We start from the raw sequence: 55849 nt of genomic DNA, 5'->3' as shown, positions 1-55849 counted from the left end.
ACGTAAGTGATGGCGTACTTGGCCGTTACCGAGGTCCACGGGACGATGATGACGGTGCCGTTCCGTTCGAAGACCTGAGCGTTCTGACCGTTCGAGCCGTACTTCTGCGGCAGTGAGGCCACCGCGGTGGCCTTGCCGGTGGCGGCGTCCAGCCTGACGAGGCGGGGGGCCAGGTCGCGGTGGTCACCTGCCTCCAGGGCCAGTAGGCCGCGGTCGTCGGCGCGGATGTAGGTGAGCATCGTGTCGTTGGTGCCGGACGAGGTCCAGACCTGCCGGCCGGTCTTGAGGTCGTAGGCCAGGACCTGGTTGCGGGAGCGTAGCTTCCCCGGCACGTTCTCCGGGAACGTGGCCAGGTAGAGGTGGTCGCCGTGGACGGCGTAGCGATGGACCTCGAACATGCCGTCCACGAAGGCGACGGTGTTCATGGCGAGCAGGTCCACCTTGCCGGTCTTGAACTCGGTGACCTTGGCGCCCGCGTCGTTGTAGACAGTGAAGACGTTCTGCGAGGAATCTTCGGTCCGCATGATGACGGGGTCGGCGCTCAGGAGGGTGCTCATCAGTCTCAGCTCACCTATGCGTGTCTGCTTGGTGGCTTTGCCGGTTTGCGGGTTGAGGAGCAGGAGCCGGTTGCCGGCGGTGAAGCAGTCGAGCAGCATCGCCACGCGTCCGGGGGCGGCGTTGGCGTCCTTGAGGTGGCAGCCGTTCGGCATGGTCGCCGTCCACTGCTTGCCCCCGTCCGAGAGGCGGTAGCCGGTCAGCACGTCGTTCAGGTCGACGATGGCCATGCCGTCCGCGTCGAGGATCCGGGGGACGGTGAGCGAGTTGGAGATCCGGGCCTTCTCAGCCGAGATCTTGATCTTCCAGGTGAGCTTGCCGGTGGCCGTGTCCACTCCCGCCAAGTGGTCGCACAGAGTGGAGCTGCCGTACGCGATGGCGCCCTTGCCCTGGGCGAGGTGCTGGGTGGCCCCGCAGAGCTGGGCTCCGGGCGCCGGGGTGCCCCAGGCACGTTTGCCGGAGTTGAGGGCGTAGGCGAGGATGCCGTCCTTCTGCGCGCGGATGATTGTCTTGTCGGTCAGCCAGCTGGCGAAGGCCAGGCCGCTGGTGAAGTCGGTGCTGTCGGCGTTGGTGAGCGGGACCGCCCACTCGGTCACCGCGGTGCTTTCACCGCTGCCGTTCCCGTTGCCGCCTCCTGTTGTGGGGGAGCCGCCCCCGGTCGCCACGAACCAGGCGGTTCCGGTACCTACGGCGAGCAGCCCCATCACGCCGGCGGTCGCCAGCAACGCCGTCTTCCACTTACCCCCGCCGCCGCCCTGCTGAGGGGGGATCGGAGGGTATGGGAGACGCGGTCCCTGAGGTGGCGCGCCATGAGGAGCCCACGGTTGTTGCGGAGTAGGCGGGGGGCCGTACTGCTGGGGTGGTGCCAAGGGCGGCGCTGGATACGGCGTGGCCGGGGGTGGCGGGGGATACGGCGCGGGGTTGCCCCTGGGCGGGTTCCAGGCGGGTGGGGCGGGGCGGTTGTTGCCGGGGCCGCCGGGATACTGGTCGGTCATTCCTCGTCCACGTTCAGGCGAGCTGCCGGCGGACGTACGACGCCCACTGCCGCTCGAAATTCGTCTTGCTCACACCCAGCACCTTGAACAGTGCCGTCTCGCTGTCGTCGCCCGGCGCCCGGTAGGCCGCGATCACTCCTTCCGTCAGCTCTCGCTCGCCGTATCGCTCGGCTATGTACCGCATGGCGAGATGCCCCATCAGATAGTTGGCGCTGGTCATGCCCTTGTAGCCCCAGGTCATGTTGGACGGCAGTGCGCCGGTGAACGGCGTGGCCAACTGCCCCGCCAGGTAGGCGCGGCCTGTCTGGTAGCGGATGTTGCGATTGATGGGGCTGTCGCGGTTGGCCATGTACTCGGCGAAGCCCTCCACGATCCAGTTCGCCTTGCCGAAGAGGGAGAACTGCGCGCTGTCCACGCTCGCGAGCAGCGAGTGGGCCAGCTCGTGCGTGCTGATCTCCAACATCTCGGCCGAGCTGTCGAAGAAGGGCGAGCCGGTGTCCATGACGACGCGGGTGCCGCCGATTCTCATGTCGTCGCCCGAGGTGACCCAGCTCGGCATGGGGATGGACACGCCTGCCTCGTCCACCTTCTGCTTGCGGAACAGGTTGCCCAGCTGGGTCTGGCCCTTGACCAGGGCCACCGCGAAGCCCGAGGGGACCGGCGCGGACGGGTCGCCGTTGCGTTTCCAGAAGTCCAGGTTCCGTTGGGCGGCCTTGGCCACCATGGGGGCGATGCGCTTGGCGAGCGCGGAGTCCTCGGTACGCGCCATGATCATGCCCGCGCCTGCCCGGGTGATCGAGATATCGGGCCAAATGTCCCAGGGGCCCGGGTAGTAGACGGTCTTGGAGCCCTCGCCGCCGAGTATCGTCGGCGGCGCGCCTTCTACCTTGGTGACGACAAGAGGCGCGTTCGCGGAGGCCTTCTCCATCGTCCAGCGGTACCACTCGGAGACCGGCCGCAGGTCGATTCCGGAGAGCCGGTGGACGAACGCGACGTCCTGGTTGAACTTCACGGCCCGCCCGAAAGTGTCCTCGGCCCGGCCCTCGCGCCGCAGCACCCGGTAGGCGGCCTCGGCCAGAGGGACCTTCCGGAGGTTCGCGAACAGCTTGCGCTGGTCGCGGACCAGCGCCGCGTTCTGCTTGTCGAAGATGGAGGTGTAAGCGTTCACGTCGCCGGACGTCAGGGCCTTGCTGTGCTGCTCGACGAGCTTGGTGATCTCCTCGTCGGTGACGACCACGGCGGCCGGATCGGCCTGACCCGACGCCTCCGGCTTCTCGGGCGCCGGCGAGACGTTGCGTCCCCGTATGACGAGGCCGACGGCGGCACCTACGGCGATCACCAGGACGAGGGACATCGCTCCCAGAGCCAGCCAGAGCCCGGTCCTGCTTCTCCGCGGCGGTGGAGGGGGAGGAGGAAAGGGAGGCGCTCCCTGCCAAGGAGCGTTGTAGCGCTGATAGCCCGGCCCCGACGTCACTTTCGCCCCGATCGTGCAGGGAAACCACGAAAGAGAAAAATCGTACCAGTGGCACCTGGGCCATCTTCAGGGGATGTTCAGGAGGGGCTCGATCCGGTACGGGATCTGGGTGGACAGGGAGATGGTCGTGTCCGTGCGCCGCACCGCCGGCGACGCCAGGATGTGGGCGATGATCTCCTGGAGGTGGTCGGACGTGCGCGCCACCACCCGGCACAGCAGGTCGTGCTGGCCGCTCGTACCGTGAACCTCCAGGATCTGCGGCACGGCCCGCAGCGCCTCCACGGCCTCCGTCAGCCGGCCCTGGGCGATCTGCAGCGACACGAACGCCAGGATGGGGTACCCGGCCCGGGCCGGTGACACGGTCGGGCCGAAGTCCTCGATCACGCCTCTCGCAGTCAGCTTCTCCACCCGGGCCTGTACGGTTCCACGCGCCACGCCCAGCAGTCGGGCCAGCTCCGTCAGTCCGATGCGGGGATGGGCACGCATGGTCACCAGCAACCTCGCGTCTAGATCGTCCATGTCTTGCCCTCTCAAGCTGTGCGATTCGCCCAGAAATTATGTGATTTGGAGTGCGAAAGCTAGCGTATCGACCAGGCGAACTGGACGCTCTTGCCAGGAAAACCGGGACTTGCTGTCATTTGGGCATGTTCGAGGAAGCACAGTACTTCGCCCCCGTCGCGGCTCAGGAGGACGGCTCGGTGGTGGTCGAGCTGTCGGAGTCCCATCCGGGGTTCGCGGATCCGGTGTATCGGGCGCGGCGGAACACGATCGCGGGGCTGGCCGTCGACTACCGTCCAGGCACGCCCATCCCGGCCGCCGAGTACACCGACCAGGAGCACGCGGTCTGGGCCCTGGTCACCAGGGAGCTGGCGATCAAGCACGCCAAGTACGCCACCGCCGAATACCTTGACGGGGCGGACCGGTTGGGGCTGCCGGGAGAGAGGATCCCGCAGCTCGAGGAGGTCTCGCGGCTGCTGGAGCCGCTGACCGGGTTCCGCTATCTACCTGCCGCGGGGCTGGTGCCGTTGCGGGACTTCTACGGTGTGCTGGCCGACGGCTACTTCCACTCGACGCAGTACATCCGGCACCACTCCGTGCCCTTCTACACGCCGGAGCCCGATGTCATCCACGAGGTGATCGGGCATGCCAACGCGCTGGCCGGCTCCCGGTACGCCGCCCTCTACCGCCTGGCGGGCCAGGCCGCGCGGCGGGTCCAGTCCGATGAGGCGCTGGAGTTCGTCTCGAAGGTGTTCTGGTTCACGCTGGAGTTCGGGGTCATGCAGGAGAGCGGCGAGCTCAAGGCGTACGGGGCGGGCATCCTGTCGTCGTACGGGGAGATCGAGGAGTTCCGCGGCATGGATATCCGGCCGCTGGATCTGTCCGCGATGGGCACGACGCACTACGACATCACGAAATATCAGGACGTGCTGTTCCGGGCCGAGTCCCTCCAGCACCTGGAGGACGTCGTAGGGGACTTCTGGGACACATGTGACGACGACTCGATCGCGAAACTCGCCGCCGCCGCCGTCTAGCGGCCTGTCACGATTTTTCGTGATAATGCATCAATGATCGCGAGCCGTGGACAGGCGATACCACGAGCGGTCATCGCGCTCGCCCTGCTCGCCGCCCTCGTCCCGACACCGGCCCGGCAATTACCGGCGCACGCACCCGTCCCCCTCGCGCAGGAGGCCCCGGTGCTCCTGGGGATCCGCAAGGAGGCCACGGGGGCGCGGCTGGAGCGGGTCTCGGCCGAGGAGACCCTGGCGCCGGTCCCGGCCAAGCGGATCGGCAAACGGCTCGACGGCTACCTCGCGGGCCGGTCCGGGAGGGTCACCGCCATGGTCAAGGACCTGGCGACCGGGCGGCTCTACCGCTATCACCCCGGCGAGCGGCTGATCACCGCCAGCACCGCCAAGGCGCAGATCCTCATGGGCCTGCTGCTGAAGACCCCGTGGAAGAAGCTGTCACCGGCGGTCCGGCACGATGCCGAGCTCATGATCCGCTACAGCGACAACCACGCCGCCGACCGCCTCTGGCTGCGCCTCGGCGGCGCGCCCGGCTTCACGAAGGCAGGCAGGAAGTTCGGGCTCAAACACACCCAGGGGGTCCCAGGCAACTGCGTGGACCTCTATTGCTGGGGAATCACCAGAACGTCCGTGGACGACCAGATCCGCCTCATGCAGGCCCTGGTGTCCCCCAAGAGCCCGCTCAAGGCCAAGGACCGCGGCCAGGTGCTCAACCTCATGGGCCGGGTCGTCGACGGCCAGAACTGGGGGATCAGCGCCGCCGCGTGCGACGGCGACCGCGTGGCGCTGAAGAACGGCTGGCTCAAGCATGTCTCGAACAAGCTCTGGGCCACGATCAGCGTGGGCCTGCTCAGAGGCGACGGCCACGACTACGCCATTGCCGTACTCACCGAGGGAAGTCCTGAGGTGGGGTACGGCATAGCGACCGTCGAAGGCGTAGCGAAGAGGATCATGCGGGATTTCCGGAAGTGCCCGGCGTGACCAGGCGGTAGCCGACGCCCCGCACGGTCTGGATGAGCTGGTCGTCCTCGTCGCCCAGCCGGTGGCGAAGGCGTTTGACGTGCACCGCGATCGTGTTGGTCGAGGTGGTCGCCGCGGCGTGCCACACGTGACGCATGATCTGCTCGCGGGTGACCGTGCGGTCGGCGTTGCGCATCAGGTAATGCAGCAGCTCGAACTCCCGCAGCGGCAGGTGGACGGCCCGCCCGCCCACACGTACCTGGTAGGCCTGCACGTCCAGCTCGACCTCGCCCACGGCCAGCACCTGGCGTGACCCGGGCGAGGCCGCCTGGATGAACGGCAGCAGCTCCGTCACCCGGTAGGGCCTGGCCACGCAGGCGGCCGCGCCGGCCGCGAGCGCGCGTACCGCCTGCTCGGCGTGGCCCTCGCCGACGCCGAGCAGGACGGGCACGGCGCGCGCGAGGCGTACCGCGCGGACGAACTCCACCGCGTCGATGACCGGGAGCGTGGCCGAGACGAGCACCACGTCAGGCTGCAGGGCTCCCGCCTGGAGGAGGCCCTGAGCTCCGTCGGGCGCGCCCGTGACGGCCACGCCCTCGCGTTCGAGCGCCGTGGCGAGGTCCTCCACGACAGCGTCGTCTGGATCAGCGATGAGCAGTACGGGCTTGGTCCGCGCGTCCCCGTTCACAGTGGATGCCGCCTGCTGTTGGATCATCAGCCGAAGCGCCCGGTGATGTAGTCCTCCGTGGCCTTCTGAGTTGGATTGGTGAACATGCGGGACGTCTCGTCCATCTCGACCACCTTGCCGGGCTTGCCCTGTTCGGCGAGGTTGAAGAACGCGGTCCTGTCGCTGACCCTGGCGGCCTGCTGCATGTTGTGGGTGACGATGACGATCGTGTACTCGTCCTTGAGCTTGGCCATGAGGTCCTCGATGGCCAGCGTGGAGATCGGGTCGAGTGCGGAGCACGGCTCGTCCATCAGCAGGACCTGCGGCCGGACCGCGATGGCCCGGGCGATGCAGAGCCGCTGCTGCTGGCCGCCCGACAGGCCCGCACCCGGCTTGTTGAGGCGGTCCTTGACCTCGTTCCAGAGGTTGGCGCCCTTGAGCGACTCCTCCACCACGCCGTCGAGCTCCGACTTGCCGACGCGGCCGTTGAGCTTGAGCCCGGCGGCCACGTTCTCGTAGATCGACATCGTGGGGAAGGGGTTGGGGCGCTGGAAGACCATGCCGATCATCCGGCGTACCGAGACGGGCGCGACGGTGGCGGCGTACAGGTCCTCGCCGTCGAGCAGGACCTTGCCCTCGACGCGGGCGCCGGGGATCACCTCGTGCATGCGGTTGAGCGTGCGGAGGAACGTCGACTTGCCGCATCCGGACGGGCCGATGAACGCGGTGATCGAACGGGGCTCGATGGTCATCGACACGTCCTCGATCGCCTTGTGCGACCCGTAGTACGCGTCGAGACCCGAGACCTGGATCTGCTTGGACATTGCGGCGGTTACCCCCTATCGGCCCCTGGCGGGCGCACGCCACCAGGCGATCAGGCGCGCCACCAGGTTGAGCAGCATGACGATCAGGATGAGCGTGAGGGCGCCGGTCCACGCCCGGTCGATGGCGGTGTCGTTGGGGCGGCCCGCCTGGTCGAAGACGAAGAGCGGCAGGCCCATCTGCGGTCCGGTGAACGGATCGTTGTTGATGGAGTTGGTGAAGAACACCGTCATCAGCAGCGGCGCGGTCTCGCCGGCGACCCTCGCCACGGCCAGCATGACGCCGGTGACGATGCCGGTGAACGCCGTCGGCAGCACGACCTTCAAGATCGTGCGCCACTTGGCCACGCCCAGCGCGTACGAGGCCTCTCGGAGCTCGTTGGGGACCAGCCGGAGCATCTCCTCGGACGATCTGACCACCGTCGGCATCATCAGGATCGACAGCGCGAGCGCGCCTGCCCAGCCGGAGAACTGGAAGCCGAGGACGAGGATCCAGAACGCGAAGACGAACAGGCCGGCGACGACCGAGGGGACGCCGGTCATGACGTCCACGAAGAAGCTGATCGACCGGCTGAGCCTGCCACCGTTGCCGTACTCGACCAGGTAGATCGCGGTGAACAGGCCGATGGGGACCGAGATGAGCGAGGCGAGCAGGACCTGCTCCAGCGTCCCGATGATCGCGTGGTACGCGCCTCCGCCGGCGTCGCGGGCGCCGATGCCGCGCATCGAGTGGGTGAGGAACTCGATGTCGAAGCGGGCCAGGCCGTTGGATACGACCAGCCAGAGCACCGAGACGAGGGGCACCACGGCCAGCGCGAACGCCAGATAGACCAGCCCCTGGACGAACTTGTCCTTGACCCGGCGGCCGGTCGAGATGTGCTGGATTCCCGTCATGCGCCGGCCCTCGCGTACTCCTTGCGGCGGTTGATGATCAGGCGTGCACCCGTGTTGACCAGCAGCGTGATGATGAACAGCACCAGGCCGGAGGCGATCAGGGCGCCGCGGCCGATCTGGGTGGCCTCACCGAAGCCGTTGGCGATGTTCGCGGCGATGCTGTTGGCGTGGGGTGTGAGGATCTGGAAGGTGATGTCGAAGGTCGCGGGAAAGATCAGCGCGACCGCGATGGTCTCGCCCATGGCCCGGCCGAGGCCGAGCATGGCGGCGCTGATCACGCCGGGGCGGCCGAACGGCAGCACGGCCATCCTGATCATTTCCCAGCGGGTGGCGCCGAGCGCGAGCGCCGCCTCCTCGTTCATCTTCGGCGCCTGGAGGAACACCTCGCGCGAGATGGCCGCGATGATCGGCAGGATCATGATCGCCAGCACGATGGAGCCCGCGAGCATGGTCTTGCCGCCGATGGCGCCCTCGCCGGCGAACAACGGGAACCAGCCGAGGTTCTCGTTCAGCCACTTCGACGGCTCACGCAGCAGCGGCACCAGGAACGCCAGGCCCCACAGGCCGTAGACCACGCTGGGCACGGCAGCGAGCAGGTCGATCAGGTAGCCGAGCGGCGAGGCCAGGCGGCGGGGCGCGTAATGCGAGATGAACAACGCCACCCCGACCGCGATCGGGGTGGCGATGACCAGCGCGAGCGCCGAGCTGAGCACGGTGCCGAAGGCCAGGGCCCCGATGCCGAACACCTTCTGGCCATTGGGATCCCAGGTCAGCTCGGAAAAGAAGGAGCCCTTGTTCGCCTGCAGGGCGGGGATCGCCTCGCTGATGAGGAACACGGCGATCGCCGCCATGATCGCCAGCAGGATGACGCCCGCCGCGGTGGAGACGAATCGGAAGGGACCTTCACCATCGCTGCGCCGCGAGGCGGACCGGCGCGTGGCCGGCCCGCCGTCACGGGTTTTCAGATTTGTGGACATCGGCAATTAGGAGATCGCCTCGACAGCGGAACGGACCTTGGTGAGCAGGGTCCCCGCCAGCGGCGCGTAGCCCAGCTCCTTCAGTGCCGCCTGGCCCTCGTCGCTGGCGGTGTAGGTGAGGAACGACTTGACCACCTTCGACTCCTCGGCCGCCAGGCCCTTCTCGCAGGTGATCTCGTACGTCACCAGCACGATCGGGTACGCGCCGGGGGTCTTCGTGGCGTAGTCGATCGACAGGGCGAGGTCGTTGCCGGTGCCCTTGATCTGGGCGGTCTCGACGGTCTTGGCCGCGCTCTCGGGGGTCAGCTCGACGTACTCGTTGGCGCCGTTGGCGACCTTGGCCTTCTGCAGCGACGAGTTCTCGGCGAACGAGAGCTCGACGTAGCTGATCGCGCCCTCGGTGTCCTTCACGGACGAGGCGATGCCGTCGGAGCCCTTGGCGCCCTGGCCCTTGGCGTCGGCGGGCCACGCCTTGGCGGGCTCATACGGCCAGCCGGCGGTGGCCTTGAGGAACTTGGTGAAGTTGTCGCTGGTGCCCGACTCGTCCGAGCGGTGGAAGGCCTGGATCGGGGTGGACGGCAGCTTCGCGTCGGGGTTCTCGGCCTTGATGGCGGCGTCGTCCCACTTGGTGATCTTGCTGTCGAAGATGCTGCCGAGCGTCTTGGGGGACAGCTGGAGGCCGTCGACGCCGGGCAGGTTGTAGACCACCGCGATGGGGCCGGTCACCATCGGGATGTTGATGGCCTTGCCGGTCTTGCAGCGGGCGTCGGCCTGCGGGGCCTCCTCCGGCTTCAGCGCCGAGTCGGAGCCGGCGAAGGCGACCGTGCCCTGGATGAACGACTGCACGCCCGCGCCGGAGCCGCTGGGCTGGTAGTTGATGGTCACACCCGAGTTCGTGGCCGTGAAGTTCTTCGTCCACTCGGTGATCGCATTGGCCTGGGCCGAGGAGCCCGCAGCGTTGATCGTACCGCTCAGACCATTGTCATTGCCCGCAGCGGGCGCGCTGGCGCTGGCGGATGTGTCGCCGCCAGAGGCGTTGTTGTCTGTGCCGCACGCAGCGAGGGAGAGCGCGCCGACGACGGCGACAGCGGCGAGCCGGCCTGCATACTTCACGGTTGGGTTTCCTCCCACTTGGTCCTTAGTCGCCACGAAGTTATGCGGCCAAAGTGACTGCGACCCCCTGACAAGGGTGAACGTACGGTGAACGCGCCCGGTCACCCCCATGATGGGAGTTATGACCTATCGCGTATGCCTGGTGTGCATGGGAAACATCTGCCGATCCCCCATGGCGGAGGTGGTGCTCCGCCAGACGCTCGCCGACCGCGGGCTGGGGGACCGCGTCACCGTTGAGAGCGCCGGAACCGGCGGCTGGCACGCCGGGGACCCCATGGACGAGCGGGCGCTGGCCATCCTCGAGCAGCACGGTTACGACGGCTCGGCGCACCGGGCGCGGCAGTTCACCCGGGACTGGTTCGACCGCTACGACCTGGTGCTGGCCATGGACCGGGACAACCTCGCCAACCTACGTCGGATCGCGTCCACGGGGGTGGACGTGCAGCTGTTCCGCTCGTTCGACCCCGCCGCCGCGGAAGGGGCCGAGGTGCCCGATCCGTACTACGGGGGCCGCGAGGGGTTCGAGGAGGTGCTCGCGCTGGTCGAGTCCGCCTCCGAGGGCGTGGCCAAGCACATCGCCGATGAGATCGACTGAGAGCCTCGGCTCGTCCCACGGCGGGCGGAGGCTGCGGGGCGTGCTGGACGACGGGCGCGAGGTGTTCGCGAAGACCGGCGCCGCCTCCGAGATGTACGCCTCGGAGGCCGCCGGGCTGCGCTGGCTGGGAGAGGCGATCGCGGTGCCCGAGGTGGTCGAGGTGGGTCCCGATCGGCTCGTGTTGTCGTGGGTACGTGAGGAGGCGCCCAGCGCGGCGGCGGCCGAGCGGTTCGGGCGTTCGCTGGCCCGGCTGCATCGGGCGGGGGCCTCGGACTTCGGCGCGCCCTGGCCGGGGTTCATCGCCGAGCTGCCCATGGACAATTCGCCTGCCCCCGACTGGCCCTCCTTCTACGCTTCCCAGCGGGTGCTGCCCTTCGCGCGGCAGGCCCGGTTGCCCTCTGCCGACGTGGCGCTCATCGAACGGGCCGCGGAGCGGTTCGCCGCGGTGGCAGGGCCTCCCGAGCCGCCCGCGCGGATCCATGGAGATCTCTGGAGCGGGAACGTGCTCTGGTCCGGCGGGTCGGCGGTGCTGATCGATCCCGCGGCCCATGGCGGGCATCGGGAGACCGATCTGGCCATGCTCGCGCTCTTCGGGTTGCCGTACCTCGATCGGGTGCTGGGGGCGTACGACGAGGAGTTTCCGCTGGCGGCGGGGTGGCGTGAGCGGGTGCCGCTGCACCAGCTGCATCCGCTGCTCGTCCACGTGGTGCTGTTCGGCGGGTCCTACTGTGACGGGTTGATGAACGCGGTACGGCGGGTGCTGGCGCTCTGACTCCGTGGCTTGATGAACGTTGAGTGAATTGTCAGCGGATGACGGTGCCGTTGAGGCGGTCGATCACCTCGTCGTGCAGGATCCCGTTGGTGCAGACCAGGCTGCCGCCTTCCAGCCCCCGCACGCCGGCGACGTCGGTCCAGCGGCCGCCGGCCTCCTCGACGATCACCGTGAGCGCCGCCATGTCCCACGGCGACAGCTCGGGCTCGGCCGACAGGTCCACCGATCCCTCGGCGACCATCATGTGCGACCAGAAGTCGCCGTACGCCCTGGTGCGCCAGCAGGCGCGGCCGAGGTCGAGGAAGTTGTCGAGCCTGCCCGTCTTCTCCCACCCGCCGAAGCTGGAGTACGAGAACGAGGCGTCCTCCAGGCTGGACACGGAGGAGACCTGCATCCTGGAGGCCTTGGTCAGACTCTTGCCGGTCCACGCGCCGCCCTCGGTCGCCGCCCACCATCTCCTGCCGAGCGCCGGGGCGGACACCAGGCCGACGACGACCCTCCCGTACTCCATGAGCGCGATCAGGGTCGCCCACACCGGGACGCCGCGCACGTAGTTCTTGGTGCCGTCGATCGGGTCGATGATCCAGGAACGGGCGCCCCAGCCGGTCTTCCCGAACTCTTCGCCTACCACCGCGTCGCGGGGCCTCGCGCGGCGCAGCGTGCCCCGGATGGCCTCCTCCACGGCACGGTCGGCGTCGCTGACCGGCGTCAGATCGGGCTTGGTGTCGACCTTGAGATCGACCGCCTTGAATCGCCGCATGGTCAGGTCATCGGCGGCGTCCGCCATGACATGCGCGAGGCGAAGATCATCGGAATAACCCTGCACGGTCGCCAACGCTACCGGAATTGTCCCCACTGCTCCGGCTTCAGGGCGGGGGTAAAGCGGACTTTTCCGTGGGACTGGGCAAGAACTGCTGTTTCGCCGTCAAGGTAAAAGGGCGTCCAGACAGCTCAGATCGGTCTATTCCCCTGCTTGGCGCTCCCGGTCACGACAGAAGAATCAGGCTCGCCCTTTGGCCGCGGAAAATGTGATTCTCGCTGGAGAGCGCCACTTCGGGACATTCGGCGGGCGGGTCACGGGGTTTCGTCGAGGGTGCCTTCGCGGCTGGAGAGCAGGCGGCGGAGGGACTCGAGGCGGGCGGGGTCGGCGTTGCCCGCGGCGACCCAGGCGTCCAGGGCGCAGTCGGGGCCCAGGTGGGTGCAGCCCTTGGGGCAGTCGACCGTGCCTTCCACGAGATCGGGGAACGCCGCCAGGACCGTTTCCATGTGTACGTGGGCCAGCCCGAAGCTCCGGACGCCCGGTGTGTCGATGATCCAGCCGCCCTCCGGCAACTCCAGGGCGACGGCCGAGGTGGAGGTGTGGCGGCCACGGCCCGTCACGGCGTTGACCTGGGAGACGGCGCGATTGGCGTCCGGCACCAGGGCGTTGACGAGGGTGGACTTGCCGACGCCCGAGTGACCGACCAGGACGCTGAGGCGGCCCGCCAGGTGGTCGCGGAGCTCCTCCAGGGAGCCGCCCTTGTGCACGACGACGTGCGGAACGCCCAGGGGGTCGTAGAGAGCCACCAGCTCGTCGGGCGGGGCGAGGTCGGACTTGGTGAGGCAGAGCAGGGTGTCGATCTCGGCGTCGAAGGCCGCCACCAGGATGCGGTCGATCATGCGGGGCCGGGGCGGCGGGTCGGCCAGGGCGGTGACGATGACGAGCTGGTCGGCGTTGGCGACGACCGGGCGCTCGATGCCGTCGGTGTCTTCCGTGTCGTCGGCCGAGCGGCGCAGCATCGACGTGCGGGGCTCCACGCGTACGACCCTGGCCAGGGTGTCGGGGCGGCCGGAGACGTCGCCGACCAGGGCGACCCGGTCGCCCACGACGATGCCCTTGCGGCCCAGCTCGCGGGCCTTCATGGCCACCACGAGCCGGCTTTGCGGCTGCTTGCGCTTCTGCGCGGACCCTTTCGGGCGTTCGGGCTCGACCAGCGTCGTGTAGCGGCCCCGGTCAACGGCCACCACGAAGCCTTCGACGGCGTCCTCGTGCGCAGGACGGATCCGGGTCCGCGGCCTCGAGCCCTTGCCCGGCCTGACCCGTACGTCGTCCTCGTCGTACTCCCGCTTCCTCAGCGGTCCACTCCCATGTGTTGTCTCACTTTCCCTTGTCGCGGGCATGCGGGGATGACGTCGTGCCGGTGGCCATTGCGGGCGGCCGGCCCTCTCCTGGCGCCCTTTTCCGACGTGCCCGGCGTTTCCATCGCGAAACCCGCGGCTGGGGGCGGTGGCGGGCCCGGTGTCATCGGGCTTCCAGCATGCCGGCCCACATCTGGACGAACTCGGGGAGGGTCTTGGCCGTCGTCGCGATGTTCTCCACCTCCACGCCGGGCACCCTGAGGCCGATCACGGCTCCGGCCGTGGCCATGCGGTGGTCGTCGTAGCTGTGGAAGGTGCCGCCGTGCAGCGGGCGGGGGCGGATGATCAGGCCGTCGTCTGTCTCCTCCGCGTCGCCGCCCAGGCGGTTGATCTCGGTGGCCAGCGCGGCCAGGCGGTCGGTCTCGTGGCCGCGCAGGTGGGCCACGCCCCGGATGCGGGTCGGCGTGGTCGCGAGCGCGGCGAGGGCCGCGATCGTCGGGGTCAGCTCACCCACCTCGTGGAGGTCGGTGTCGATGCCGCTGATCTCACCCATCGGCCGCCCCGTGACCACCAGGTCGGCTCCGTCCGGAGAGCGGGTGACCGCGGCGCCCATCGCGGTGAGCAGGTCGCGCAGGGCGTCGCCTGGTTGCGTGGTGCGGGCCGGCCAGGCGGGGATGGTGACCGTGCCGCCCGTGACCAGGGCGGCGGCCAGGAACGGGGCCGCGTTGGACAGATCGGGCTCCACCGTCATGTCCCTGGCCGCGATCGGGCCCGGCTCGACGCGCCACACGTCGCGCTCGCTGTCGTCCACCGTGACGCCCACCGCCCTGAGCATCTCCACGGTCATCTCGATGTGCGGCTGCGAGGGCACAGGCGGGCCGACGTGGCGGATCGTGACGCCCTTCTCGAACCGCGCCGCCGTCAGCAGCAGCCCGGACACGAACTGCGACGACCCCGAGGCGTCCAGCGTGACCTCGCCGCCCGGCAGCGGCCCGCTGATCGTGAACGGGAGCGCGTCGTTGTCGACCCTCGCGCCCAGCGAGCGCAGGGCGTCGAGAATGGGGCCCATCGGGCGCTTGCGGGCGTGCGGGTCGCCGTCGAAGGAGACCGGGCCGTCGGCCAGGGCGGCCATCGGCGGGACGAAACGCATGACCGTGCCCGCCAGCCCGGCGTCGATGCTCGCGCCGCCCCGGATCGGGCCCGGCGTCACCTGCCAGTCGACCCCGGCGGCGCTCTCGCCGGCGGCCACCAGGGTGGCGCCCAGGGCCCGCAGGGCCGAGACCATCAGGTCGGCGTCACGGCTGCGCAGCGCCCTGCGCACGACGCCGGGGCCGTCGGCGAGCGCGGCCAGGACGAGCGCGCGGTTGGTCACCGACTTGGAGCCGGGCAGCGAGACGGTGGCGGTCACCGGAGCGGTCGCCGTGGGTGCGGGCCAGTGCGGGGCGGACATGGTCAAAGACTACTGGGAGTGGCAGGGCGGGTTCACAGCCTGTGGATGGCGGCCGACCCCCTCGTCCAGGCTGTGGACGGCGGTGGCCGGCGGCCCTCGCGTCAAACATGCGAGCGAAAGCCGTACGTGGCAGTGTGGGGTTATGTGCGGTAGATACGCCTCGGCGCGCAAGAAGCACGAGCTGCTCGAGGAGTTCCAGGTCGAGCAGGACGGCGACCCCGACAAGGAACTCGGCGCCGACTACAACGTCGCGCCGACCAAGAACGTCTATGCCGTGCTCAGCCGCGTCCCCAAGGAGGCCGAGCGGGCGGTACGGCAGCTCAGGATCGTGAAGTGGGGCCTGGTGCCAGCCTGGGCGAAGGACCCGTCGATCGGGTCCCGGATGATCAACGCCAGGATCGAGACCGTGGCCCAGAAGCCGTCGTTCCGCCAGGCGTTCGCCAAGCGCAGGTGCCTGCTCCCGGCGGACGGCTATTTCGAGTGGATGCCCGTCGAAGGCGAAAAGAAGAAAAAGCAGCCGTACTTCATTCATCCGGAGGACGGCGGGGTGCTGGCCATGGCGGGTCTGTACGAGTTCTGGAAGGACCCGTCGCGCGCCGACGACGACCCGCTCAAGTGGCTGGTGACCTGCACCGTCATCACCACGGACGCGGAGGACGACCTCGGCCGCATCCACGACAGGATGCCCATGATGATCGAGCGGGAGCGCTGGGAGGAGTGGCTCGACCCCAAGCTCAACGACGTCGAGCAGGCCACCCGGCTGCTGGTGCCCGCCGAGCAGGGACGGCTCACGGCGTACCCGGTCTCCACTGACGTCAACAACGTCAGAAACAACGGCCCGGACCTCATCAAACCGCTACCGGAGGAGGGGGAAACCGCCCTTTTCTAAAGGTGTAAGAAGCGCGGTAAGTGGGCATTCGGTGAGGAAAGCGATGCATCCGTTCACTCGGTGTCACCGCCAAAAATGCCCCCTAATTGCGCCGGGCGGGACAACCGGGGAGTCCTAGCCGCGGGTTGCCGTGATTCACCCGGAGGTGCGGATTCGTGGACGTCACGACCGCTCGTGAGCGGCTGGAAGACATGCTCGCGGAACTGGACCGATCGATCGGGGTCCTCCAGGGCGACCCCGTCGCCGTGCGCGAGCACTCGGCGGCCGACGCAGGCTCGGACCTGACCGACGCCGACCGCGCCCAGGCCATGCTGACCGTCGCCACCGCGCAGCGCCGCGCCGTGATCGAGGCGATCAAGCGCCTGGACGAGGGGGTGTACGGCCGGTGCGTCGACTGTGCCGAGCCGGTGCCGGAAGGACGGCTGGAGGCCCGGCCGGAGGCCGCGCGTTGCGTGCAGTGTCAAGGCAAGCGGGAGCGCCGTCGCTGAGCACGGGGGCCGCCGGACACGAAGAACGGCGGCCGGGGCTCAGCCTCCACAGGCGCCGCTCACGCTCTTCACGGATCGGGGCCTCAGGCGTTCGGGCTTCACGGATCGGGGCCTCAAGCGCTCAGGCCGGGGCCTGATCGGGTCTTGCGGCAGCTGGCCACCAGATGGATGCCGACCGTGTCGTCGTCGTCCGGATGGGCCTCCAGCTCCGTGCGCACCAGATAGTTCAGTGCCCGTGCGTCCGACCCGAGCACGTGGTCCACCGTGGACGGCGACAGCACCGTGCGCGGCCGCATCCACTCGACCTCTAGCCCGGCGCCCATCAGCAGCTCGCGCAACTGCCCGCTGCTGAAGCAGCGCGTGATGCTGCCGTCCGGCCACGGCACCAGCATGACCTCGCCGGTCTGCCGCAGGTGCTGCCACTGCTCCTGCTCGGCCAGGATCGCCATGCCCAGCACCAGCGAGTCGACGCACACCAGCGCCCGCCCGCCCGGCCGCAGCACCCGGGCCACGTCGTTCATCGCCGACTCCGCCATCAGCTCGATCGACAGCACGCGTTCCTCGGCGAGCACCGCGTCCACGCTCGCGTCGGGCAGGAACGCCAGATCGTCGGCGCGTACGTGACGAACCCGGTCGACATCGCGCAGCCGGGACTGCCCATCGACGACGGCACGGCGGAAGTCGAGCACCTCGATCACCTTGTGCCCTGCCCTGGCCGCCTGGCCGGACCAGCGCCCCCGGCCGCCGGAGAGATCGAGGATGACGGAGGGTTCGCCAGGAAGCCATCGGTTGAGTTGTTCGGCGGCGACGGCGCGGTAGAAGGTCCAGTACGGCCCGAGCGTCCCTGAGCCGTTCAGTTCCTCGGCCGGAATGGGCAGCACACGCGACTCCTGGGTTCCGGGTAAAGGGCTACCAGCCGGTACGTATGGACGTTCCCCGCACCGGGTCGTTCGTACCTTCTATCTTGCGGGAACAGACAAGGGCGCGGGCGTGTTGCGACGAGCATGCTCACATTGCTCGAACCCCTCCCCGCTGGCCAGCAAGTCATCGGCCAGCGGGTATCCTCCCCTGAGTACGGTGTTCCGCAACAGCCGACCACCGGTGATCTTAGGGGGGTGGGTCCGGTGCCCGCGACAGGCGCGGAGACGCTGGAGCAGCGAAGCGAGCGATTCGAGCGCGACGTCATGCCGTATCTCGAGCAGCTCTACTCCGCCGCGCTCCGGATGACCCGGAATCCCGCGGACGCGGAGGACCTGCTGCAGGAGACCTTCGCCAAGGCGTTCGCGTCGTTCCACCAGTTCCAGGAGGGCACCAACCTCAAGGCGTGGCTCTACCGGATCCTGACGAACACGTTCATCAACAGCTACCGCAAGAAGCAGCGTGAGCCGAAGCAGTCCGGCACGGAGGAGATCGAGGACTGGCAGCTCGCGCGGGCCGAGTCCCACACCTCGAGCGGCCTGAAGTCGGCGGAGGTAGAGGCGCTCGAGCACCTGCCCGACGGCGACATCAAGCAGGCGCTCGCGGCCCTGCCGGAGGAGTTCAGGATCGCGGTCTATCTGGCCGACGTCGAAGGCTTCCCCTACAAGGAGATCGCCGACATCATGGGCACTCCGATCGGCACCGTGATGTCGAGGCTGCACAGGGGACGCAGGCAGCTCCGGGGCCTCCTTGAGGACTATGCCCGCGGGCGTGGCCTGGTCCCGGCGGAGGGATCGAAATGAGCTGTGGCAACCCGCATGACACCGACTGTCGCGAAGTGCTCGACAAGGTCTACGCCTATCTCGACGGTGAGCTGACCGAGAGCGACGTCGTCGAGATCCGCGTACATCTCGACGAATGCGGCCCGTGCCTGAAGGAATACGACCTGGACAAGGCGGTCAAGGCGCTCGTGCACAAGCACTGCGGCTGCGACCCGGTTCCCGCGGACCTGCGCTCCAAGGTCCTGGCCCGCATCGCGCAAGTCAGGGCGGAGCTTCCGGACTAAGATTCACACCATGCGTGTGCTGGTCACCGGAGGCGCCGGGTTCATCGGGTCCAATCTTGTCGATCGCCTGCTCGCCGAGGGCCATGACGTCGACGTGGTCGACGATCTGTCGTCCGGGTCGAGGGGCAACCTGGCCGAGGCCGTCGAGAGCGACCGTTTCAGGTTGCACGTGCTCGACGTGCTCGACCCCGCGCTGATCGGCCTCGTGGCCGAGCTGCAACCGGAGGTCGTCTGCCACCTGGCCGCGCAGATCAGCGTGCGCAAGAGCGTGGCCGACCCGAGGCGCGACGCCAGGGTCAACGTCGAGGGCACCGCCGCCGTGCTGTCCGCGGCCCATGAGGGACGCGCGCGCAAGGTGGTGTTCGCCTCCTCCGTGGCCGTCTACGGCAGGCCCGCCGCGATCCCCGTGCCCGGTGACGCGCCCACAGACCCGCGCTCGCCGTACGCCGCGTCGAAGCTCAGCGGTGAGACCTACCTCGCCGCGTTCCGCGCGCTCTACGGCATCGAATACACCACTTTGGTGCTCTCCAACGTCTACGGCCCGCGCCAGTCGCCCGAGGGCGAGGCGGGCGTGGTCGCGATCTTCACCGACGCGCTGCTCAGCGGCACGCCCACGGTCGTCTACGGCGACGGCGCCCAGACACGCGACTACATCTACGTCGACGACGTGATCGACGGGTTCGTCAAGGCATGCGGCCAGCAGGGCGACGGCCAGAGGTTCAACCTCGGCACCGGCATCCAGACGACCGACCGCCGGCTCCACTCGCTGATCGCCGACGCCGCGGGCGCGCAGGACCATCCGGGGTTCGCGCCGCCGCGCCCTGGCGACCTGCCCGCGATGGCGGTCGATCCGGTGCCGGCCCACGAGGGGCTCCGCTGGCAGCCGCGCATCGACCTGCCGACCGGGGTGAAGAAAACGGTCGAATGGGCGCGAAACCGTCGCCACAAGTAGTTGCATGATTACGCTTTGCTTGCGATTTCCGACTCGGCCCATGCGGTGACGGCGTCTTCTGTAGCGTGAGCTCCAGAAGCCGACATGGAGGCATGTGGATGATGAAGGTTACGGTCGCCCGGCTACTCACGGCCATCCTGTTGATCACCCCGGTGATCATGCTGATCGGGGGAGCGGTTCCTCCCGGGGTGTCCTGGACCTGATCTCCGTAGGGGGCCGCAATGCGTGATCTGCCGTGGCCTGCAAGGGTCTATCTGGTTGCCGTGATCGGGGCGGCGGCCGCTCTCATCGTACGTAGCGTCATGGTCTCCGGCGCCCCCGTGGCGCAGGAGGACCTGGACGTCCTGCTGGTGCTCGCGCTGCTGTTCCTGGTGTGCGAGTCGATGCCGACGCTGCTCAACATGGAGCAGTTCGCGGTGTCGGTCAGCTTCTCCGCCTCCCTGGCGGCGGTGGTGCTGATCGGGCCGGAGGGCGCGGCGCTGGTCGGGCTGACCGCGGTGCTGAGCGTGCGTCCCGGGCTGCCGCTGGTCAAGCGGCTGTTCAACGGTGCGCAGTTCGCCATCTGCGGCTACGTGGCCGGGCGGGTCTACGAGGCCCTCGGCGGTCAGGTGGGCGTGCCCCAGGTCAACGCGTTCGACGACCTCATCGGCCCCTATGCGGCTGCCACCGCCGTGTTCGTGCCACTCAACATCGTGCTCACGCTGACCATCATCGGGCTGGCCACGCGGGTGCGGCCCGCCGAGGTGCCGATGCGGGGCATGGCCCAGTTCCTGCTGTCGTACCTGGGCTACGGCACGTTCGGCCTGCTGGTGGCCGGGCTCTGGGCCACCGTGCAGTCGATCTCGGCGGTGCTGGTGCTGCTGCCGCTGTTCGTGGCTCGCTGGGCGTTCGGGCAGTACCACGCGCAGCAGCGCTCGTACGAGGCCACCATCGCCGCGCTCTGCCAGGCCGTGGAGACCAAGGACTACTACACCCGGGGCCACTGCACGCGGGTCTCGCTCGCCTCCTCCATGATCGCCCAGGAGATCGGCATGGGCCCCGAGCGCGTGCGGGCCATCCGCTACGCGGGCATGCTGCACGACGTGGGCAAGCTCGGGGTGCCGACCAAGGTGCTGCAGAAGGACGGTCCGCTCACCGAGGAGGAGTTCGCCGCGATCCAGCTCCACCCCATGCGCGGCCTGGAGATCGTCCGCGGCATCGGCTTCCTCGACGAGGCGTACGCCGGGATCATGCACCACCACGAGCGCCACGACGGCACCGGCTACCCGATGGGCCTGGCCGGTGACGAGATCCCCGAGTTCGCCAAGGTCATCGCGGTGGCCGACGCGTTCGACTCGATGACCTCCGACCGCTCCTACCGCGGCGCCAGGCCCGTCACGGAGGCGCTCGAGGAGCTGCGCAAGACCGCGGGCACCCACTTCGACCCGGTCATGGTCGTGGCCTTCATCCGCGCGCTCGAGCGGGAGCCGTGGCAGCCGCCGCGCAAGGTCGAGGCGCCGCCGCCCGACGAGACCCCGATCAAGGACCACGACGACCCGACCATGCCCATCGAGGTCGTGACCGGGCAATGATCACCACGGAGCGCCCGAGGCGCACAGAACGCTCACTGAGCACGGTCCTTCGCCGGCTCGACTCCGGTCAGCTGCTGCTCATCTGCGCGGCGGGGCTGGCCGCGGTCGCGGGCGTCGCCCACACCGCCGCCGTCGGGCTCGATCGACCGGAGATCGCGGTCGGGTTCGGCGCGCTGATCGCGGTCGGCGAGCTGGCCAGGCTCACCATGCCGGGCAACAGGGAGGTCGCGCCCATCGGCGCCGCCGCCGCGCTGGGCTACACGCTGCTGCTCGACCTCAGCCAGCACCCGCTCCGCCACTCCGCGCTGCAGGTCGTGGCCGTGATCGCGGTCGGGATGCTGGCCGGGGCGCTCCCGCACCTGGCGGTCGGCCGCCCGCCCCGGCTGGACGCGATGGCGCGGCGGCTGCTCACCGGCGCGCTGCTGGCCTTCGCGTTCCGGCCGCTGGCCGACCCGCTCTACGAGATGACGAAGCCGCCGACCAGCACCTGGTGGCCCGCGCTCGTGGTGATGGTGACGCTCATCGCGATCACCCTGATGATCGACGTGCTGATCGCCGCGCTGCTACGGGCCGAGCAGCTGCGCACGGCGTTCAGGGTGGCGGTGCGCGACGAGATCAACATGGCCTTCCCGCTGGGCGCGGCCGTGGCCTCGTCGGGCGTGCTGCTCGCGCTGGCCACGCACAGCATGGACCTCGTCGCGCTGCTGGTGTTCGCCGCGCCGCTGCTGGTCACGCAGGTGGCCTTCAGGAAATACGCCGGGATCCGCGCGACCTACCTGCAGACCGTACGCGCCCTGTCGCGGGTCACGGAGGTCGGCGGCTACGTCGAGCCCGGCCATTCGCGCAGGGTGAGCCGCCTGGCCGTGGCGATCGGCAGGGAGCTGGGCATGGCCGAGCCCGAGCTGCTCGAGCTGGAGTACGCCTCGCTGATGCACGACATCGGCCAGCTCTCGCTGCGCGACCCGATCCCCGGCGGCGCCACCGTGCTGACCGAGCCCGAGCAGGCGCGGCGCATCGCGGAGCTGGGCGCCGAGGTGATCAGACAGACCGGCGTGCTCGATCGGGTGGCCGACGTGGTCAGGCGGCAGTGCGACCCGATCGCCGACGATCCGCCGCTGTCGAGCCGCATCATCAATGTCGCCAACGCCTACGACGACCTCGTGGGGCCCTCGACCGACCGCGACCGCGCCGGGGCCGCGCTGGAGCGCATCCGGTTGTCGTCCGGCAGCGCGTACGACCCCCACGCGATCGAGGCGCTCACCCGGGTGATCGACCGCGGACGCGTTTAGCCCGTACAACTGCTGTCGCGTTTCGGGGCGTTCACAATTGTGGGGTTCCTACAGATCGTGCTCTTCGGATCGGTGCTTCAGGAGGAAAGGGGCGGGCCGGTAGCGGCCATAGGCTGGTCGGCGTGCTTACTGAGACGCTCGGACCCGTCCTGATCGCCAACCGAGGGGAGATCGCGCGGCGGATCATCCGCACGGTCAAGCGGCTGGGGCTGCGCGCCGTCGCCGTGCACTCGGAGCCCGACGGCGACCTGCCGTTCGTGCGCGAGGCCGACGAGGCCGTGCTGATCGGCCCGGCCAACCCCGCGCAGAGCTACCTCGACGCCGGCAAGGTGCTGGAGGCGGCCCGCGCGACCGGCGCCAAGGCGATCCACCCGGGTTACGGGTTCCTCGCCGAGAACGCCGCGTTCGCCAGGGCCGTGATCGACGCCGGCCTGGTGTGGATCGGGCCCGCGCCCGAGGCCATCGACAAGATGGGCGACAAGATCAACGCCAGGAACCTCATGGAGAGCGCGGGCGTGCCGGTCGCCGCGGGCACCCGCGAGCCGGTCACCGACCTGTCGCTGGCGCTCAAGGCCGCCGAGGTCGTCGGCTACCCGGTCATGGTCAAGACCGCGGGCGGCGGCGGTGGCATCGGCATGAGCGTGGCCCACGACGACGAGGGCCTGGCCAAGGCGTTCGAGCAGGCGGCCAGGGCGGCGGCGAGGTTCGCGGGAGACGCGCTCGACGGGCCGGCCGTGCTGCTTGAGCGCTACATCGAGCGGGCCCGCCACGTCGAGGTACAGATCCTCGGCCTGCCCGACGGCCGCGTCGTGGCGCTGGGCGAGCGCGACTGCTCGGTGCAGCGCCGCCACCAGAAGGTCGTCGAGGAGTCGCCGTCCCCGGGCATCACCCCCGAGCTGCGCGAACGCATGCTCGCCGCCGCCGTGCGGGCCGGCGAGGCCGTCGGCTACCTCGGCGCGGGCACGGTCGAATGCCTGGTCGATGCCGACAAGCAGGACTTCGTGTTCCTGGAGATGAACACCAGGCTGCAGGTGGAGCACCCGGTCACCGAGCTCGTCACCGGACTCGACCTGGTCGAGCTGCAGCTGCGGGTCGCGGCGGGCGAGAGCCCCGAGGTGCGGGCCGCCACCACCGGGCACGCGATCGAGTTCAGGGTCTACGCGGAGGACCCCAAGAGGTTCTTCCCCGGGCCTGGCACGATCACGGCGTGGGTGGAGCCGGACGGCGAGGGCGTACGCGTGGACTCGGGCTACGCCGCGGGCAACACGGTCACCCCGTTCTACGACCCCCTGATGGCCAAGCTCTGCGTCTACGGCGAGAACCGCGCCGACGCGCTGGAGCGGGGCCGCAAGGCGGTGGACGCGTTCCTCGTCGAGGGCCCCAAGAACAACCTGCCGTTCTGTGCGGAACTGCTGGACAACGCGGAATTCATCACCGGCGACTACGACACGGGCCTGGTTACGCGGATGCGAGCCTAAGGTGAATACATTGGTGAAAGAGGGGAGTTCCGGTGGCTGAGGTACGCGCTGAGATGGTGGCGAACGTCTGGAAAGTCGTCGTCAGCGAGGGCGACACCGTCTCTGAGGGCGACACGCTGGTCATCCTGGAGTCGATGAAGATGGAGATCCCCGTGATCGTCGAGGACGACGGCGTGGTGGCCCAGATCAAGGTGGCCGAGGGCGACGTCATCCAGGAAGGCGACCTGATCGCCGTCATCGACTAGCAGCCCGGCGCGCCCTCGCCATGAACTTGGCGCGGTCGACCACCACGCGTTCGATGGTGCCGCGGCCCACGACGGCGTGTCGGTCGTGGGCTTCGAAGGCGAAGACCAGCCGCCGCCCGTCGACCTCGGTGAGCTCGACGCCGATCTGCACGTGCGTGCCCAGCGGGCTGGCGGCCAGGTGCTCGAGCTCGACCCGGGTGCCGACCGACGTCTCGTCCGGCGCCAGGTGCTTCTCCACGGCCTGTACGGTCGCCGCCTCGGCCAGCGCGAGCAGCCGGGGCGTGGCCAGCACGGGCACGTCACCGCTGCCGATCTTCTTGGCGGTATCCTCCATTTCCACCATGATGAGCAGCTGGGAGCGGAGACCCGGAGCGAGCGTCATGGGATCAGCCTATGGTGGGCCGTGTTCTGACGGCACACCAGAGGTAACGGGCGACGGCCGCACCTGCTAATGGGTCCGCTGACTTCCCCGAAACGCGGACAAGTGCAGCCATAAGGCTCCAGGATAGGGTTTGTACGGCTTAAGAACATTTGAGTGGCATGTGGGACAGGTGAGTCGTACACTCTCTGAGTTCCGTGACCACTGTGTTACCTGACCGCGACGAAAGTTCGCTTTGTTGGAGAGCCGCGGGGTGCGCGAGGTTACAGGTGTAGGGGGGTAGCGGGGGAGCATGGTGGCCCAAGGGACGACGCTGGCGGGGCGGTATCGGCTGGATACCCGCATCGGCGCCGGTGGCATGGGCGAGGTGTGGCGGGGCGAGGACATCGTCCTGGCGCGCACTGTCGCCGTGAAGGTGCTGCTTCCCGGCCGTACCGAAGATCCCGGGTTCGTCGCTCGCTTTCAGGGGGAAGCGCGGGCGATGGCCACGATCAATCACGCCGGTGTCGTCGACGTCTACGACTACGGCGTCAGCGGCGACACCGTCTATCTGGTGATGAAGTTCGTCGACGGTGAGCCGCTCGACCGGCTGCTGGCCAGGCTGGGCCGGATTCCGCCGCAGGCGGCCATGGAGCTGATCGCGCAGGCGGCGTCGGCGTTGCAGGCCGTTCATGACCAGGGGATCGTGCACCGCGACGTGAAGCCGGGCAATCTGCTCGTGCAGCGCGACGGCACGCTGGTGCTGACCGACTTCGGCATCGCCCGCTCCGACCTGGCCAACCGGCTCACCGACGCCGGCATGGTGCTCGGCACCGCCGCCTATTGCGCCCCTGAGCAGGCCGAGGGCGCCCCTGTCACGCCCGCGGTCGACATTTACGCCCTTGGCGTGGTCGCGTACGAGTGTCTGGTGGGGCAGCGGCCGTTCGACGGCGACAGCGCGGTCACGATCGCGCTCAAGCACATCCGCGAGGCGCCGCCACCGCTGCCCGCCGAGATCCCCCCGGCGGTGCGCACGCTGGTCGAGGTCGCCCTGTCCAAGGACCCGGCCAGGCGTTACCCGACGGCCAGGGCGATGAGCGAGGCGGCCAAGGCCATCGCGAGCGGGCAGGCGCCCGCGGTCCCCGAACCGGTCCTCACCACCGGAGCGACGATGGCGCCGCCGGTGGAGGCGTACCAGACGGGGGCGCATCAGGCGCGTCCGCAGGAGGAGACCACGACGGTGGCCGACCGGCGCGGGGGCAGCCGCCGCGCGGCCAAGGCCCCGCGCAGGACCGGGCTCATCGCGGGCATCGCCGCCGCGGTGGTGCTCGGCGCGGGTGCCACCGCGATCGCGCTGACCGGCATGACCACCACCGGTGAGCCCACGCCGACGAGTACCGTCTCCCAAGCCGCTGACGACTCGAAGAACATCGCCACGACGACGACCAAGCCGCCGCCCAGGAGAACGACCAAGCCGCCGACGCTCGAGCCGACGCCGGATCCCACGCACACCAGCCCCAAGCCGCCGGTGCGGACCACGGAGGAGGAAAAGGAGCCGACCAAGACACCCAGCAGCACGCCGAGTGTCACCAAGACGCCGACCAAGACCCCCACGAACACCCCCACGCCGGGCGTCAAGAAGGTGATCGTGCCGAAGGTGGTCGGGATGGCGTTCCTGAAGGGGCAGGAGATGGTCGAGGCGGCCGGCTTCGAGGATGTGATCCCCGACGACACGACCACCAGCTCCGACGGCATGCGCTGCGGCAAGATCTCGCAGACCGTGCCGGGCGCCGGGGTGGCGTGGCCGGTGAACAAGCCGGTCAAGCTCGTCGTCGTGGACGGCGTCTGCCCGGAGGACAGCCCGACCCCCAGCGTCAGCGCCACGCCGAAGCAGTAGGTCACACCCCCGTCGTGTTGCGGGGGTAGGCGATCTGCGGGTCTGTCGCGATGTTCACCATGTACGGGATGCCCGAGTCGAACGCCCTGCGCAACGCCGGCCCGATCTCCGACGGCTTGGTGACCAGCTCGCCGCCTCCGCCGAGCGCGGTCACGACCTGGTCGTAACGGCACTGCGGCTGGAGCTCGGCGGCCACGTCGTAGCCGTACAGGAGCTGCATGGGGTGCTTCTCCAGGCCCCAGATGCCGTTGTTGCCGCAGATCATGACGACCGGAAGCCTGTGACGGACGAGGGTGTCGACGTCCATGAGCGAGAACCCGGCGGCGCCGTCGCCCAGCAGCAGCACCACCTGCGAGGACGGCCTGGCCAGGCGGGCGGCGATGGAGTAGCCGAGGCCGGTGCCGAGACAGCCGTACGGGCCCGGGTCGAGCCAGTTGCCGGGCTGCTTCGGCTCGACGTATTTGCCCGCGTAGGAGACGAAGTCGCCGCCGTCGCCGATCACCACGGCGTCGTCGGCCAGGACCTTGCCCAGCTCGCCGTACACACGCATGGGGTGGATCGGGTCGGAGTCGGAGGCCAGCAGGTCGGCGTCGCCCGCGATGGCAGCGGAGGCCGCGCCGGCCAGCTTCGACACCCAGGAGGCGTATGCGTCGGGCTTGACCCCCGCGTCGCCGCAGGCGGTGCCGAGGCTCCAGAGCACCACCGACAGGTCGCCGGCGGCGGACGCGGCCGGCTTCATGTGGGTGGCCAGCTGCGAGGGCGCGTCGGCGATGTGCACCACGCGGGCCAGCGGCGCGGCGTCCTTTCCGCCGAACCATCCGTAGCCCAGGCGGAAGTCGAGCGGGGTGCCGACCACGATGACCAGGTCGGCCTGGGCGAAGGCGAGGCCGCGGGCCCGCGTGACGAGCAGCTCGTGGCCCGAGGGCAGGATGCCGCGGCCCTGGCCGTTGGGGATGACCGGCAGCCGCCACGTCTCGGCGAAGTCGCGCGCGGCCTCCTCGGCCCGGTCCATCCACACGTCGGAGCCGTACACCAGCACGGGCCGCTCGGCCTCGGCCAGCAGCCGCGCGATGGCGGCCAGGCCGTCGGGGTCGGGCTCGAGCGGTGACGGCGTCTGCGTCCGTACCTCGTGCGGCGGCGAGGGCGCGAACAGGTGGTCCATGTAGAAGTCGAGGAAGACCGGGCCGCGGTGGGGCGCGACCGCCGTGCGGAAGGCCACCTCGACGTCCTGGCCGACGGACTCGGCGTCGGACGCGGTGAACGACAGCTTGGTGACCGGCTTGAGCAGCGGCGGGTGGTCCATCTCCTGGAGCGCGCCGCTGCCCCAGCGCGACTGGGGCGCCCGGCCGCCCATGACGACCACGGGGGAGCCGTTGAAGTGGGCGGTCGCGACGCCGCTGACGCCGTTGGTGACGCCCGGGCCCGCGGTCAGCACGGCCAGCCCCGGACTCCTGGTCAGCCTGGCCGTCGCCTCGGCGGCGAAGACCGCGCTCTGCTCGTGGCGTACGTCGAGGATGCGCATGCCCTCGTGCACCGCGCCGTCGTAGAGCGGGAAGACGTGACCTCCGGACAGGGTGAACATGGTCTCGACGCCATAGGCCTTGGACACGGCGACGGCGGCGTCACCGGCGTGCTTCGCAGACTCCATGCCGGGAACTTACCAACCAGTCAGCAGAGTAAACAGATCTTAAGGATCTTCATTCGCAGCAGACGGACACGGTCCCGCTGGGAGCCTTGGCGACGATGTTCCGCGACGCCTGGGGGTTCTGGTCGACGTCGATGTCGCTCTCGGCGGCGTCCGCCGTCACGTGGTACGCGGCCTTCGGCACATCCAGGCGGATGTCGCCCGTCGTCCTCACCACTGCCTTGACATCCGTGGGCGCGCTGATGAACGAGAGCTTCACCTTCCCCGAGCCGATCTCCACGTCGGCCTGCTCGACGTCGAGCCCGCGGGCGTCGACGTCGCCCGTGCCGGTCCTGACCCAGATGGTGCCGGAGATGTCGTCGATGTTGACGTTGCCGGAGACGGAGGACAGGCGCAGCTTGCCGAAGACGTCGTTGACGACGAGGTCGCCGCTGGTCGTGGCGGCCTCGATGTCGGTCTGCGGCGGTACGAGCACCATGTAATCGGCCCGGCAGACGGGGCCGTTCGGCTGGTCCGCGCCGGGGCAGACCGCGTCGAGCCGCAGGGTGCCGGAACGGGTGTCCCAGTCCTCGGTGATGGTCGGCCGGTTCCTCGACCACAGCAGCGACCTCACCACGAGCAGCTCACCGGCCCTGCCCGGCATGATGGACAGGTGCACCTGGGTGCCCTTGCCCGTCTTGATGCGCACGTTCGCGTGGTCGAAGGGGATGGACCTCTCCGTGTGCTCCTCCGGCATCCTGGCCCGCGCGACCCCGTGCCAGAGCGTCAAGGTGGAGATCAGCAGCGCGATCACGGTCGCCACGGCGCCCGCCGCCAGCCAGGCCACTCTCACGGCAGGCTCCTGATCTTGAGGAACTGCAGCACGGCCAGCACACGCCGATGGTCGCCCTCGGCAGGCGACAGGTCGAGCTTGGTGAAGATGTTGCCGATGTGCTTGCCCACCGCGCCCTCGCTGAGCACCAGCGCCTGGCCGATGCCGGCGTTGGAGCGGCCCTCGGCCATCAGCCTGAGCACCTCGTGCTCCCTGGGCGTCAGCCGTTCGAGCGGATCGCTGTTGCCGCGTAGCAGGAGCTGGGCCACCACTTCCGGGTCGAGCGCGGTGCCGCCGGCGGCCACCCTGCGCAGCGCGTCGATGAACTCGGACACGTCCGCCACCCGGTCCTTGAGCAGGTAGCCGACCCCGCCCGTCGCGGCGGAGGCGAGGAGCTGGGCGGCGTAGCGCTCCTCGACGTACTGCGAGAGCACCAGGACCGCCAGCCCCGGCTGCTGGCGGCGCAGCACCAGCGCGGCCCGCAGGCCCTCGTCGGTGTGTGTGGGCGGCATCCGGACGTCCGTGATGACCAGCTCGGGCTTGTGCTCCTCGGCCGCCCGCAGCAGCCTCTCGGCCTCGTCCACGGCCGCCACCACCTGCATGCCCGAGGCGTCCAGGAGCCGGATCAGCCCCTCGCGCAGCAGCACGGAGTCCTCGGCCAGCACTACTCGCACGGAAGCTCCACTTCGATCGTCGTCGGGCCGCCCAGCGGGCTGGACAGCCGGAGCGTCCCGTCCACCGAGTCGATCCGCTGGGCCAGGCCGCGCAGGCCCGTGCCGCCGTCCAGCCGGGCGCCGCCGCAGCCGTCGTCGTAGACCAGCATGTGCAGGCGGTCGCGCTCTCGCCGCACGCTCACCTCGGCCTTGGTGGCCGCGGCGTGCTTGGCGATGTTGGTCAGTGCTTCGGACACGATGAAGAACGCCACCGCCTCGATGGTCGGAGAGGTACGCCGTTCGATGTCGACGCGGAGTTTCACAGGGAACGGGGCACGGGCGGCCACACCGGACAGCGCCGCGTCCAGGCCCTGGTCGTTCAGCACGGCCGGATGCAGGCCGCGGACGAAGTCACGCAGCTCCTTGAGCGCCTGCTTGGCCTCCTCGTGAGCCTGCGCGATGGCCTCGCGGGCGGGCTCGGGCAGGTCGGTGAGGGTGGCCCTGGCCAGGCCGAGGTTCATGGCGAGGGAGACCAGCCGCTGCTGGGCGCCGTCGTGCAGGTCGCGTTCGATCCTGCGCCGCTCGGCGTCGGCGGCGTCGATCACGCCGGCCCGGCTTTCGGTCAGCGTCTCGATCCGCTGGCCCAGCTCGGAACGGCTGGGGCCGAGCAGGGTACGCGCCACCGACAGGTCCAGCGCCGCCATGATGCGCGCCAGCACCGGCGCGAGCAGCAGCAGCGCGAGCCCGATCACCATGAAGACGGCGATGACCTTGGTGTCCCTGAGGTCGAACGGGAACTCCATCGGCGGGGGCTTCATCTTGCGCGGCAGAAACGACAGCAGCCCCACGATCGCCCCTCCCCACGCCACCGCCACCAGGAACGCCGCCGCGAAGCCCACGAACGGGGACAGCAGGTGGTAGCCGATCTGCCGCCACGTGGCCGGGCTGCGCCAGCTGCTCGGGGAGCGCACGGGCGCGATGTGCGCGTCGAGGAACGCCTCGAACCTGGAACGCTGCACCCCGGTGAACCGCGGCACGCTCCGCATCAGCAGGGGCGGCCACACGGCCAGCACGAGCGTCAGCCCGCCGAGCAGCACTGCGACCGGCAGGCCGATCATCACGTGTGCCGTGTCGAGCCAGGCACGCGCTGACCACGGGCGGGGGACTTTCATGCCTCAACCGTATTGAGCAGCGGGCGGGCCGCGAAATGGGCCTGGTGTGCCGATGGATGGTGGGGTTTTCCCCACCTCTTCTCCCGCGAACATATCCGCTTCTCGGCCCATCCCATGGATAGGAGGTTCCAGATGATTCATACGGGGGCCGCCGTCGCGCTCGCGGCGGCGATGATGTCCGGCGGGTTGCCTGACGGCATGTTGTTCATGGAGTCGCACCCTCCCGCGAAGAAGTGGGAGAGCTACGAGGTGATCGACTCGAAGTCGCTGCCGCTCCAGCTCAACCCCTGCTTCTTCCGCTACCGCCGCGACGCGGGGCGGCTGGAGAGCAGGGCCGTGCTCTACACGGGCGAGGCTGAGACGAAGTACGAGCAGTTAGTGGTCTACAAGGACGTCCAGCACGCCGAGCGAGCGATGCGCCTGCTGCGTGCCGACCTCAGGAAGTGCGCGGACGTCGGCAAGGGCGCCCACCGCTACCGCTACTTCAGCAAGCCGCTCGCCGTGGGGGACGACGGCCTGCGGGCGGGGGCCCGCTTCTTCGAGAGTGGCGAGCAGGCGGTGGCGGTACGCCGTGGGGCCGCCGTCTACATCGTGGGCGAGACGGCCTGGCCCTCGAAGAGCCTGCCGCTCGGCCGTTTCCGCGGCCTGATCGACCATTCGGAGCGCATGACCGTCAAGGTCTGCGAGCTGCCGGAGTCGTCCTGCTAGCCCCGTTTTCAATCGGCCCTCGCCGAGCCGCCCCCGCTGGACTCTCCCTTTGTGGGAGGCCTCATGCTGCTCCTTACGATCCGGTAGCTGATCAGGGAAGCAGCGAGGAGAGCGACGTATGGCCATCGTGAAGGACATCGAGGCTCGCGGCATGCACCACTGCGAGACGACGGCGCTGGGGGTGCTGTTGCGGCATGAGGGACTTGACCTGTCCGAGCCCATGCTGTTCGGGCTGGGCTCGGGCCTGTCCTTCATCTATTGGGACAGCAAGGGCATGGCATTCCCCTTTCTCGGAGGCCGCGTCAAGCCTTTCGACCTCACCAGGAACCTGACTGTCAGGCTGGGGCTGACCTTGCTGGTCGAGGAGACCACCTCACCGCGCAAGGCGTGGGCGAACGTGGCCACCCCCATCGATGCCGGTCGGCCGGTCGGCCTTCAACTCGACTGCTATCACCTGGAGTACTTCCGGTCCAAGGTGCACTTCGGCGGCCATGTCGTCGCCATGTACGGCTACGACGAGCACGACGTCTACCTGGTGGACACCGACCAGCAGGGAGGAGCGGTGCGCACCAGCAGGGTCAGCTTGGCCATGGCGCGGACCGAACGCGGCCCGATGACCGCCAGGAACCGATCCTTCACCATCACGCTGCCGGAGCAGTCGCCTTGCTGGCAGGACCAGATCATCCCCGCCATCAGGGACTGCGCCGACGCCTTTCTGGCCGCTCCCATCGCGAATCTGGGCCACCGCGGCATCGAGAAGGCCGCCAAGCAGGTGCCCACATGGCTGCTGCGCGCCGGCAACCCGCAGCGGGACCTGCCGCAAGCCGCCCTCCTCATGGAGAAAGCCGGCACCGGCGGCGCCTTGTTCCGCGCCCTCTACCGCGACTTCCTCGGCGAGTGCATCCCGCTGATCGACGACAGCAACCTCCGCGCCGGTCACAAGCTGTACGCCGAGGCCGCGACCCTGTGGACGGACGTGGCCACCTTGATCACGAAGGCTGGGGAGAGCGGCGACGTGGGGCATCTGGAGCAGGCCGGCGCCCTTCTCCACGATCTTTCACGCATCGAGCGGGATGCCATGCAGGTGCTGCGTCAGCTGTAGCTCCACCAGGATGTCGGCTAGCCCCGATGACGATCACTGCGGAAAGCGGGGCCGGCGCGGTGGCCTGGAGCTCAGGGGGAGGGCCTGAAGCCGGTGGGGTCGAACGTGCCGCCCAGCGTGGCGGCCAGCCCCCTGCGCGCCACCTCGGCGAACGCCTCCCTGTCGAGGCTCCCGGCCCCTTCGGGCAGCACCCCGGCCAGCGGCCGGGCGGCCAGCATCTCCAGGTCGCACACGCAACTACGCTCGACGATCCCGGGCTCGTCCGGCCAGCGCCCGATGACGACCCCGGCAGGCTCGAGCCCCCGATGGGCCAGCGCCTCCAGGGTGAGCGCGGTGTGATTGACCGTCCCGCGCCCGGCCCCGGCCACGACGAGCACCTGCGCGCTCAAGGAGCGTGCGAGATCGGCGATGGTCCAGCCGTCCTCGTCGAACCGCTCGAGCAGCCCCCCGGTCCCCTCCACGACGACCAGCCGGTTGCTCTCGGCCAGCTCCCGGACGAGCTGATCGACTTCGGCCGGTGACACGGGTGGCAACCCGCCGACCCGGGCGGCAGCAGCCGGGGAGAGCGGCTCGGTAAACCGGCACAGCTCGAAGGTGGTGGTGACTCCCGACAGCCGGATCACCTGGTCCACATCCCCGGCCTCACCCGGCGCCAGCCCGGTCTGCGCCGGCTTGACCACGGCGACGGAAGACCCGCGTCGCAACGCCAGTGCCGCCAGCGCCGCCGCCACCACGGTCTTGCCCACCCCGGTGTCGGTGCCGGTGATGACGAGGATGCTCATGCGACCAAGCCTAGAAGTCAGCGAAGAAGACGGCCCACATCACGCTCGTAACGGTGAGCACCCCGTGAGCCTTCACGACCGGCCATGACGGGCGGCAACCGGTTACGGCGAGTGCGGTCAACCTGGCTCGCCGTAACCCAAAAGGGTCTTCAGGGACGACGGAGCCGAGTGACGAACTTGTAGCGGTCGCCGCGGTAGAGCGACTGCGCCCACTCGACGGGGTTGCCGTCGGCGTCGAAGGCGTGGCGGGTGAGGAGGAGCATGGGGAGGCCGACGTCGACGCCGAGGGCCTTGGCGTCGTACGGGGTGGCCAGGACGGTCTCGATGATCTCCTCGGCGTCCGTGAGCCGCACGTTGTAGGCGTTGTGCAGCGTCTCGTACAGCGACGCGTGCACCTCCAGCTCCCGTCGCAGCCGGGGGAAGCGGCGCGCGGACAGGTGCGTGGTGTCGATCGAGACCGGCTCGCCGTTGGCCAGACGGAGGCGGTGGATGCGCAGCACGCGCCCGCCGGGGTTGATGGCCAGGCGTCTGGCCAGCGTCTCGTCGGCGGTGATGTAGCCGATCTCCAGTATCTTCGTGTCCGGTTCCAGGCCCGCCGTGCGCAGGTCGCCGATGTACGAGGTGAGCTGCAGCACCTGCGCCACCTTCGGCTGGGCCACGAACGTGCCCTTGCCCTGGATGCGCAGCAGCCGGCCCTCCACCACCAACTCGGTCAGCGCCTGCCTGACCGTGGTGCGCGAGGTCTCGAACCGCACGGCGAGCGTGCGTTCCGGCGGCAGCGCCGTGCCCGGTGACAGCGTCTTGGTGAGCTCAAGCAGGCTGCGTTTCACGTCGTAGTACTTCGGTACGCGGGGGCTGTCGTCTGTCACGCTCTCACCTTCACTTCTGCCACGGCGGTGAGGGCGTGTCTGGTCACCGCGAGATCATCGGAACTCACATCGGCCCGAGCGGTCAACCGCGGGCGGGAGCGGCCGACGGGCACCGGACGGGCACGGCGGCTGGCGCGCACGGATCCGGGCAGCTCAGGCTGATTGTGAAGGATATCCACAGCAGCGTGCGCGATCGCAACCGAGCCCGGTCCGTGAGCCGTGTCGCGGCGGAACCACCTGCCCGTGTCGATCACCTCCGTACTGTTTCTCCTGGTGTCTGAACGGGGTCGGCAGTGTGACGGTTCTCACAATATGAGATTTCCGATAGGTTCGGTTGGCTGCACGATGCCGTATCTGCGTTCACTGTGCGAGTGAGCGGGCGTGCGAACGTGCCGTGCGGAGTCCTGCCCGCGTATCTGGCTGCACATTCAGTCAGGGGGTCGGTTTGGTTGTTGCGGCGGAAAGCACGCATGATGCATCTGTGCCGACACTCAGCGACCTCGTAGCCCGTCACACCGCCCTCGACGAGGCGGATCTCGACTGGCTGCACTCGCTGGTCTCCGACTGGCAGTTGCTGGCCGACCTGTCGTTCGCCGACCTCATCCTGTGGGCGCCGCTCCTGGGCGGGAGCGGCTGGATCGCGATCGCCCAGATGCGCCCCACCACGGGCCCCACCGTCTACCACGACGACATCGTCGGCAGCGTCGCCGCCAAGGGCGAGCGCTACCTCATCGACACCGCGTGGAGCGAGCGCCGGATCTGCCGCGAAGGCGACCCCGACTGGTCCACGGGGGTCCCGGTACGCGAGGAGACGATCCCCGTGCGGCGGACCGTCGAGGGCGGCGAAGGGCGCTTCCTGGGGGTGATCCAGCGCTCCACGAACCTCTCCTCCGCCCGCACCCCGTCCCGTCTGGAGCTGACCTACCTCCAGAGCGCTTCCGACCTGGCGCAGATGGTGGCCGAGGGCCGCTTCCCGTTCTCGGGCGAGGAGCCGATCCTGGTGCGCTCGCCGCGCGTCGGCGACGGCCTGCTCAGGCTCGACCGGGCCGGGCGCGTCACGTACGCCTCGCCGAACGCCCTGTCCGCCTACCGGCGGCTCGGCCTGCACGCCGACCTGGTCGGAGCCGAGCTGGGCCGGGTCACCGCAGCGCTCTGCTACTCCGACGAGCCCATCAACGAAGACCTCATGATCGTGGCAAGCGGGCGCGCGGCCAAGGAGACCGAGGTCGAGTCCGGCGGCACGATCGTGCAGCTCAGAGCCATCCCCTTGGTCGTCGGCGGCGGTCGCATCGGCGCGCTGGTGCTCATCAGGGACGTGACCGAGCTGCGGCGGCGCGAGCGCGAGCTGATGACCAAGGACGCCACCATCCGCGAGATCCACCACCGGGTCAAGAACAACCTGCAGACCGTGGCCGCGCTGCTCCGGCTCCAGGCCAGGCGGCTGCAGGTCCCCGAGGGCCGGGAGGCGCTGGAGGAGGCCGTCCGCCGGGTCGGGTCGATCGCGATCGTGCACGAGACGCTGTCTCACGCGCCCGAGGAGTTCGTGGACTTCGACGAGATCGCCGACCGGGTGATCGCCATGACCGGGGAGGTGTCGGCGGCCGAGGTGGCCGTCATGCCCAGGAGAGTCGGGGGGTTCGGCGTGCTGCCCTCGCTCATCGCCACGCCGCTGGCCATGGCGCTGACCGAGCTCTTGCAGAACGCGATGCAGCATGGGCGGCCCAAGCGGCTCGAGGTGGTGGTCGAGTCCGCGCTCGACCGGCTCAACGTCACGGTGTGGGACGACGGCCGCGGGCTTCCCGTCGGCTTCGACCTGGAAAAGTCCACCAGCCTGGGGCTGCAGATCGTCCGTACGCTGGTCGAGGGGGAACTGTCGGGCCGGCTGTCCATCGAGCCGCGGCTCGAAGGGGGCACGGAGGTCACGCTGTCGATCCCGCTGCCGGCGGCCTGACTCCGGCTCGTACGGCGTTCTGCCCGAAGGAGGCACGCGAGCCAATGGCGGCGCGTGAGCCTGTCGCGGCTCATGCGCCGATGTCAGGTTGGCGGTGTCAGGCGGTTGGTGCCTCGGAGGCGCAGGTCAGGCAGTGAGGCGGGCGCGCTGGCGAGCGCTGCGGCGCTTGAGGGCGCGACGCTCGTCCTCGCTCAGACCGCCCCAGACGCCGGCGTCCTGCCCGGACTCCAGCGCCCACTTCAGGCAGGCCTCGACGGCCGAGCAGGACCGGCAGACCTGCTTGGCCTCCTCGATCTGCATGAGTGCCGGGCCGGTGTTGCCGATCGGGAAGAACAGCTCGGGGTCCACGTCACGGCAGGCAGCTCGGTGGCGCCAGTCCATGCGGTCCACTCCTTAGTAGATGAAGCCTTTGGTCGGCTCCGTGCGGCTACTACTTTGTGAAGAGTTTCACTAACTTGCGCGAGCAACCGCCCGGACCTGTGAGGACCCAGGGTTGCCCGCTGACACTCGGAGGACCCTTGGGGTTGTTAAAGGTCCTACGTTCCGACGTCAGTCTTGAGACTGTCAGCCACGCTGAGTGCACGCAAGGGGGTTGGCGGGAAGTTTTGGCTGTTATGGATGTCGGATGCGTCACACAATGACCGATTGTAACCATCTAGACCAAAACTTGTAACGCGTGCGGTGTAGACCGAAATGTTACGATTTCGCGTTCGCCCAGGTAGTCCCCGTCCAGCTGAAAGGCCACGGGCCGGTCCGCGGTCAGCGTGAACTCCGCCTCGTCATGGAGCTGTACGAGGTGCCGGCCGCCCGGAAGCGCGTCACTCTGCGTGAGCATCTGTCGGATCAATGGCGCGATCGTGATCATTCCCATGCGCCGCAGGCCGAGCAGGTCCAAGCCGGTTTCGAAGCCGGCCCACGGGGTCGGGTGCACGGGCTTGCTGCCCACGTACGTCCAGGGCGAGGTGTTCGAGATGATCGCCATGAACACCCCCTCGACGGTTGGAATCCCGGGGCCGGTCAGGGTCATCGCTGGATGCCGTTTGTCCGTGGCCAGATAGTGCCGTAGAGCGGTGTTCACATATCGGGCCGGGGATGCCTTCCGGCCGGTGCCTCTCAGGCCTTCCACGGCCCGTACAACCTCTGCGTCGTAGCCCATACCCGAACAGAAGGTGAAATAGCGGCTCTGGCCCTCCCACAGGGCCTGCCCCAGGCCCACGGTCTTGCGCCGGCCCTCCCGCAGCGCCTCCAGCACGGCCCCCGTGGACTCCACCGGGTCGTTCGGCAGCCCCAGCGCGCGGGCGAACACGTTCGCGCTGCCACCGGGGATGACGATGAGCGCCGGCCGCCCGGCGCTGGGATCGTCTGATGGGACCTCGTGGCCGTTCACCGGGTTCAGCAGGCCGTTGACGGCCTCGTTGATCGTCCCGTCGCCGCCGAGCACCGCCACCACGTCGTACCCCTTGGCCCGCGCGGTGGCGGCCAGCGCCGCGGCGTGCCCGCGGTAGCGGGTCTCCTCGACCGACAGCCCCACGGCCGCGCCGAGCGCGCGGATCAGCACGTCACGCGTACGCGCGTTCGTGGTCGTGGCCTTGGGGTTCACCAATAGCATGGCGCGCATAGCGCCAGCGTATCCGCTGGCCACGTGCGCTTTATCGGCCGAACGTCCCATTTCTCGGGCCGAAGGACCCGAGGGGTAGGGTACGGGCGTGAGTAGTCGTCCGGTCACCCTCGTCATCGCCGCCGCCATCGTCGCCCTGGAGGGCCTGGCCGCGCTCGGACTCGGGATCTACGTCGGGGTGGAGACCCTGGTCAGCACCCCGGACAACCTCACCACCGCCCTCGCGGAGTCGGCGTTCGGCCTGCTGATCGGGGCGGGGCTGCTCTGGGTGGCATGGGGCGGGCTGTTCAGGATGGAGCGGTGGGGAAGGTCGCCCGGCGTGCTGGCCCAGATCTTCGTAGTGCCGGTCTCCGTCACGCTCATCGAGTCGGGCCAGCCGCAGCTCGGGATCCCGCTGATCGTGATCGCCGTGGCCGGGCTGGCGACGCTGCTCGCGCCGCCCACCACCCACGCCCTCTACGGGGACGGCTAGTCTTCGGCGGTCAGGCCCTCGCGCAGCTGCGCGAGCGTGCGGGCCAGCAGGCGCGAGACGTGCATCTGTGAGATGCCCAGCTCGGTGGCGATCTGCGACTGCGTCATATTGCCGAAGAAGCGCAACAGCAGGATGCGCTTCTCACGTGGCGGCAGCCGCTCGAGCAGCGGTTTGAGCGACTCGCGGTATTCGACGCCCTCGAGCGACTCGTCCACGATGCCGAGCGAGTCGGACACCGCGGGGGCGTCGTCGTCGCCGGAGTCGGGCGCGTCGAGCGACACGGTCGAGTACGCGTTGGCCGACTCGAGGCCCTCGAGCACCTCCTCCTCGGTCATCTTGAGGTAGGAGGCCAGCTCGGCCACGGTCGGCGCGCGGCCCTCGCGCTGCGACAGATCGCTTATCGCCTTGGTCAGGGAGAGCTTCAGCTCCTGCAGGCGGCGCGGCACGCGCACTGCCCAGCCCTTGTCGCGGAAATGGCGCTTGATCTCGCCGACGATGGTGGGCGTGGCGTACGTGGAGAACTCCACGCCGCGGTTGAGGTCGAAGCGGTCGATGGACTTGATCAGGCCGATGGTGGCGACCTGGGTCAGGTCGTCGAGCCACTCGCCCCTGTTTCGAAAGCGACGAGCCAGGTATTCGACCAGGGGAAGGTGAAGCTCGACCAGCTCATCTCTGATGCGCTGGCGGCGCGGCTCCTCGGGGCCCAGCTCGGCCAGCTCGGCGAAGAGCATGCGGGCACGCACCCTGTCGGGCACGGCGTGTTCGCTGGTGGCCATGGCTCCAGTCCTTTCCGTCACGCCGGCCTCGCTGCGCCTCGGCGCTTACGCAGGACGATCGCCATGCGATCGGGGGAGTCGGTCACCGCGTCGACGTCGTCGGCCAGAGCGGTCAGCACCATCCAGGCGAAGTCATCGCGTTTGGGCGCGGAGCTGCCGACGGTCGCCACCTCGACCCTCACCTGCATCTCCTGCCCGGTCAGCTCGAACTCGGCGGTGAGGTCGGTGCCGGGCACCGCCTCGCTCAGCAGCATGGCGCACGCTTCGTCGACCGCGATCCGTAGATCCTCGATCTCGTCGAGCGTGAAGTCAAGCCGCGCTGCCAGCCCGGCGGTAGCCGTACGCAGCACAGACAGGTAGGCACTGGCGGCGGGGAGCCTGATGCTCACCACGTCGCGGATGCCGGCCACGCCCTCCGCGCGCGTCTCGGTTTCCTCGGTCACGTTCCTCCTCGCGTTTCCGACGCCAACTGCAACTTACCGCCCCTGGGAGGTGCTTGGACGATTCAGACTCGCCATCAACGGAAAAGGCTCTGCGCGGACATCGCCGCACAGAGCCTTATGTGCCGTTTTAGGCCGCCTTGGTCTCCCAGAAGATCTTGGCGATTTCGTCGATCTTGCCCAGCAGGTCCTCGGCCTTGGCGACGTCCACGGTGCCCTTGGCGCCGGCGGCGCCCGCGAGCTTCGTGGCGTCCCAGAAGAGCTGGTGAAGCTGAGGGTACTGCTCGAGGTGCGGCGGCTTGAAGTAGTCGGTCCACAGCACCCACAGGTGGTGCTTGACCAGCTCGGCGCGGTCCTCCTTGATGGTCAGCGCGCGGGCGCGGAAGACCGGGTCCTCGTTGCCGGCGTACTTCTCCATGATCGCCTTGACCGACTCGGCCTCGATGCGGGCCTGAGCGGGGTCGTAGACCCCACAGGGCAGGTCACAGTGGGCGGAAGCGACCTGCTTGGGTCGTAGCAGTCGTGCGAGCATCAGAAAGTCCTTCCTTGATGCTGAATCAGCTTGGTCCACAACCGACCTTACTCGGGTCCGGAACGCCTGCGGGGGAGGGGGTTCCCCGGCACCCGCGGGGTCTTAGGCTTGTTGCGCGACGGGCTCGGACGGGGGCCTCCGCCCGCGTGTCGTTGATGCCCAGTGAACGGTCACAGCCCATGAGAGTGCGTGTCGAGGGCGATTCGATGCGTCCCGCGCTGGTTCCCGGCGACTGGCTTCTGGTACGCAGGAACGCCACCGTCCACCCGGGTGATCTCGTCGTGGCCAGGCTCCCCGGCGATCCGGATCGGCTGATCGTGAAACGGGCGCAGTGGCACGGGGCCGACGGGTGGTGGCTGGAGAGCGACAACCAGCGGGCCAGCGGGCGCCGCGACAGCTGGGACTTCGGCCCCGTCCACGACATCCTGGGACGGGTCGTGCTGCGCTACTGGCCCCTCCTGCGACGGCGGCGCTAGGAGCCGTTCCTCTGCCGGGCGCGGAAGGCGGCCACGTTCGCGCGGCTGGCGCAGCGGGGCGAGCAGTAACGGCGGGAGCGGTTGGACGAGGTGTCCAGGAACGCCTGCCGGCAGCGCGGCTCCTGGCACCGGCCGAGCCGGTCCACGCCCAGCTCCGCCACCACCGCGGCCAGGCCCATCACGGCGCTGGCGGCGTTGTCCTCGGCCAGGTGGAGGTGCCAGCCCCGGCCGTCGTGGTCGGTGAGCTGAGGGTGTACGGGGTAGCGCACGAGCAGGGCGTTCAGCCGCTCGACCGCGGCCTGCTCGTCGTCGGCCGCGTCGAACACGGCGGCGAGCTCGTCCCGCAGCCCCCTCAGCTCGGGCGGCGGGTCCGGGTCGTTGACCAGGCGGAGGGCCCACTCGGCGTAAGAGGTGAGGTCCATGCCGGAGTATTACACGATCAGCCTGCCGACCGTGGCCGAGGCCTTTCGGGTGTGTGGGGATGGGATGCGGCGTGAGATGGCCGGAGCGCGCCCCCGAGTGGGTGGGCGCGCTCCGTGGGGCGTGGGCCGGGGGGTTACTCCTCCGGGTGGAGGACGCGGCGGAGGAAGGCTCGGGTGCGTTCGTGGCTCGGGTCGCCGATCACCTGCGCGGGCACACCGTCCTCGACGATCACGCCGCCGTCCATGAACACCACCCGATCGGCCACCTCGCGGGCGAAGCCCATCTCGTGGGTGACCACGAGCATGGTCATCCCCTCCTCCGCCAGCTTGCGCATGACGGTGAGCACGTCTCCCACCAGCTCGGGGTCGAGCGCCGAGGTGGGCTCGTCGAACAACATCAGGTCCGGGTTCATGGCCAGCGCCCTGGCGATCGCCACGCGCTGCTGCTGACCGCCCGAGAGCTGCCCCGGCAGGGCGTCGCACTTGGCGCCGACGCCTACCTTGTCGAGGTTCTCCCTGGCGACGACCTCGGCTTCCTTCTTGCTCCGTTTGAGCACCCGCTGCTGAGCGATCATCACGTTCTGCAGCGCGGTCATGTGCGGGAACAGGTTGAACTGCTGGAAGACCATGCCGATGCGCCGCCTGACGGCGTCGATGTCCACGTCGGGGTCGGTCAATTCGACCCCCTGAACGAACACCTTGCCCTTGGTGGGCTGCTCCAGCAGGTTCACGCAGCGAAGCAGGGTGGACTTGCCCGAGCCCGAGGGGCCTATGACGCAGACCACCTGGCCGGGGTCGACGGTCATGTCGATGCCCTTGAGCACCTCGTTGTCGCCGAAGTACTTGTGCAGGTCCGCGATCTCGATTGCGTGCGTCATCGGTTCCTCCCCTTACGCCCCTCCAGCCGGGTCGCCAGGTATCCCAGCGGGATTGTGACGATCAGGTACGTCAGACCGGCGACCATGATGGGCGTGGCGTTGGAGTGCTGGGAGGCCAGGTCGTTGCCGAACTTGGCGAGCTCCACGTACTCGCTGGACACGCCGAGGAACAACACCAGCGACGAGTCCTTGAGCAGGGCCACGAACTGGTTGGTGGTCGGCGGGATGACCATGCGGAGGGCCTGCGGGATCACCACGGTGAACTGGGCGCGGGTGGCGGACATGCCCAGCGACCTGGCGGCCTCGACCTGCCCCTTGGGCACGGCCTGCAGCCCCGCGCGGAACACCTCCGCCTGATAGGCCGCGCCGATCGCCCCGAGTCCGAGGGCGACCTGGCCGTACGTGCCGAAAGGCACCTCGAAGCCCGGCAGGGCCAGCGGCAGGAAGGTGATCATGATGAAGATCAGCAGCGCGGGCAGGCCACGGAAGATCTCGATGTAGACGATCGCGATCCATCGGTACGGCCGGACCTGCGACAGCCGCATGAGCGCGAGCAGCAGTCCCACCAGGAAGGCGAGGACGAATCCGCTGACTGTATAGATGATCGTGTTCCGCAGCGCGATGACGAACAGGTCCGGCAGCGTCTCCTTCGCCACTTCGGCCTTGGCGAAGTTCTGCGCGAGGCTGCCCCAGTCGGCGTACAGGACGAGGACGACGAGCGCGACGGCCAGGACGGCATACTGGATGCCGCGGCTGACCTGCTGCTTCTTCCGGGGGCTGAGCCTGGCGCGGACAGGCTCAGCCGTCTTCGGCTGGTCGGCCATGGATCAGCCCAGCTCGCCGGGCTTCTTGCCGAACCACTTCACGTAGATCTTCTCGTAGGTGCCGTCCTGCTTGGCCTTGGCGATCTCTTCATTGATCGTCTTCAGCAGCACCGGGTCGGCGCCCTTCTTCAGTCCGAGGCCGTACTGCTCACCGGTGTCCAGGCTGCCGATCAGCTCGAACTTCGCGGCGACCTCCGGCTTCTTCAGCCAGGTGAGCACCACGGGCAGGTCCTGGACGATCACGTCGGCCTGCCCGGCCTGCAGGGCCAGCAGCTCCTTGGCGGAGTCGGCGTACTCGGTCGGGTCGAAGCCCTGCTTCTTGACGTAGTCGAGGCCTGTGGTGCTGGCCTGGGCGCCCAGCTTGAGGTTCTTGGCCTTGACGTCCTCCAGCGACTTGGCGCCCGTGCCCTTCTTGGCCAGCAGTGCCTGCGTGGCGTCGAAGTACGGGTCGGAGAAGTCGATGTTCGCCTTGCGCTCCGGGGTGATCGTCATGCCGGCGGCGGCCAGGTCGCACTTTTTCGCCGCCATGGCGGCACCGCTCTTGATCACCGCGAAGTCGATGTCCACGATCTCCTGGGTCACGCCCAGTTTCTTCGCGACAAGGTCGACGATGTCCACGTCGAACCCGACGATCTTGCCGCTCGCGTCCTTGAACTGGAACGGCTCGTACGGGATGTTCGTGCAGACCGTGAGCTTGCCGGGCTGCACGAGCTTGACTCCGCCCGCCGCGGAGGCGCTCGCGCTGGTCGTGCTGCCCGAGCTCGAGCCTCCGCCGCACGCGGTCAGCGTGAGAGCAGCGGCCAAGACGAGCGCGCCGGCGGCGTAGCCACGGCGGCCCTTGGGACTGAGGGCCATGTACGGCCTCCTCGAAGTGAAATGCCACGAAGCTTGCGTTTTGTGCAGTTTAAATGGGGTTTAGCAGCGGTCCGTCATCAGGGATTTAACGATGCGTCAACGGAACGGCGTCGGCGCCGACACCGAGACCATCTCACCATGTGGCACGATAGGGAGACGGGTGACCCCCGTACCCCTCCGAGATGACCGACGAGGGGATCCTGGCAGCTACCGAAGCCAGCCCGCTCCCGCTCGTCCGCCGAAGGTTTCTTCCGCTCCCGATGACTACAGGGGTCGCTGTGGCTGTCACGCCCGCTTCTGCTTCCGTTGACAAACTCGATCTCGATCCGGCTTTCGCGCTGCACCGCGGAGGCAAGCTCGAGGTCCGCTCCACCGTTCCCGTCCGCGACGCGGACGACCTCTCGCTCGCCTACACGCCCGGCGTGGCCCGGGTCTGCACCGCCATCGCCGACACGCCCTCGCTGGTCAACGACTACACATGGGTCTCCAACGTGGTCGCCGTCGTCTCCGACGGCACCGCCGTGCTCGGCCTGGGCGACATAGGACCCTCGGCCGCCATGCCGGTCATGGAGGGCAAGGCGCTGCTGTTCAAGCAGTTCGCGAACGTCGACGCCGTCCCCATCTGCCTCGACTGCACCGGCGTCGACGAGCTCGTCGAGACCGTCGCGCGTCTCGCGCCGTCGTTCGGCGGCATCAATCTGGAGGACATCAGCGCGCCGCGCTGCTTCGAGGTCGAAGACCGCCTTCGTGAGCGGCTCGACATCCCCGTCTTCCACGACGACCAGCACGGCACCGCGATCGTGGCGCTGGCCGCACTCCAGAACGCCGCGCGCCTGACCGGGCGCTCGCTGGGCGATCTGCGCGTCGTCGTGGCCGGAGCGGGCGCGTCCGGCGTCGCGGTCACCCGCATCCTCCTGGAGGCGGGCATCGGCGACATCGCGGTCTCCGACTCCAAGGGCATGATCTACGAGGGCAGGGAGGGGCTCAACCCCGTCAAGGAGGCCCTGGCCCGCGAGACCAACCGCGCGGGCCACACCGGCTCGACGGAGGACGCGCTGGCCGGCGCCGACGTGTTCCTCGGGCTGTCGGGATCCACCGTGTCCGAGCAGGCCATCGCCTCCATGGCGCCCGACGCCATCGTCTTCGCTCTCTCCAACCCCACGCCCGAGGTCCACCCCGACGTGGCCGCCAGGCACGTCAGGGTCGTGGCGACCGGCCGCTCCGACTTCCCCAACCAGATCAACAACGTGCTGGCGTTCCCCGGGGTGTTCAGGGGCGCTCTGGACGTGCGCGCGTCCTCCATCACGGAGAACATGAAGGTGGCCGCGGCCAACGCGCTGGCGGCCGTCGTCGGCGACGACCTCTCGCCGACGTACATCATCCCGAGCCCGTTCGACGAGCGCGTGGCGCCCGCCGTGACGGCCGCGGTCGCGGCCCAGGCCCGAGCCGACGGCGTCGCCCGCCTCTGACCTGCTCTTTTACGGGGGCCTCCCGCCTGATTGACCCAGCCATGGGTAGGGGAGGCCCCCGTTCGCTGTCGAGTTGGGCTTTCCTTTGAGAATCACTCTTAAACCTTTACCCAAGGTGATATAACAGTAGCTCTCTGTAAGGACGTGGGCGCCCACTCCTGTGACGAGGAGAGCGATGGAACGCGAGCCAAACCGACTGCTGCGGCAGCTCATCTCGGAGGCGGGGTTCTCCCACAAGGGACTGGCCAGGTGCCTCAACGATTGGGGAGCTGCGCGTGGCACTCCGGGTCTCAAGTACGACCACAGCTCCGTCCTGCGCTGGATCGGCGGTCAGAGGCCACGCGACCCCGTGCCCGGCCTGCTCACGGAGATATTCGCGATGCGGCTGGGCCGAGCGGTTACCTCGGAAGACCTGGGCATGCCCGCCATCCTCACGCCCCTCGATCTCGGACAGGAGTTCACGCACACCTGGCAGGAGGGGGTCGCGACCGTGACGGCGCTTTGGCGGGCCGACGTAGAGAGGCGGAGATTCCTCATCGACTCGACGTTCGCGTTAGGAGCAGGCTCCGTGGGAGCTTTCCGCTGGTTGACGTCCCCACCCGAGGGACACCCGAGCGGCATGGGCGCGCGGCGGGTGGGCCGCGCCGACATCGCCGCCATCCATGAGGTCACCCGATCGTTCGGCCAGCTGGACAACCGCTTCGGCAGCGGCCGCGTCCGCTCCTCCGTGGTCAAATACCTCGACACCGCCGTCTCTCCGCTGCTCAAAGACGGCCTGTACGGCGAGGCCACCGGCAGGCAACTGGCCGCCGCGGCCGCCGAGCTGACCCGCCTGGCCGGCTGGATGGCCTACGACATGGAGCAGCACGGCCTCGCCCAGCGCTACCTCATCCAGGCACTCCGCCTGGCCAGGGGCGCCGACGACCACGTCCTGGGCGGTGAGATCCTGGCCGGCATGGCACACCAGGCCATCTACATGGGCCAGCCCTCACACGCTCTCGACCTGGCCAGGGCCGCCCAGCTGTCCGCCCGCCGCGCCAGCGTGCACACGCTGCTGGCCTCCGCCCACGTCCTCGAGGCCCACGCCCACGCGGGCCTGGGCGACGCCCGTTCCTGCGGCCTCTCCCTGCACGAGGCGGAGTGCGCCTTCGACGCCCGCAAGCCCGCCGAGGAGCCCGCGTGGCTGAGTTACTTCGACGAGGCCTACCTGTCCGCCAAGTTCGCCCACTGCTTCCGCGACCTGGGGGAGGGCGAGCGGGCCGTGCGGCAGGCCCGGCGGTCGCTCGACATGGACTCCCGGTACGTTCGCGGGCGGATGTTCAACCTGTCGCTGCTGGCCGCCGGGCTGCTGCAGTGCGGGGAACTGGAGGAGGCCTGCTCCGCCGCCGCCAATGCCTTCGCGCTGGCCGGGGAGCTGCAGTCGGCTCGGACGCGGTCGTATGCGGCGGATCTGCGGCGGCGGCTGGAGCCGTACAAGAACGAGCGTGCTGTGCTGGCGCTGCGCGAGCGGTCGCCGCGCGAGCTCACGGCGGTGTGACCTTGGGACGTGAAACGGCCCGGGCGCGCTCTTTGAGCCCTTGAGCGCGCCCGGGCCGTCTCTTGTGCCTTCTTACTGGAGAAGCTCGCCGTTGGGGCCGACGATCTTCTTGGTCTCCGCGTAGTTGGCCTTCGCGTAGACGTCGGCCACTTCACTGTCGAAGATGGCCGAGCTGATGTAGTCGATCCGGCCGTTGCCGTCGTTGTCGTGGAACATGCTGGTCACGCCGTTGACGTAGCCGGTGCGCTTGCCGTTGTCGTACCTCATGAGCCACGGGCCGCCGTCGGCGCCGGGGGTCATGGAGCACTTGAGCAGCTGGTGCGTCTCTACCTTGAACGTGTTGATCTGGTAGCTCTTGGTGGCGGTCTTGCCGGCGCACCACTTCGGCGTCACGCCGGAGAACGGCCGGTCGCCGTCGGGGTGCGGGGCGGAGGGGTAGCCGAACGCCGTCACCTGCTGGCCCAGCGGCTGGTTCCAGGCCACACCCTGACCGCCGACGACGTCACCGAGCCGGCCCATGTCCTTGGCGATGCCGAGGATGTAGTGGGCCTCGTAGTACTTACGGGACGTGCCGGGCTTCACCCACTTCTGGGTGTAGTAGTGGGTGATGGTGTAGTTGCCGAGCTTGTCGGTGCCCTTGGTGCCGGGACCGTTGTAGGCGTCCTGTTGGGGCTTGGTGACCTGCTCGACGACGGGCTCGCCGAACTTGAAGCCCTGGCCCTTGCCGACCTTCGCGTCCTTGTACGCGGAGGCGCCGACCTCCACCTTCTCCAAGACGGCACCGGGGTAATCAGGGCCTACGAGGTCGGCCGGCTTGTCCTCGCCCTCCGACCAGCAGTCGCCGAGGGTGAGCTGGCACTTGAGGAAGTCCGTGGCACTGATCTCGCGCGGCTTGATCCACTTGTCGCCGGCCCACGCCTTGAACTCGTTGCGGGAGACGTCCTTCTCGCCCGCCAGCGCGAAGCCGTTGTGGACCGCGACGAAGGCGAAGTCGCCGTCGTAGTCGTCGTACGTGTCGAGGTCGTAAGCCGTGAAGGCATAAGCGCCCACGTAGACGCCGAAGGGGGCCTTGCCCTGGTAGTAGCCGGGTACGAAGACCCACTTGTCGTAGACGTCGTCCTTGCCGTTGGCGAAGACGCAGTGGCCGGCGGTGGCGACCAGGTTGCGGTTCCTGGCCTGGATGGACGTCGCCGAGCACCAGCGGTAGCGACCCGCCTTGTCGAGGAAGAACACCTTGCCGATGGTCTTGGGCAGGTTGACGTTCTTGCTCACGCTGGGCTTGGTCGTGCCGGTGGGGCCGGTCATGCCGGGCTTGCCGCTGGCGGTGCCGTTGCTGCCGGACGACACGATCTTGGGCACGCTCTTGGTGTCCAGGTTGTACTGGGTGGCCTTGCGCAGGGCGGCTCCGTTGGAGTCGAGCCAGAAGAAGGCGTCGCCGTACGCGTCGGCAGGCTTGGGCTGGAGGTTGTCACTGGCCCAGCTAGGGGCGGCGCTGGCGGGGGCGGCGAGGACGGCGGCGCTCAGGCCGGCAGCGGCTAGGGGGATGAGCAGGCGCTTCACGGAAGGCTCCACGGTTGTCAAGAAGGGTGTAAAGACCCTATCGACCCTTCAGCCACTCTGGTAAGTGGAATAACCAGATTTCTCAGCCAAAAGGCCGAAGGGCCCGGCAGGATGCCGAGCCCTTCGGTACTGCTAATGAACGACGAACAAGTCTTCGTTCCGATCCGCAGCGAACTACGGGATGAGCTTGCCGCTCCAGGACTTCGTAGCAGCCTGGTACACGACGTTGGTCTCACCGTCGAAGTAAGCCGAGGTGATCGTGTCGTAGCGCTTGTTGTTGTCGGTGTCCGCGATGAGGCTGGTGACACCGTTGACGTAGCCGAGACGCTTGGCGTTGCTGTACTTGTACAGCCAGGGGCCACCGTCGTAGCCGGCGGTCACGGTGCACTTCAGGGACTGCTGCTCCTCGACCTTCTTGGACGGGATCAGCAGAGCGTTCTTCGCGGTCTTGCCGTAGCACCACTTCGGCGTCACACCGGTGAACGGCTTGTTGCCGTCCAGGTGCGGGCCGTAGGGGTAGCCGAAGGTGCGGACGTACTTGCCGGACGACGGCTGGTTCCACGCGAAGCCCTGGCCGCCAACGTTGTCGCCGAGGCGACCAACGCTCTTGACCTCGTGGACCACGGTGTACGGCTCGAGCCGAACGTAACGGGCGACCTTACCCGGCTTGTACCACCGCTGCACGTAGTAGTGCGTGATGGTGGCGTTGGTCCGGCCGTCGCCCCCGAGGGTCGCGGGGTACTGAGCGGTCGGCGTGGGCAGCGGGAGCTGACCGTTCCAGGTCGGCTTCTGCTTCTTGGCGTACGCGAACCACTCGTTGTAGGTGACGTTCTCGACAACAGGCTCGCCGAACTTCTTACCGTTCGCCTGGCCGACACCAGCAGCGTCATACACCGACTTGGTGACCTCGACACGGTCAACCACGGCGCCGGGGTAGTCCGGACCAGTGGCCTCGTCGGCCGAGCCCGGGTCCACGTCGTAGTAGTCCGTGGTCTTGGGGTCGAGCTTGCCCTTCTTGTACTCGTCCTCGGAGACCGTGACGTCCTTGACGAACTTCTCGCCCTTGTAGTCGTCGTAGGTCTTCCAGTCGACCAGCTTGGGCTTGTTCAGCGTGCCGCCGATACCGTCGTAGACGGTGACGAAGGCGTAGTCGCGGTCGAAGTCCTCGTACACGTCGAAGTCGTAGTGGGTGAAGGCCTGCTTACCCACGTAGAGGCCGAACGGAGTCTTACCCTGGTAGTAGCCCGGGACGAAGACCCAGCGGGACACGACCTCGTCGTTGCCGGCGATGTCGTACACGCAGTGACCGGCCGTCGCGACCAGGTTGCGGTACCCCGACTGGATCGAGGTGCCGGAGCACCAGTACAGCTTGCCGTCGCGGCCCTCGAAGAAAACCTTACCGATGGTCTTCGGCAGGTTCACGTTCTGAACCTTGACGGTGGCCTTCTTCTCCTCGCCGATGGGGGCGGTCGAACCCGGCTTGGTGTCCGAGGTATAGCCGCCACCGGAGGAGATCTTCTTGACCTCGAGGGCATCGGGGTTGAAGGCCACGGCCTGCGTCAGCGCCGCGTTGTTGGACTTGGTCCAGAAGTCCAGGGTCTCGGCCGCCTGAGCCGCGGTCTTTGCGAGCGCGTCGCTCGCAATGGTGTCGTCGGCCTGGGCGGTGCTGGCCAGACCAGCAGCCAGCAGACCAGTGGCCAGAATGGCGCCACCGGCCGGGAGGAGGATGCGCTTCACGGTAACTCCTTGCGCTGTCGTGGAACGCCTCTTGCGTCCCATGCGTCAGTAAAGGGATAGCCAGGAACATACAGTGTCGATCTTGCTCGCGGGTAGCCGCTTTGGGGGGAAAAGATGCGACAAGCCGGGCGTAACCGTTCTGTGATGTTTAAGCGGCTGATGCGCATGAGTCGAGGGAAGCGCGCCTTGGGGCTGTTTGCCCTGATCAACATAAGGAGGTTGTCAGTGTGACTCTCGGGGTGTCGGTGTCCTTTTGATGTCCTTCGAAGTGTTGATGTGATGCAGATCACATTGGATTGATGGCACCGTCTGGGCGTTCCATGCGTCCAACGGGCCTTCACTTTCGGCGGGAACGCAGAAGGGCCCGGCAGGATGCCGGGCCCTTCGCGTGTAACGGTTATACGAACGGTCTATGCCCGGTCGCTATCCGTTACTTCAGACAATCTTGCCGGACCACGCAACCGCGGCGGCCTTGTAGACGGTGTTGGTCTCGCCGTCGAAGTACGGCGACGAGATGTAGTCCACGCGGCCGTTGCCGTCCTGGTCGTTGAAGGTGCTCACGACACCGTTCAGGTAACCGAGACGCTTGGCGTTGCTGTACTTGTACAGCCACGGGCCACCATCGGCGCCCTCGGTGAAGGCGCACTTGAGGGCCACGTGCTCCTCGATCTTCTTGGCAGCAGAACCCTGCAGCTTCTTCGTCGTGGTGCCGTAGCACCACTTCGGAGTCACGCCGGTGTAGTTCTTGTTGCCGTCGGGGTGAGGAGCGGCCGGGTAGCCGAACACGCGGACCGGCTTGCCGGTGGGCTGGTTCCAGGCGAAGCCCTGACCGCCGACGTTGTCACCGAGACGGCCCGCGTCAGCGGCGAAGCCCTCGATGGTGAAGAAGACGGTCTTGTAGAACTTCGTGTCCGAACCGGGCTTGTACCACTGCTGGACGTAGTAGTGCGTGATCGTCCAGTTGCCGCGGGCGTCCTTGACGACCGTGGCCGGGTACTTCGCCGCGTCCTTCTCCTGGTTGGCCTTGTAGGCGGCGGCCTCGGCGTCCGTCACGATCTCGGTGACGGGCTCGCCGAACTTGAAGCCGTTGCCCTTGCCGAGCTTGGCGGCCTTGTAGGCAGCCTCGGCGACCTCGACCTTGCCGACCGCGGCACCCGGGTAGTCAGGGCCGGTCGCCTCGGGCGCCGTGCCCCTCTTGACCCAGTACGCCTCGGTCGAGGTGGGGTCGAGCTTGCCCTTACGGAACTCCTCCCGGCTGATCTCGACGTCCTTGGCGTCCTTGATGCCGGTGTACTTGTCCCAGTCGGCCTTGGAGACCTGCTTGGGGGTGCCGCCACCGAGCTTGACGCCGTTGTACACGGTCACGAACGCGTAGTCGCGGTCGTAGTCCTCGTACACGTCGAAGTCGTAGTGGGTGAAGGCCTGCTTACCCACGTAGATGCCGAAGGGAGCCTTGCCCTGGTAGTAACCGGGGACGAAGACCCACTTGGACATGACGTCCGAGTTGGTCGCCGTGTCGTACACGCAGTGACCGGCCGTGGCGACCAGGTTGCGGTACTGGGACTGGATCGAAGTGGCGGAGCACCACTTCTTCTCGCCCTTGCTGTTGACGAAGAACACCTTGCCGATGGTCTTCGGCATGTTGACGTTCTGGACCTTGGCGGTGGTCTTCTTCTCTTCGCCGATCGGAGCCGTCGAGCCGGGCTTGGTGTCCGAGCTGTAGCCGCCCTTGCTCTGCAGCTTGGCGACGTCGCTCTTGTCCCAGACGTTCGACTCCTTGGCGGCCCGGAGGGCAGCGCCGTTGTTGTCGGCCCAGAACTCAGCGATGGCCTTGGCGTTAGCCGCACTCGTCGCCATCGGGTCGCTGGCAACGTCGCTGGCGGCCTGGGCGTTACCGGCCAGGCCGGCAGCCAGAAGGCCGGTAGCCACGATGGCGCCACCGGCGGGGATGAGGATGCGCTTCAAGGGAACTGCTCCTTGCTCTGTCGTGGGTCGCAACTTGCGTCCCATGCGTCAGTAAAGGGATAGCAAGGAACATAGCGTGGTGATCTCCGCAGGTGGAACCCGGTTTGGTCGATTCGGTAGGCGCCCTTACCGCCGTTACCGTGCTGTTATCTGTCAGTGATCTTCGCGGCGCGTGATTGGATAGTCACGTTTTCGCAGGGTATGGAGGGGTTGTGGCTGATGGGACGGGAGTGCCGTTAGTTATCCACCACAGAGCGTAGCCGCCAGAACGTGACTTAGATCACAGGAACCAGATTGAAGCCTGATCCGTCTAACACGGTCCATTCCTCACAGGTGATCTTCAGGTTGGGGCCTGGAGTCCGCTCCGCGACGCCACTCAGAGCCAGAAATCGCGGGGATCGCCTATGTGGGGATGGTGCCGTCCTCGCCGGGAGGGAGGGGTCGACGAGGACGGCCGCCGGTGGCAGGCGGGTCTTGGTAGAGCGACCCGCGGCCCGTTCTATGAGGACTGGGCGCTCGAGTCGCCTCAGTGAGTGACACATTCTGCAGCTGCGTGCCATCGGCCATGGGAGAGGCCGTCCAGCCGCAGCGGCAGTTCCTTGACTTCGACCGCTTCCAGATCGGGATCTAGAGGTCTCTCTGCCTGACTATCGCTGTCAGGTGGGCGCGGAGGCTCAGCAGCACCGGATCGCCGGCGGTCCGCTTGTATCGCGGATGCTGTGTTACCTCCGGAGCCTCGTCCCGGTGCGCCTGCTCGGTGCCGCGGCCTGTCGTTGTCTCCTGGCCTGTCCGGGCGACATTCTTCTGCGCGGTTTCGACCGCGGCCAGCAGCTGGCGCCAGGTGCCATCGGCCGTCCAGTGGCGGTGCTGCCGGTAGATGGCTACCCAGCAGCCGAACCGCTCGGGGAGATGGCGCCACCGCAACCCGGTGCGGGCCTGGTGGAGGACGCCGTTGATCATCATCCGGTGTTCATCCCACCGATCTCCGCGCTTGTCGCCTTGAGGCAGCAGGGATGCGAGTCGCTCCCACTCGGCGTTCGTCAGATCGCCTCGATGCATACGCTCATCGTGACAAGGTAAACACTCTGCGTCAGCGATTTCAAAAAAGATCTTCGTGGAAGTTTCTTGATCACGATCTGGAGCACCATCTGGGCTGTGGCTGTGCCGGACGATGGCGTCGACCGCATCGCCCTTGCACTAGCACCTTGGCGCGGAGGTTGCGTAGGTCGAGGTGGTCGACCGCTGAGGGCCTTTCCGTCCGCTGCATGTCACCTGCAGTGCGGTTGTCGTGGATGCCGTCGGCGGCATGTACGGCGCCGCATTGCGTGCGGCTTGAGGCGGTGACCGGCGTCGCCTGGTGTGGCACGATCCCCGCGGCGCCGGATGACGACGTTCCGGCGGACATCAATGTCTACGCGGTGCTCGCTAGTCCGGCCGAAGGGGGGGCCGTCGCGTGTGCATGCCGATCTCCGGTACGCCTTCATGGGGACCGCGTTCGCCTGGCGGCCGCCGTATGACCACGACGTCCATGATCTGGCCGGTCTACAGCCGAAGGTAGAGCGGAGGGCCAGGCAGAAGGTGCTGTCTGGGACCCGTGGCGCGTAGCGCTTCCGAAGGGGAATTCGGTCCCGAAAAATGGTTAAGGCGAGGGCCTCGTTACTGCCGAGGCCCTCGCCGTTCCCCTGGTAGGGCTTACTTGTACAGCTCGCCGTTCGTGCCGACGATCTTGCCGGACCACACGTTCTTGGCCGCGTTGTACACCGCAGCCGTCTCACCGTCGAAGTAGGGCGACGTGATGTAGTCGACGCGGTCGTTCCCGTCCTGGTCCGCGAAGGTGCTGGTCACACCGTTCACGTAGCCCAGGCGCTTGGCGTTGCTGTAGTTGAGGAGCCAGGGGCCGCCGTCGTAACCGGGGGTCACGGCGCACTTGAGGCCGATGTGCTCCTCGATCTTGAGCCAGGGGGCGCCGACTGCCTTCGCGGTCGTCTTGCCGTAGCAGTTCTTCGGCGTGACGCCGCTGTAGGGCTTGTTGCCGTCCGGGTGCGGGGCCGCCGGGTAGCCGAAGGCGCGGACGGACTTGCCGGTGGCCTGGTTCCAGGCGATGCCCTGGCCGCCGACGTTGTCGCCGAGGCGGCCCGCGTCCTTGACCAGCAGGAGGTGGTAGCGGCCGCCCCACGAGCGCTTCGGGCCGTTGAAGCCGTCGTACTCCTTGCGGCTCACGTCCTTGACGCGCTCGAGCTGGATGCCGTTGTAGACGGTGACGAACGCGTAGTCGCGGTCGTAGTCCTCGTACGTGTCGAAGTCGTAGTGGGTGAAGGCCTGCTTGCCCACGTAGATGCCCCACGGGTGCTTGCCCTGGTAGTAGCCGGGGACGAAGACCCAGTTGTCCAGGAGATCGCGGTTGCTGTCCGTGTCGTACACGCAGTGGCCGGCCGTGGCGACCAGGTTGCGGTAGTTCGACTGGATCGAGGTGGCCGAGCACCAGCGGAACTTGCCCGAGCCGTCGACGAAGAAGACCTTGCCGATGGTCTTGGGGAGGTTCACGTTCTGGGCCGAGCCGGTCGACTTCGATTCGCCGGTCGGCGCAGTGGTGCCGGGCGAGCCGTCGGGGGTGTAGCCGCCCTTGGAGACAACCTTCCGGACCTCTTTCGCGTCCCACGTGTACTGGGTGGCCTGACGGAGCGCGGCTCCGTTCGACGCGAACCAGAAGGAGGCGACGGAGGCGGCCGCGGACGTGTTGTTGGCCATGGGGTCGTGGGAGACGTCCCCGTCAGCCTGCGCGGTGCTGGTCAGACCCACGGCGAGCAGGCCGGTCGCGAGGACGGCGCCGCCGACGGGCAGGAGGATTCGCTTCAAGGTAACTCCAGGTTGCGCTGACATGAGGCGCCTGGTGCACCTCCATAACTCAGCAAACGGACAGCCCGGAATTTACAGGTCTGACTATGGCGGTGGGAATTTCAGGTAGATCATGTCAGCGCTCCCACGAGCCACCGTGATCATACCGAGACAAGGGATTGGCTGATCACCAGTAGTGATTGACCGATTGCTGTGATTTAGGTCACATTTGCCGGAGTGGTCTGCGCGGCGGCGCGTCGGTAGACCTCTCCGGCGGTGGTGTCGAAGTACGGGGACGAGACGGCGTCGTACCAGTCTTTGGCGTCCCTGTTCCAGGTCAGACTGTTGACGCCGTTGAGGCTGCCGAGTCCGCGGTCATCGTTGTAGCCGATCAGCCAGGGGCCGCCGCTGGCACCGGGGCTGAAGTCGCACGACAGCAGCTGCACGCCCTTCTGCAGGTCGAGGCTGACGGCCGAGGTCCAGCGGGTGGGGCCTGGCTTGCACGTCTTGAGGCTCTTGCCGTCGAACGGGCGGCTGCCGTCAGGCTGCGCGCCCGCCGGATATCCCCACGCGGCCACCGTGTACGTGCCCGGCTTCTTGTTGAGCTCGATGCCCTGGCCGCCCACGTTGTCCTGGAGCCGGCCCACGTCCTGCATGACGTAGCCGCCGTTCTTGGCCACCCACTTGAAGCCGCGGTGCACGGTCACGAACGCGTAGTCGAAGTCATAGTCGCCCTTGCCGGACCAGTCCTCGTGCATGCTGATCGAGGCGCCCACGTAGATGCCGTCGGGCGTCTCGCCGTTGGGGCCGGGGTTGGGGACGAAAATCCAGAACTCCGCTGCCTTGGCCTGGCGCGGGTCGTACGCGCAGTGCCCGGCCGTCGCGACGACGCTGCGGTTCTTGGCCGCGACCGCGCTGGCGGAGCACCAGTACTCCTTGTCCCCGAACCGGAAGAAGACCTTGCCCATGGTCGTCGCGGCAGTGCGCTTGCGTGGCAGCACGGGAGCCACGGGCTGCGCGGCGGTCGCCCGAGTGACCGGGGACGAGACCTGCGTGGCGGGGGCGGAGGAGGCCGGGGTGGACGAGGGCGCCGGGGTGGCCGCGGCGGCCGGCGTGGCCGGGCTGTAGCTGTCGGCATCCTTGAGCCGGGCAGGCTGCCAGTAGTCGGCGACCCGCTTCACGTCCGCCGAGGTCTTGGCCAGCGTGACGCCGAACACCCTGCTGTCACGCGCGCTCGCGACCCCCGTGAAGGCAGGCAGCAACAGCAGCACGCTGCTGAGCGCAGCTGCTACCAAGTGCCTGGCCCGGGGGATCATGAGAATGCCTTTCTTGGGGTTGTAAGGGTGGATTTTTCCAGATGAACAGATGGTATTGCAGCCAGGATAGAGATTCGTTACCTGATCAGGGTGCATGGCGAGCTATAAGGACATCGTCAGACAGGCCACTAAATGATCATTCTTGCCCGACGTTTCCCCAGGTCAGGGCGGGTGTGGGTGCGTGTTGAATTGCAGCGATTCCGCGCCGTTCCAGTGGCGTACGCCTCATTGGCGACCCAGGGGAAGGCCCCGGTTCCTGGGGAACCGGGGCCCAGGGTGCCGGCCTGATCAACGGAAGTTGCCGGTCCAGCGGTTGGCTGCTGCCTTGTAGACCTTGTAGGTGTCGGTGTTGAAGTACGGCGACGAGATGTAGTCG

General features: G+C 68.4%; 56 protein-coding genes (2 of these 56 running past the window's edge). 21 read left to right on the top strand and 35 right to left on the bottom strand.

Features of this window, described 5'->3' with window-relative positions:
* The 3 genes from ACQPWU_RS51725 to ACQPWU_RS51715 form a co-directional block, all read right to left on the bottom strand.
* A protein-coding gene (locus ACQPWU_RS51725; protein ID WP_433434083.1) for a PQQ-binding-like beta-propeller repeat protein crosses the window boundary here: on the bottom strand, window positions 1-1280 show its 5' portion. It extends 19 nt beyond the left edge of the window; 1280 of the gene's 1299 nt are visible here — the first part of the coding sequence; it begins with the start codon at window positions 1278-1280; the stop codon falls past the left edge of the window.
* A 283-nt stretch (window positions 1281-1563) separates the two neighbouring features.
* Window positions 1564-2904, bottom strand: coding sequence for a hypothetical protein (locus ACQPWU_RS51720; protein WP_433434081.1), 1341 nt, complete (start codon window positions 2902-2904; stop codon window positions 1564-1566).
* A 186-nt stretch (window positions 2905-3090) separates the two neighbouring features.
* Complete coding sequence (locus ACQPWU_RS51715; protein ID WP_433434079.1) at window positions 3091-3543, bottom strand: Lrp/AsnC family transcriptional regulator; 453 nt, start codon at window positions 3541-3543, stop codon at window positions 3091-3093.
* Window positions 3544-3668: 125 nt separating this feature from the next.
* On the opposite strand from ACQPWU_RS51715, the gene ACQPWU_RS51710 reads away from it, so the two are divergent.
* Both ACQPWU_RS51710 and ACQPWU_RS51705 read left to right on the top strand, forming a co-directional pair.
* The gene (locus ACQPWU_RS51710; RefSeq protein WP_433434076.1) at window positions 3669-4556 is read left to right on the top strand and encodes a phenylalanine 4-monooxygenase; all 888 of its coding nucleotides are present in this window, start codon (window positions 3669-3671) and stop codon (window positions 4554-4556) included.
* A 33-nt stretch (window positions 4557-4589) separates the two neighbouring features.
* Window positions 4590-5531, top strand: coding sequence for a serine hydrolase (locus ACQPWU_RS51705; RefSeq protein ID WP_433434074.1), 942 nt, complete (start codon window positions 4590-4592; stop codon window positions 5529-5531).
* Here ACQPWU_RS51705 and ACQPWU_RS51700 read toward each other — a convergent pair.
* The 5 genes from ACQPWU_RS51700 to pstS are packed head-to-tail and all read right to left on the bottom strand — an operon-like array spanning window position 5500 to window position 9982.
* On the bottom strand, window positions 5500-6225 hold the full coding sequence (locus ACQPWU_RS51700; RefSeq protein WP_433434071.1) for a response regulator transcription factor: 726 nt from the start codon (window positions 6223-6225) through the stop codon (window positions 5500-5502). The two genes, ACQPWU_RS51705 and ACQPWU_RS51700, sit on opposite strands and share 32 nt — an antisense overlap.
* A complete protein-coding gene (gene pstB / locus ACQPWU_RS51695) occupies window positions 6225-7001 on the bottom strand; it encodes a phosphate ABC transporter ATP-binding protein PstB (RefSeq protein WP_433434068.1) in 777 nt (258 codons plus the stop codon). Before pstB ends, ACQPWU_RS51700 begins: the two co-directional genes overlap by 1 nt.
* Before the next feature lie 15 nt (window positions 7002-7016).
* Window positions 7017-7892: a phosphate ABC transporter permease PstA gene (gene pstA / locus ACQPWU_RS51690; protein ID WP_433434066.1), complete on the bottom strand. Its 876-nt coding sequence runs from the start codon at window positions 7890-7892 to the stop codon at window positions 7017-7019.
* Window positions 7889-8869, bottom strand: a complete 981-nt coding sequence (pstC, locus tag ACQPWU_RS51685; RefSeq protein WP_433434064.1) for a phosphate ABC transporter permease subunit PstC — start codon at window positions 8867-8869, stop codon at window positions 7889-7891. Before pstC ends, pstA begins: the two co-directional genes overlap by 4 nt.
* A 6-nt stretch (window positions 8870-8875) precedes the next feature.
* Window positions 8876-9982 carry a phosphate ABC transporter substrate-binding protein PstS gene (pstS, locus tag ACQPWU_RS51680; RefSeq protein ID WP_433434063.1) on the bottom strand — a complete coding sequence of 369 codons (1107 nt, stop codon included), beginning with the start codon at window positions 9980-9982 and terminating at the stop codon, window positions 8876-8878.
* Between the two features lie 121 nt (window positions 9983-10103).
* On the opposite strand from pstS, the gene ACQPWU_RS51675 reads away from it, so the two are divergent.
* A complete protein-coding gene (locus ACQPWU_RS51675) occupies window positions 10104-10577 on the top strand; it encodes a low molecular weight protein-tyrosine-phosphatase (protein ID WP_433434061.1) in 474 nt (157 codons plus the stop codon).
* Window positions 10564-11349 carry a fructosamine kinase family protein gene (locus ACQPWU_RS51670; protein ID WP_433434060.1) on the top strand — a complete coding sequence of 262 codons (786 nt, stop codon included), beginning with the start codon at window positions 10564-10566 and terminating at the stop codon, window positions 11347-11349. Before ACQPWU_RS51675 ends, ACQPWU_RS51670 begins: the two co-directional genes overlap by 14 nt.
* 31 nt (window positions 11350-11380) lie before the next feature.
* Here ACQPWU_RS51670 and hisN read toward each other — a convergent pair whose 3' ends face one another.
* The 3 genes from hisN to aroA all read right to left on the bottom strand — a co-directional run bounded on the left by hisN (window position 11381) and on the right by aroA (window position 14917).
* Complete coding sequence (gene hisN, locus ACQPWU_RS51665) at window positions 11381-12175, bottom strand: histidinol-phosphatase (RefSeq protein ID WP_433434059.1); 795 nt, start codon at window positions 12173-12175, stop codon at window positions 11381-11383.
* Window positions 12176-12423: 248 nt separating this feature from the next.
* A complete protein-coding gene (gene rsgA, locus ACQPWU_RS51660; protein WP_433434057.1) occupies window positions 12424-13509 on the bottom strand; it encodes a ribosome small subunit-dependent GTPase A in 1086 nt (361 codons plus the stop codon).
* Between the two features lie 121 nt (window positions 13510-13630).
* A complete protein-coding gene (gene aroA / locus ACQPWU_RS51655) occupies window positions 13631-14917 on the bottom strand; it encodes a 3-phosphoshikimate 1-carboxyvinyltransferase (protein ID WP_433434055.1) in 1287 nt (428 codons plus the stop codon).
* A gap of 142 nt (window positions 14918-15059) precedes the next feature.
* Between aroA and ACQPWU_RS51650 the strand changes: the two genes are divergently transcribed.
* Together ACQPWU_RS51650 and ACQPWU_RS51645 are read left to right on the top strand one after the other, a co-directional pair.
* On the top strand, window positions 15060-15806 hold the full coding sequence (locus ACQPWU_RS51650; RefSeq protein ID WP_433434053.1) for an SOS response-associated peptidase: 747 nt from the start codon (window positions 15060-15062) through the stop codon (window positions 15804-15806).
* Between the two features lie 155 nt (window positions 15807-15961).
* Window positions 15962-16294, top strand: coding sequence for a TraR/DksA family transcriptional regulator (locus ACQPWU_RS51645; RefSeq protein WP_433434051.1), 333 nt, complete (start codon window positions 15962-15964; stop codon window positions 16292-16294).
* A 113-nt stretch (window positions 16295-16407) separates the two neighbouring features.
* On the opposite strand, the gene ACQPWU_RS51640 is transcribed toward ACQPWU_RS51645, so the two are convergent.
* On the bottom strand, window positions 16408-17175 hold the full coding sequence (locus ACQPWU_RS51640) for a class I SAM-dependent methyltransferase (RefSeq protein WP_433434049.1): 768 nt from the start codon (window positions 17173-17175) through the stop codon (window positions 16408-16410).
* Window positions 17176-17409: 234 nt separating this feature from the next.
* On the opposite strand from ACQPWU_RS51640, the gene ACQPWU_RS51635 reads away from it, so the two are divergent.
* The 7 genes from ACQPWU_RS51635 to ACQPWU_RS51605 all read left to right on the top strand — a co-directional run bounded on the left by ACQPWU_RS51635 (window position 17410) and on the right by ACQPWU_RS51605 (window position 23813).
* Window positions 17410-18015, top strand: a complete 606-nt coding sequence (locus ACQPWU_RS51635) for a sigma-70 family RNA polymerase sigma factor (RefSeq protein ID WP_360685222.1) — start codon at window positions 17410-17412, stop codon at window positions 18013-18015.
* Window positions 18012-18278 carry a mycothiol system anti-sigma-R factor gene (gene rsrA, locus ACQPWU_RS51630; RefSeq protein ID WP_433434047.1) on the top strand — a complete coding sequence of 89 codons (267 nt, stop codon included), beginning with the start codon at window positions 18012-18014 and terminating at the stop codon, window positions 18276-18278. Before ACQPWU_RS51635 ends, rsrA begins: the two co-directional genes overlap by 4 nt.
* A 10-nt stretch (window positions 18279-18288) precedes the next feature.
* Window positions 18289-19230: an NAD-dependent epimerase/dehydratase family protein gene (locus ACQPWU_RS51625; RefSeq protein WP_433434044.1), complete on the top strand. Its 942-nt coding sequence runs from the start codon at window positions 18289-18291 to the stop codon at window positions 19228-19230.
* Window positions 19231-19451: 221 nt separating this feature from the next.
* Window positions 19452-20801 (top strand): HD-GYP domain-containing protein, encoded by a 1350-nt coding sequence (locus ACQPWU_RS51620; protein WP_433434043.1) that lies wholly within the window; start codon window positions 19452-19454, stop codon window positions 20799-20801.
* Window positions 20798-22090: an HD-GYP domain-containing protein gene (locus tag ACQPWU_RS51615; RefSeq protein ID WP_433434041.1), complete on the top strand. Its 1293-nt coding sequence runs from the start codon at window positions 20798-20800 to the stop codon at window positions 22088-22090. The genes ACQPWU_RS51620 and ACQPWU_RS51615 overlap by 4 nt, the downstream gene beginning before the upstream one ends.
* Before the next feature lie 122 nt (window positions 22091-22212).
* Window positions 22213-23568: an acetyl-CoA carboxylase biotin carboxylase subunit gene (locus tag ACQPWU_RS51610; protein ID WP_433434039.1), complete on the top strand. Its 1356-nt coding sequence runs from the start codon at window positions 22213-22215 to the stop codon at window positions 23566-23568.
* A 32-nt stretch (window positions 23569-23600) separates the two neighbouring features.
* On the top strand, window positions 23601-23813 hold the full coding sequence (locus ACQPWU_RS51605) for a biotin/lipoyl-binding carrier protein (RefSeq protein WP_433434036.1): 213 nt from the start codon (window positions 23601-23603) through the stop codon (window positions 23811-23813).
* Here the strand turns inward: ACQPWU_RS51605 and ACQPWU_RS51600 are convergent.
* On the bottom strand, window positions 23803-24195 hold the full coding sequence (locus tag ACQPWU_RS51600) for a thioesterase family protein (protein ID WP_433434034.1): 393 nt from the start codon (window positions 24193-24195) through the stop codon (window positions 23803-23805). The genes ACQPWU_RS51605 and ACQPWU_RS51600 overlap by 11 nt on opposite strands.
* Before the next feature lie 289 nt (window positions 24196-24484).
* Here ACQPWU_RS51600 and ACQPWU_RS51595 point away from each other — a divergent pair, with 289 nt between their 5' ends.
* The gene (locus tag ACQPWU_RS51595) at window positions 24485-26068 is read left to right on the top strand and encodes a serine/threonine-protein kinase (protein WP_433434032.1); all 1584 of its coding nucleotides are present in this window, start codon (window positions 24485-24487) and stop codon (window positions 26066-26068) included.
* Window position 26069: 1 nt separating this feature from the next.
* Here the strand turns inward: ACQPWU_RS51595 and ACQPWU_RS51590 are convergent, their stop codons facing one another.
* From ACQPWU_RS51590 to ACQPWU_RS51575, 4 genes are read right to left on the bottom strand one after another with little or no spacing between them, the layout of a single operon-like run.
* On the bottom strand, window positions 26070-27716 hold the full coding sequence (locus tag ACQPWU_RS51590) for an acetolactate synthase (RefSeq protein WP_433434030.1): 1647 nt from the start codon (window positions 27714-27716) through the stop codon (window positions 26070-26072).
* A 49-nt stretch (window positions 27717-27765) separates the two neighbouring features.
* Entirely contained in the window at window positions 27766-28545 is a 780-nt protein-coding gene (locus ACQPWU_RS51585) for a DUF4097 family beta strand repeat-containing protein (protein WP_433434027.1), read from the bottom strand.
* Window positions 28542-29198 (bottom strand): response regulator transcription factor, encoded by a 657-nt coding sequence (locus ACQPWU_RS51580; RefSeq protein WP_433434025.1) that lies wholly within the window; start codon window positions 29196-29198, stop codon window positions 28542-28544. Before ACQPWU_RS51580 ends, ACQPWU_RS51585 begins: the two co-directional genes overlap by 4 nt.
* Window positions 29189-30349, bottom strand: a complete 1161-nt coding sequence (locus ACQPWU_RS51575) for a histidine kinase (RefSeq protein ID WP_433434022.1) — start codon at window positions 30347-30349, stop codon at window positions 29189-29191. The genes ACQPWU_RS51580 and ACQPWU_RS51575 overlap by 10 nt, the downstream gene beginning before the upstream one ends.
* Window positions 30350-30481: 132 nt before the next feature.
* Between ACQPWU_RS51575 and ACQPWU_RS51570 the strand changes: the two genes are divergently transcribed.
* Together ACQPWU_RS51570 and ACQPWU_RS51565 are read left to right on the top strand one after the other, a co-directional pair.
* Window positions 30482-31057 carry a hypothetical protein gene (locus tag ACQPWU_RS51570; protein ID WP_433434020.1) on the top strand — a complete coding sequence of 192 codons (576 nt, stop codon included), beginning with the start codon at window positions 30482-30484 and terminating at the stop codon, window positions 31055-31057.
* Window positions 31058-31175: 118 nt separating this feature from the next.
* Entirely contained in the window at window positions 31176-32159 is a 984-nt protein-coding gene (locus tag ACQPWU_RS51565; protein WP_433434018.1) for a BtrH N-terminal domain-containing protein, read from the top strand.
* Between the two features lie 71 nt (window positions 32160-32230).
* Here ACQPWU_RS51565 and bioD read toward each other — a convergent pair whose 3' ends face one another.
* Complete coding sequence (bioD, locus tag ACQPWU_RS51560; protein ID WP_433434016.1) at window positions 32231-32941, bottom strand: dethiobiotin synthase; 711 nt, start codon at window positions 32939-32941, stop codon at window positions 32231-32233.
* Window positions 32942-33090: 149 nt separating this feature from the next.
* A complete protein-coding gene (locus ACQPWU_RS51555) occupies window positions 33091-33810 on the bottom strand; it encodes a GntR family transcriptional regulator (protein WP_360685174.1) in 720 nt (239 codons plus the stop codon).
* Window positions 33811-34291: 481 nt separating this feature from the next.
* Between ACQPWU_RS51555 and ACQPWU_RS51550 the strand changes: the two genes are divergently transcribed.
* Window positions 34292-35761, top strand: coding sequence for a histidine kinase N-terminal domain-containing protein (locus ACQPWU_RS51550; RefSeq protein ID WP_360685171.1), 1470 nt, complete (start codon window positions 34292-34294; stop codon window positions 35759-35761).
* Between the two features lie 126 nt (window positions 35762-35887).
* Here ACQPWU_RS51550 and ACQPWU_RS51545 read toward each other — a convergent pair whose 3' ends face one another.
* Complete coding sequence (locus tag ACQPWU_RS51545) at window positions 35888-36142, bottom strand: WhiB family transcriptional regulator (protein WP_360685168.1); 255 nt, start codon at window positions 36140-36142, stop codon at window positions 35888-35890.
* A 274-nt stretch (window positions 36143-36416) separates the two neighbouring features.
* Window positions 36417-37379: a diacylglycerol/lipid kinase family protein gene (locus ACQPWU_RS51540; protein ID WP_433434013.1), complete on the bottom strand. Its 963-nt coding sequence runs from the start codon at window positions 37377-37379 to the stop codon at window positions 36417-36419.
* An 88-nt stretch (window positions 37380-37467) separates the two neighbouring features.
* Here ACQPWU_RS51540 and ACQPWU_RS51535 point away from each other — a divergent pair, with 88 nt between their 5' ends.
* Window positions 37468-37851 (top strand): hypothetical protein, encoded by a 384-nt coding sequence (locus tag ACQPWU_RS51535; protein WP_433434012.1) that lies wholly within the window; start codon window positions 37468-37470, stop codon window positions 37849-37851.
* Here ACQPWU_RS51535 and ACQPWU_RS51530 read toward each other — a convergent pair.
* The 3 genes from ACQPWU_RS51530 to sodN all read right to left on the bottom strand — a co-directional run bounded on the left by ACQPWU_RS51530 (window position 37848) and on the right by sodN (window position 39599).
* Window positions 37848-38627, bottom strand: a complete 780-nt coding sequence (locus ACQPWU_RS51530) for an RNA polymerase sigma factor SigF (protein ID WP_176573444.1) — start codon at window positions 38625-38627, stop codon at window positions 37848-37850. The two genes, ACQPWU_RS51535 and ACQPWU_RS51530, sit on opposite strands and share 4 nt — an antisense overlap.
* A gap of 17 nt (window positions 38628-38644) precedes the next feature.
* Window positions 38645-39070 carry an anti-sigma factor gene (locus ACQPWU_RS51525; protein ID WP_358118069.1) on the bottom strand — a complete coding sequence of 142 codons (426 nt, stop codon included), beginning with the start codon at window positions 39068-39070 and terminating at the stop codon, window positions 38645-38647.
* Between the two features lie 127 nt (window positions 39071-39197).
* Entirely contained in the window at window positions 39198-39599 is a 402-nt protein-coding gene (gene sodN, locus ACQPWU_RS51520; RefSeq protein WP_360685157.1) for a superoxide dismutase, Ni, read from the bottom strand.
* Window positions 39600-39754: 155 nt separating this feature from the next.
* On the opposite strand from sodN, the gene ACQPWU_RS51515 reads away from it, so the two are divergent.
* Complete coding sequence (locus tag ACQPWU_RS51515) at window positions 39755-40075, top strand: S24 family peptidase (protein WP_433434009.1); 321 nt, start codon at window positions 39755-39757, stop codon at window positions 40073-40075.
* On the opposite strand, the gene ACQPWU_RS51510 is transcribed toward ACQPWU_RS51515, so the two are convergent.
* From ACQPWU_RS51510 to ACQPWU_RS51495, 4 genes are all read right to left on the bottom strand, one after another.
* On the bottom strand, window positions 40072-40497 hold the full coding sequence (locus ACQPWU_RS51510; protein WP_360685152.1) for a CGNR zinc finger domain-containing protein: 426 nt from the start codon (window positions 40495-40497) through the stop codon (window positions 40072-40074). The genes ACQPWU_RS51515 and ACQPWU_RS51510 overlap by 4 nt on opposite strands.
* A 134-nt stretch (window positions 40498-40631) precedes the next feature.
* On the bottom strand, window positions 40632-41375 hold the full coding sequence (locus ACQPWU_RS51505; RefSeq protein WP_433434007.1) for an amino acid ABC transporter ATP-binding protein: 744 nt from the start codon (window positions 41373-41375) through the stop codon (window positions 40632-40634).
* Window positions 41372-42199 (bottom strand): amino acid ABC transporter permease, encoded by an 828-nt coding sequence (locus ACQPWU_RS51500; RefSeq protein WP_433434006.1) that lies wholly within the window; start codon window positions 42197-42199, stop codon window positions 41372-41374. The genes ACQPWU_RS51505 and ACQPWU_RS51500 overlap by 4 nt, the downstream gene beginning before the upstream one ends.
* Before the next feature lie 3 nt (window positions 42200-42202).
* Window positions 42203-43054 (bottom strand): ABC transporter substrate-binding protein, encoded by an 852-nt coding sequence (locus ACQPWU_RS51495; protein ID WP_433434004.1) that lies wholly within the window; start codon window positions 43052-43054, stop codon window positions 42203-42205.
* 260 nt (window positions 43055-43314) lie between these two features.
* On the opposite strand from ACQPWU_RS51495, the gene ACQPWU_RS51490 reads away from it, so the two are divergent.
* On the top strand, window positions 43315-44523 hold the full coding sequence (locus tag ACQPWU_RS51490) for an NAD(P)-dependent malic enzyme (protein WP_433434001.1): 1209 nt from the start codon (window positions 43315-43317) through the stop codon (window positions 44521-44523).
* A 175-nt stretch (window positions 44524-44698) separates the two neighbouring features.
* Complete coding sequence (locus ACQPWU_RS51485) at window positions 44699-46060, top strand: hypothetical protein (RefSeq protein ID WP_433433999.1); 1362 nt, start codon at window positions 44699-44701, stop codon at window positions 46058-46060.
* A gap of 72 nt (window positions 46061-46132) precedes the next feature.
* On the opposite strand, the gene ACQPWU_RS51480 is transcribed toward ACQPWU_RS51485, so the two are convergent.
* The 7 genes from ACQPWU_RS51480 to ACQPWU_RS51450 all read right to left on the bottom strand — a co-directional run.
* Window positions 46133-47620: a hypothetical protein gene (locus tag ACQPWU_RS51480; RefSeq protein ID WP_433433997.1), complete on the bottom strand. Its 1488-nt coding sequence runs from the start codon at window positions 47618-47620 to the stop codon at window positions 46133-46135.
* Between the two features lie 174 nt (window positions 47621-47794).
* Window positions 47795-49357 carry a trypsin-like serine peptidase gene (locus ACQPWU_RS51475; protein WP_433433995.1) on the bottom strand — a complete coding sequence of 521 codons (1563 nt, stop codon included), beginning with the start codon at window positions 49355-49357 and terminating at the stop codon, window positions 47795-47797.
* A 435-nt stretch (window positions 49358-49792) separates the two neighbouring features.
* Complete coding sequence (locus ACQPWU_RS51470; RefSeq protein WP_433433993.1) at window positions 49793-51322, bottom strand: trypsin-like serine peptidase; 1530 nt, start codon at window positions 51320-51322, stop codon at window positions 49793-49795.
* A 627-nt stretch (window positions 51323-51949) separates the two neighbouring features.
* Window positions 51950-52381 (bottom strand): transposase, encoded by a 432-nt coding sequence (locus tag ACQPWU_RS51465; protein ID WP_433433991.1) that lies wholly within the window; start codon window positions 52379-52381, stop codon window positions 51950-51952.
* A 633-nt stretch (window positions 52382-53014) separates the two neighbouring features.
* Complete coding sequence (locus ACQPWU_RS51460; protein WP_433433989.1) at window positions 53015-54178, bottom strand: trypsin-like serine peptidase; 1164 nt, start codon at window positions 54176-54178, stop codon at window positions 53015-53017.
* 197 nt (window positions 54179-54375) lie between these two features.
* Complete coding sequence (locus tag ACQPWU_RS51455; RefSeq protein ID WP_433433987.1) at window positions 54376-55428, bottom strand: trypsin-like serine peptidase; 1053 nt, start codon at window positions 55426-55428, stop codon at window positions 54376-54378.
* Window positions 55429-55761: 333 nt separating this feature from the next.
* Window positions 55762-55849, bottom strand: the end of a protein-coding gene (locus ACQPWU_RS51450) for a trypsin-like serine peptidase (protein ID WP_433433984.1). 1034 nt of this gene lie beyond the right edge of the window; 88 of the gene's 1122 nt are visible here — the last part of the coding sequence; its start codon lies beyond the right edge, outside the window; the stop codon is at window positions 55762-55764.

It is taken from the genome of Nonomuraea sp. CA-141351 (assembly GCF_050944675.1).
Taxonomy (GTDB): domain Bacteria; phylum Actinomycetota; class Actinomycetes; order Streptosporangiales; family Streptosporangiaceae; genus Nonomuraea.
This window is presented reverse-complemented; position numbering and strand designations above follow the sequence as displayed.

Bases quoted from the DNA above. Each gene is read 5' to 3' on its own strand.
- ACQPWU_RS51675 (WP_433434061.1), top strand. From the start codon at position 10,104: ATGACCTATCGCGTATGCCTGGTGTGCATGGGAAACATCTGCCGATCC.
- ACQPWU_RS51485 (WP_433433999.1), top strand. From the start codon at position 44,699: ATGGAACGCGAGCCAAACCGACTGCTGCGGCAGCTCATCTCGGAGGCG.
- ACQPWU_RS51720 (WP_433434081.1), bottom strand. From the start codon at position 2,904: ATGTCCCTCGTCCTGGTGATCGCCGTAGGTGCCGCCGTCGGCCTCGTC.
- ACQPWU_RS51700 (WP_433434071.1), bottom strand. From the start codon at position 6,225: ATGATCCAACAGCAGGCGGCATCCACTGTGAACGGGGACGCGCGGACC.
- ACQPWU_RS51715 (WP_433434079.1), bottom strand. From the start codon at position 3,543: ATGGACGATCTAGACGCGAGGTTGCTGGTGACCATGCGTGCCCATCCC.
- ACQPWU_RS51705 (WP_433434074.1), top strand. From the start codon at position 4,590: ATGATCGCGAGCCGTGGACAGGCGATACCACGAGCGGTCATCGCGCTC.
- ACQPWU_RS51530 (WP_176573444.1), bottom strand. From the start codon at position 38,627: ATGGCCACCAGCGAACACGCCGTGCCCGACAGGGTGCGTGCCCGCATG.
- ACQPWU_RS51590 (WP_433434030.1), bottom strand. From the start codon at position 27,716: ATGGAGTCTGCGAAGCACGCCGGTGACGCCGCCGTCGCCGTGTCCAAG.
- ACQPWU_RS51670 (WP_433434060.1), top strand. From the start codon at position 10,564: ATGAGATCGACTGAGAGCCTCGGCTCGTCCCACGGCGGGCGGAGGCTG.
- sodN (WP_360685157.1), bottom strand. From the start codon at position 39,599: ATGCTCGCACGACTGCTACGACCCAAGCAGGTCGCTTCCGCCCACTGT.
- ACQPWU_RS51505 (WP_433434007.1), bottom strand. From the start codon at position 41,375: ATGACGCACGCAATCGAGATCGCGGACCTGCACAAGTACTTCGGCGAC.
- ACQPWU_RS51620 (WP_433434043.1), top strand. From the start codon at position 19,452: ATGCGTGATCTGCCGTGGCCTGCAAGGGTCTATCTGGTTGCCGTGATC.
- ACQPWU_RS51625 (WP_433434044.1), top strand. From the start codon at position 18,289: ATGCGTGTGCTGGTCACCGGAGGCGCCGGGTTCATCGGGTCCAATCTT.
- ACQPWU_RS51575 (WP_433434022.1), bottom strand. From the start codon at position 30,349: ATGAAAGTCCCCCGCCCGTGGTCAGCGCGTGCCTGGCTCGACACGGCA.
- ACQPWU_RS51515 (WP_433434009.1), top strand. From the start codon at position 39,755: ATGCCCAGTGAACGGTCACAGCCCATGAGAGTGCGTGTCGAGGGCGAT.
- rsrA (WP_433434047.1), top strand. From the start codon at position 18,012: ATGAGCTGTGGCAACCCGCATGACACCGACTGTCGCGAAGTGCTCGAC.
- ACQPWU_RS51465 (WP_433433991.1), bottom strand. From the start codon at position 52,381: ATGCATCGAGGCGATCTGACGAACGCCGAGTGGGAGCGACTCGCATCC.
- ACQPWU_RS51495 (WP_433434004.1), bottom strand. From the start codon at position 43,054: ATGGCCCTCAGTCCCAAGGGCCGCCGTGGCTACGCCGCCGGCGCGCTC.
- ACQPWU_RS51570 (WP_433434020.1), top strand. From the start codon at position 30,482: ATGATTCATACGGGGGCCGCCGTCGCGCTCGCGGCGGCGATGATGTCC.
- pstA (WP_433434066.1), bottom strand. From the start codon at position 7,892: ATGACGGGAATCCAGCACATCTCGACCGGCCGCCGGGTCAAGGACAAG.
- ACQPWU_RS51565 (WP_433434018.1), top strand. From the start codon at position 31,176: ATGGCCATCGTGAAGGACATCGAGGCTCGCGGCATGCACCACTGCGAG.
- ACQPWU_RS51545 (WP_360685168.1), bottom strand. From the start codon at position 36,142: ATGGACTGGCGCCACCGAGCTGCCTGCCGTGACGTGGACCCCGAGCTG.
- ACQPWU_RS51540 (WP_433434013.1), bottom strand. From the start codon at position 37,379: ATGCGCGCCATGCTATTGGTGAACCCCAAGGCCACGACCACGAACGCG.
- rsgA (WP_433434057.1), bottom strand. From the start codon at position 13,509: ATGCCCGCGACAAGGGAAAGTGAGACAACACATGGGAGTGGACCGCTG.
- ACQPWU_RS51595 (WP_433434032.1), top strand. From the start codon at position 24,485: ATGGTGGCCCAAGGGACGACGCTGGCGGGGCGGTATCGGCTGGATACC.
- ACQPWU_RS51600 (WP_433434034.1), bottom strand. From the start codon at position 24,195: ATGACGCTCGCTCCGGGTCTCCGCTCCCAGCTGCTCATCATGGTGGAA.
- ACQPWU_RS51500 (WP_433434006.1), bottom strand. From the start codon at position 42,199: ATGGCCGACCAGCCGAAGACGGCTGAGCCTGTCCGCGCCAGGCTCAGC.
- aroA (WP_433434055.1), bottom strand. From the start codon at position 14,917: ATGTCCGCCCCGCACTGGCCCGCACCCACGGCGACCGCTCCGGTGACC.
- ACQPWU_RS51510 (WP_360685152.1), bottom strand. From the start codon at position 40,497: ATGGACCTCACCTCTTACGCCGAGTGGGCCCTCCGCCTGGTCAACGAC.
- ACQPWU_RS51615 (WP_433434041.1), top strand. From the start codon at position 20,798: ATGATCACCACGGAGCGCCCGAGGCGCACAGAACGCTCACTGAGCACG.
- bioD (WP_433434016.1), bottom strand. From the start codon at position 32,941: ATGAGCATCCTCGTCATCACCGGCACCGACACCGGGGTGGGCAAGACC.
- pstB (WP_433434068.1), bottom strand. From the start codon at position 7,001: ATGTCCAAGCAGATCCAGGTCTCGGGTCTCGACGCGTACTACGGGTCG.
- ACQPWU_RS51650 (WP_433434053.1), top strand. From the start codon at position 15,060: ATGTGCGGTAGATACGCCTCGGCGCGCAAGAAGCACGAGCTGCTCGAG.
- ACQPWU_RS51490 (WP_433434001.1), top strand. From the start codon at position 43,315: ATGACTACAGGGGTCGCTGTGGCTGTCACGCCCGCTTCTGCTTCCGTT.
- ACQPWU_RS51710 (WP_433434076.1), top strand. From the start codon at position 3,669: ATGTTCGAGGAAGCACAGTACTTCGCCCCCGTCGCGGCTCAGGAGGAC.
- pstC (WP_433434064.1), bottom strand. From the start codon at position 8,869: ATGTCCACAAATCTGAAAACCCGTGACGGCGGGCCGGCCACGCGCCGG.